The sequence below is a fragment of the Streptomyces sp. NPDC002643 genome (assembly GCF_053592555.1).
The window spans coordinates 1-56,383 of the sequence record NZ_JBSFVY010000047.1; the positions used below are offsets into that span (position 1 = coordinate 1).

Below are 56,383 nucleotides of genomic sequence, written 5' to 3' on the forward strand. Positions count from 1 at the left end.
AAACGCCCGGTTACATTCCGAACCCGGAAGCTAAGCCTCATAGCGCCGATGGTACTGCAGGGGGGACCCTGTGGGAGAGTAGGACGCCGCCGAACTCCTTTTACAGCTCTGGCTCTTGGGCAATCCTGCCCAGGAGCCAGAGCTTTTTTGCGTTGAGGTAGGGTCAGGGGGCATCGTTGGCTCATTTCGCACAGGAGGCCCCCGGGTGGAGGTCCAGGAGACCCGGGTCCAGACGGACCGGGTCCTCACCATCCCGAACATCCTCAGCATGGCGCGGCTCGTTGGCGTGCCCGTCTTCCTGTGGCTGATTCTCTGGCCCGAGTTCGGCGGCCCCAAGGTCGACGGCTGGGCGCTCCTGGTGCTGGCTCTGAGCGGCGTCAGTGACTATCTGGACGGCAAGTTGGCCAGGCGCTGGAACCAGGTCAGCAGCCTTGGCCGGCTCCTCGATCCCGCGGCCGACCGGCTCTACATTCTGTCGACTTTGGTGGGTCTCACCTGGCGTGAGATTCTGCCAATTTGGTTGACGTCTGTACTGCTCTTGCGGGAGTTGGTTCTGCTGGTGATGGTGGGCATCCTCAGACGGCACGGCTATCCGCCGCCGCAGGTGAACTTCCTTGGGAAGGCGGCCACGTTCAACTTGATGTATGCCTTCCCGTTGCTCTTGCTCAGTGACGGAAGTGGATGGATCTCGTCACTCGCTGCTATTTTCGGATGGGCGTTCGCCGGATGGGGTACAACGCTGTACTGGTGGGCAGGAATCCTCTACGTGGTTCAGGTCCGCCGACTTGTCAGTGCGGACGCCATGGCCGATTGAGCCCGCCCGGTGAGGCGGCCGTAGTGGCTCGATGGCCCGCGTCGGAAAAGTGCGGGACAATCTGGACGGGTGAAGTCGGCTAGACCGTCGTCTCTTCAAGGAGGACGCTTCCGACATGAAGGCCGTCGTGATGGCCGGAGGTGAAGGCACACGCCTTCGCCCTATGACCTCGAGCATGCCCAAGCCGCTCCTGCCGGTGGCCAACCGGCCGATCATGGAGCACGTTCTGCGGTTGCTCAAAAGGCATGGGCTCAATGAGACCGTCGTGACTGTCCAGTTCTTGGCGTCACTCGTCAAGAACTACTTCGGTGACGGCGAGGAGCTCGGAATGGAGCTCACCTATGCCAATGAGGAGAAGCCACTCGGTACCGCCGGGAGCGTCAAGAACGCCGAGGAAGCACTGAAGGACGACGCTTTCCTCGTCATCTCCGGCGATGCCCTGACCGACTTCGACCTCACCGAGCTCATCAATTTCCACAAGGAAAAGGGTGCACTGGTCACCGTCTGTCTGACCCGGGTGCCGAACCCCTTGGAATTCGGTATCACGATCGTCGATGAAGAGGGCAAGGTCGAGCGGTTCCTGGAGAAGCCGACCTGGGGGCAGGTCTTCTCGGACACCGTGAACACGGGCATCTATGTGATGGAGCCCGAAGTCTTCGACTATGTCGAGCCCGATGTGCCCGTCGACTGGTCCGGCGATGTCTTCCCACAGCTCATGAAGGAGGGCAAGCCGATCTACGGCTATGTCGCCGAGGGCTACTGGGAGGACGTCGGTACCCACGAGAGCTATGTGAAGGCGCAGGCCGACGTCCTGGAGGGCAAGGTCGACGTCGAACTCGACGGGTTCGAGCTGTCGCCCGGAGTATGGATCGCCGAAGGCGCCGAGGTGCATCCCGACGCCGTACTGCGCGGGCCCCTCTACATCGGGGACTACGCCAAGGTCGAAGCCGGCGTCGAAATCCGTGAGCACACCGTCGTGGGCTCGAATGTCGTCGTGAAGAGCGGGGCCTTTCTACACAAGGCCGTTGTCCACGACAACGTCTACATCGGGCAGCACAGCAATCTACGTGGCTGTGTGGTCGGAAAGAACACCGACATCATGCGTGCGGCACGTATCGAGGACGGTGCCGTGATCGGTGACGAGTGCCTCGTCGGCGAGGAATCGATCATCCAGGGGAACGTCAGGGTCTATCCCTTCAAGACGATCGAGGCCGGCGCCTTCGTCAACACCTCGGTGATCTGGGAGTCCCGGGGGCAGGCGCATCTCTTCGGGGCTCGTGGTGTGTCAGGAATCCTCAATGTGGAGATCACTCCCGAGCTGGCCGTGCGGCTGGCGGGGGCGTATGCGACGACGCTCAAGAAGGGCTCCACCGTCACCACCGCCCGGGATCACTCCCGAGGCGCGCGTGCTCTGAAGAGAGCGGTGATCTCGGCGCTCCAGGCCAGCGCCATCGACGTACGGGACCTGGAGAACGTACCGCTGCCGGTGGCTCGGCAGCAGACCGCTCGGGGCAGTGCCGGCGGGATCATGATCCGGACCACGCCCGGGGTTCCTGATTCCGTCGACATCATGTTCTTCGACGGGCAGGGAGCGGATCTCTCGCAGGGCGGGCAGCGCAAGCTGGATCGGGTGTTCGCACGGCAGGAATACCGGCGTGCGTTCCCCGGTGAGATCGGGGACCTGCACTTCCCGGCCAGCGTGTTCGACTCGTACACCGGATCGTTGCTGCGGAACGTCGACACCACCGGGATCGCCGAGTCGGGGCTCAAGGTCGTCGTGGATGCCTCCAACGGCAGTGCGGGGCTCGTACTGCCCAGTCTGCTCGGCAAGTTGGGCGTCGATTCGCTGACGATCAATGCCGGACTCGACGAGTCCAGGCCGACCGAGACGGCTGATATGCGGCGGAAGGGGCTGGTGCGGCTCGGTGAGATCGTGGCGTCGTCGCGGGCCGCGTTCGGTGTGCGGTTCGATCCCGTCGGTGAGCGGCTGTCGCTCGTGGACGAGAAGGGGCGGATCGTCGAGGACGACCGGGCCCTGCTGGTGATGCTCGACCTGGTGGCCGCGGAGCGGCGGAGCGGGCGGGTGGCGCTGCCGGTCACCACCACTCGCATCGCCGAGCAGGTCGCGGCGTACCACGGCACTCAGGTCGACTGGACGACCACCTCGCCTGACGACCTGACCCGGGTCGGCAGGGACGAGACGACGATCTTCGGTGGTGACGGGCGCGGTGGGTTCATCGTCCCGGAGTTCAGCAGTGTCTTCGACGGGACGGCGGCCTTCGTACGGCTCATCGGACTGGTGGCGCGGACGCAGCTCACGCTCAGCCAGATCGACGCGCGGATTCCGCGGGCGCATGTGCTGAAGCGGGACCTCGCGACCCCGTGGGCCGTCAAGGGGCTTGTGATGCGTCGGGTCGTGGAGGCGGCTGGGGATCGCTTTGTCGACACCACCGACGGTGTACGGGTCGTGGAGACCGACGGGCGGTGGGTGATGGTCCTGCCGGACCCGGCGGAGGCCGTCACGCATCTGTGGGCCGAGGGGCCCGACGACGCCTCGGCGCAGGCCCTGCTCGATGAGTGGTCGGCGGTCGTGGACAGCGCCGGACGCTGAAACCCCTCGCACGCGCGCGTGCCGGACAAGTGCCCCCAACGGGGCCTGTCCGGCACGTCGGTGGGGCCATTCGGAGGTAGCGGTCGCGACGTGCGACGATGTGCGGCATGCCGCAGCAGCCCCCCGTTCGGAGCACACCCACGCGCGCGTCGCGTCCGGACGCCTCCATGTCGCTGCTCACCAACGTCATGGACCACAGCCTCGACGACGGATACGCCGAGGCCGCCGCCCGTCGGAAGGCCGAGGGTGTCGAGGGCATGCCGAAGACGGTGCGGGCGAAGCTGGGGCTCGCGGCCGGGCTGGTGCTGGCCGCGCTCGTGGTGACGGTGGGCGCGGCGGAGGCGCGTATCAGCGCTCCTGTGGTCGCCAAGGAGCGCGAGGAGCTCATCGACCGCATCCAGCGGGAGACAGCCGCCGCCGACGAGCTGGAGAACACCGTCGACGGGCTCCGGGACGATGTGAGTGCCCGGCAGCGCGAGGCGCTCAAGGACGGCGGCGGGAGCGAGCAGGGCGAACTCGTGGGCATCCTGTCGGGCGCCGTCGAGGTGCACGGTCCCGGGGTGAAGCTCGTCGTCAACGACGCCAAGGGCGCCACCCGAGGCGGTGACGGTGACGCACGCGAGACCTCGGGGTTCTCCGACACCGGACGCGTGCGCGACCGCGATATGCAGCGGGTCGTCAACGGGCTGTGGGAGTCGGGCGCCGAGGCGGTCTCGATCAACGGGCAGCGGCTGACCGCGCTGTCGGCGATCAGGGCCGCGGGCGACGCGATACTGGTCGACAACAAGCCGCTGGCGCCTCCCTACACGGTTCTGGCCGTGGGGGACGGGCAAAGGTTGAGCACCAGGTTCCAGAACAGCCCCGACGGGCTGTACCTGCACGCGCTGCAGGAGAACTTCGGCATTCGGACGGCCATCTCCACCGAGGACGATGTCACGGTGCCCGCCGCGCCGAGTGTGATCGTACGTACAGCAGAACCGAGCACAGAGAAGGGCACATCGTGATCGCCGTACTGGGCCTCGTCCTGGGAGTGGTGGCCGGACTGTTGGTCCGGCCCGAGGTGCCGGCGGTGGTCGAGCCGTATCTCCCCATCGCCGTCGTGGCGGCGCTCGATGCCGTGTTCGGTGGTCTGCGCGCGATGCTGGACGGCATCTTCGACGACAAGGTCTTCGTGGTGTCGTTCCTGTCGAACGTGGTCGTGGCCGCCCTGATCGTTTTCCTGGGCGACAAGTTGGGTGTCGGCGCCCAGCTGTCCACGGGCGTCGTGGTCGTGCTCGGTATCCGGATCTTCTCCAACGCCGCGGCGATTCGCCGGCATGTCTTCCGGGCGTGAGGCCGATGAGCGAGCTGGACGAGACCGCGAAGAAGAGCCGGGGGAGCGGCGGGGGAGAGGACGACACCCCGACGACCCGGCTGCGCCGGGAACTCCCCGAGGAGGTGCCGGCCACGGCCCCCGTGGAGCCCGCCGAGACCGAGCCGGAGACGAAGAGCGGCCTCACCGGACGGCAGCGGCTGGCCCAGGGGCTGTGGCCGCCGCGCTTCACGCGGGCCCAACTCACCGTGGCAGCCCTGCTGTTCGGCCTCGGCTTCGGTCTGGCCATCCAGGTGGCCTCCAACAACGACGACAGCGCGCTGCGCGGGGCACGTCAGGAAGATCTCGTACGCATCCTCGATGAACTGGATGACCGTACTCAGCGTCTGGAGGAGGAGAAGCAGGGTCTCGAAGATCAGCGCACCGAGTTGGAGAACAGCTCGGATCAGGCCGAGGAGGCGCGCAAGCAGACGGTCGAGAAGGAGCGACAACTCGGCATTCTGGCGGGCACGGTGGCCGCGCAGGGACCCGGCATCACGCTGACGATCAACGACACGAAGGGAACGGTCGAGGCTGACATGCTGCTCGACGCGATCCAGGAGCTGCGCGCGGCCGGCGCGGAGGCGATCCAGGTGAACGGCGTACGCGTCGTCGCCAGCACCTATCTGACCGATTCCGGGGATGGAATCAGCGTTGATGGGAACAAGATCACCCAGCCTTTTCGTTTCAAGGTCATCGGCAATCCGCAGGACCTCGAACCCGCACTGAACATCCCCGGAGGCGTGGTGCAGACACTGGAGAAGGAGCAGGCCACCGTGACCGTGGAGCGGGCGGACAAGATCGACGTGGACGCCTTGCGGGCTGCGAAGCAGCCTGACTACGCTCGGTCGTCCTCCCAGTGAACCGCAGGTGCATGGGGACCGTCCGGCGAGGGCATGAGGTTGCGGGGGGTCGGCGCATCGAATGGGTGGTGCGTGGTGGAAACTGTCTGGTGGAGACGGACGTTGTGAGGATGTCCGGGTCGGCCAGTGAGGTCAGTCAGGGTTCGTCCTGCCCCACGGGCGGGTCTGTTTCGGTCAAGGGGAATCGCCCGTGAAGTTGTTTGCGAAGTTGTTCGGCAAGAGCGCGCGAGAGGGTAGCGACAACGCGACCTCCCGTCATCGCGCGCAGCCTTCGGAGGCGGAGGGCCAGGGCGGTGACCGCCCGCTGTTCCGGGACCAGGTCGCTGGTCCGGGCGGTGACATTTCCGGAGGTCAGGGCGTGCCGTCTGTTGACCCCGCACAGTCCGGCCGCATAGGTTTCACAGACCCGTCAACCTCAAGTCCGGGTGGAGGGTTTGCCTCCGGCCCCTATGCGTCCAATGCTCCGGAGGACCCGTCGATGTCGGCCCTGGTGTGTACGAGGTGCGGTAACCGCAACGCGGAGAACAGCCGCTTCTGCTCGAACTGCGGTGCTCCGCTGAGGGCCGGCGCGGTCCCCGAGCGTCCGTCCGAGACGACCTCCACGATCTCCATCTCCGGCCTGGAGGCCTACGACTCCGAGGTCACCGGCCAGACCCAGCTGCCCTCGCTCTCCCCCGAGGCACAGGCCGCCGTCGACGCGCTGCCGCTCGGCTCGGCGCTCCTGGTCGTCCGCCGAGGACCGAACGCCGGCAGCCGCTTCCTGCTGGACAGCGACCTGACCACGGCCGGCCGCCACCCGCAGAGCGACATCTTCCTCGACGACGTGACCGTCTCACGTCGTCACGTGGAGTTCCGCCGCGGCCAGGACGGCTCCTTCACGGTCGCCGACGTCGGCAGCCTGAACGGCACGTACGTCAACCGCGAGCGCATCGACCAGGTCGCCCTGCACAACGGCGACGAGGTGCAGATCGGCAAGTACCGGCTGGTCTTCTACGCGAGCCAGCGGGGCTACTGACCCTCCCCGGACCGCGTCCGGGGGACCCCAGGGAAGGTCCATGCTTCGAACAACGAGCGGTGGTGCCGACCACGGCACCGCCGCCGCGGACAGTGGCCTGATGAGCATCGGCACGGTGCTGACCGCGCTGCGCGAGGAGTTCCCCGAAGTCACGATCTCCAAGATCCGCTTCCTGGAGTCGGAAGGGCTCATCGAGCCGCAGCGGACCCCCTCGGGGTATCGCAAGTTCAGCCCCGAGGACGTCGAGCGCCTCGGCCATGTCCTGAGGATGCAGCGGGACCACTATCTGCCGCTCAAGGTGATCCGCGAGCATCTGGAGGCCCTGGAGCGCGGTGAGGACGTACGGCTGCCGTCCGTCGGCCGTCAGCGCGACATCGGCGACGGGGAGCGCCTGAGCGACCTCCTGGGGGAGCCCGAGGAGCCCGCGGTCGCCAGGATCGGGCGCTCCGAGCTGCTCGCCGGCGCCGCGATCGACGAGGAGCAGCTGGCCGAGTGGGAGTCGTACGGGCTTGTGACGCCGCTGGCGGACGGCTCGTACGACGCGGAGGTCCTCACCGTCGCCACACTGGTGGTGGAACTGGGACGGTTCGGCATCGAGCCCAGGCATCTGCGGGTGATGAGGGCCGCCGCCGACCGTGAGGCGGGCCTCGTCGACCAGGTCGTCGCCCCGCTGCGGCGCCATCGCAATCCGCAGACCAGAGCGCATGCGGAGGAGCGTGCCAGGGAGCTGGCGGGGCTCACGGTCAAGCTGCATGCCGCGCTGGTGCAGAGCGCGCTGGGTGTACGGCTTCGCTGAAGCGGGGTGTTCGCCTGTGGCGGATCGGTCGGCCGATCTGTGCCCGACTACCCAAACATCCCGAGCACGGCCTAGGGTTGCTGTGTGAACGAGCTCGATGTCGTAGGTGTCCGGGTCGAAATGCCCTCCAACCAGCCGATCGTGCTCCTGCGTGAAGTGGGAGGCGACCGTTACCTCCCCATCTGGATCGGCCCAGGGGAGGCGACGGCGATCGCTTTCGCCCAGCAGGGCATGGCCCCCGCGCGACCGCTGACCCACGATCTGTTCAAGGACGTGCTGGAGGCCGTCGGCCAGGAGCTCACGGAAGTGCGCATCACCGACCTGCGTGAGGGCGTCTTCTACGCGGAGCTGGTGTTCGCCAGTGGGGTCGAGGTCAGCGCGCGGCCGTCCGACGCCATAGCGCTGGCGCTGCGGACCGGTACGCCGATCTTCGGCAGTGACGGTGTGCTCGATGACGCGGGTATCGCCATCCCGGACGAGCAGGAGGACGAGGTGGAGAAGTTCCGCGAGTTCCTCGACCAGATCTCGCCCGAGGACTTCGGCACCAACAGCCAGTGACGCCGGTGCGCGGGATCGCGCGGGGTGCGGGGCCGTGAGCCCGTTGAGTGCGCCCATGTGCCGTTGCTTCGGTCGCCCGGACCAGGGTGGTGCCGGGCGGGTCCGGCGCTGAGCATTCGGCTAGCCTTTCCCCGCGGAAGGGCACGGGAAACCACTCTCAGGGTGATTATCACTCGGCGTGGCGAGTGCGATGGTCGTTGACGCACCCCTGATGGCTGCCTACCGTCGAGAAGGCAGGTCAAGGACGGAGGTCGGCGTGAGAAGCAGCGGCGACGGTACGACGGCTGGGGGTGCCCCCGGACGCGGTCTGGGGGAGAGCGGCCCGTACCCTCCCTACAGCTCTCGGCTTCACCCGAGCGGGGGATACCCCCATCGCGGCGGCGCGGCCGGTCAAGTCCCACAGCGGCCCATGGCCGTACAGGACGGTACGCAGGCGGCCCCCGAGCCGCACGAGAACATCGGCTACCGGGGCCCCACCGCGTGTGCGGCGGCCGGCATCACCTATCGGCAGCTCGACTACTGGGCCCGCACCGGGCTCGTGGAGCCGAGCGTGCGGCCCGCCCATGGGTCGGGGACGCAGCGCCTCTACAGCTTCCGGGACGTCGTCGTCCTGAAGATCGTGAAACGGTTCCTCGACACGGGCGTGTCCCTGCAGAACATTCGCACGGCTGTCCAGCACCTCCGGGAGCAGGGGTTCAGCGATCTTGAGCGGATGACGTTGATGAGCGATGGCGCCACTGTGTATGAGTGCACATCGCCGGACGAGGTTCACGCGTTGCTGCAAGGCGGACAGGGGATCTTCGGGATCGCTGTCGGGGTCGTTTGGCGTGATGTGGAAAGCGCTCTCTCGCAGTTGCACGGAGAGCGGGTGGACACCGGGGAGACGCTGGTCGGGCACAACCCGGCGGATGAGCTGGCGCGTAGGCGCAACCGGGCGGTGTGAGGCCGCACCGGGCCGTGTGAGGGCACCTCACCCGGTTTGAGGCTGAAGCCAGGGAGCGCCGAGGCGGCTCTGGTGGGGCGTTGTCAGTGGCGTAGGGCAGCATCGGAGATGTGAGAACCACGCCCACGATCCTGCATCTCGACATGGATGCCTTCTACGCCTCGGCGGAGCAGGCATCCAAGCCGAGCCTGCGCGGCAAGGCCGTCATCGTGGGTGGGCTCGGTCCGCGCGGTGTGGTGGCCACCGCGTCGTACGAGGCCCGGGTGTTCGGTGTGCACTCGGCCATGCCCATGGCGCAGGCGCGGCGGCTCGCGCCGAACGCCGCGTATCTCACGCCGCGCTTCACGTTCTATCGGGCCATCAGCGACCAGGTCATGGGGCTGCTGCGGGCGTTGTCGCCGCTGGTGGAGCCGTTGAGCCTCGATGAGGCGTTCGTGGATCTGGAGGCCGGGGGAGCGGCCTGGGACGAGGAGTCGGCGCGGCTGACCGGGGTGAAGCTGCGCGCCGATATCCGGGCGGTGACCGGGCTGACGGGTTCCGTGGGGCTCGCGGCTTCGAAGATGCTCGCGAAGATCGCGTCGGAGCAGGCGAAGCCCGATGGGCTGGTGCTGATCGAGCCGGGGACCGAGGGGGCGTTGCTGGGGCCGATGTCGGTGCGGATTCTGCCGGGGGTGGGGCCGGCGACCGGGGATCATCTGCGGCGGGCCGGGATCACCACGGTCGAGGAGATCGCGGAGGCGGGGGAGGACGAGGTCGTACGGCTGTTGGGGAAGGCCCATGGGCATGGGCTGTACGCGATGGCGCTGGCGCGGGACGACCGGGCCGTGGTGGCCGAGCGGGACACGAAGTCCGTGTCGGTGGAGGACACATATGACGTGGACATCCATGACCGGGTGCGGGTGCGGATGGAGGTGCGGCGGCTGGCCGATCGGTGTGTACGGCGGCTGAGGGGGGCCGGGCTGTCGGGGCGGACCATCGTGCTGAAGGTGCGGCGGTTCGATTTCTCGACGCTGACGCGGTCCGAGACGTTGCGGGGGCCGACCGACGATCCCGCGGTGGTGCGGGAGGCGGCGGGGCGGCTGCTGGAGGCCGTGGACACGACCGGTGGGGTGCGGCTGCTGGGGGTCGGGGTGAGTGGGCTCGCCGACTACACGCAGGAGGATCTGTTCGCCCAGGCCGCGGGGGAGCCGGATCTCGTCGAGGAGGAGACGGTGGAGGAGGTCGTGGTGGAGGAGAGCGGGCCCGTCGAGCGGCAGTGGCGGGCCGGGAACGATGTGCGGCATGCCGAGTACGGGCACGGGTGGGTGCAGGGGAGCGGGCTCGGGCGGGTGACCGTGCGGTTCGAGACGCCGGGGTCCGAGCCGGGGAGGGTGCGGACGTTTCGGGTGGACGACCCCGATCTGGAGCCGGCCGAGCCGTTGCCGCTGATATCGGATGGCGTGGGGCCGAAGCTGGAGTCGGGGGCGGCGGGCTGAGGGCCGGGTGGGGGTCGGGTCAGGGGGTTTCCTGGTCCGAGATATGGCCGAAGTCGTGGTCCGGGGGCGGGGGCGGGGCTGTGTCCAGGCCGTAGTGGTGGTAGAGCTGGAGTTCCTGTTCGGGGGAGAGATGGCGGCCCACTCCGAAGTCGGGGGCGTCCTTGATGAGGGCGCGGTCGAAGGGGACGTGGAGGGTGCCCTCGACGAGTTCGCTGGGCTCCAGGGGGACGAAGGCATCGCGGCCGAAGAGGCCCATGCGTATCGCGGCCCACTCGGGCGTGCCGGTGGCGTCGTCCAGATAGACCTCGTCGACCGTACCGATCTTGGTGCCCTTGCGGTCGAACGCCTTGCGGCCGATCAGATTGCGCGGATCGATGTCGGTCTGCACGGGCCCTCCAAGTGGTCGCAGAGGATTCGCGAGTCATCACTCATCGCCTACCACTACGAAAAGGCACATCGCGGTGAGGGGCCACTCGAAGACCGTGCGTTGCGCCCGCTGATACGCTGGCAGCGGCTGCTGACCCCGTGCGGGAGAGTTCTCCGGACACCATCCGGAGGCGCCGAAGGAGCAAATCCTCCCCGGAATCTCTCAGGCTCACGTACCGCACGGACGAGGTCACTCTGGAAAGCAGAGCGGGTGTCGACGGTTTCCGCTCTCACCGACGGTGAAAGCCGGTCCGTACCCGGGCCGGTGAAGCTCTCAGGTCGAGATGACAGAGGGGGAGGCCGTCCGGGCACCCGTCCCGTGGTGCCCCTCGAAGGTCGTCGGACCAGGAGGCCTCCGCAATGACCGGTCAACACATTCCGCTCACAGATCTCGAACAGGGGATTCCGTTCGAACGGCGTCACATCGGGCCCGATGTCGAGGCCCGGGCCAAGATGCTCGCGCAGGTCGGGTACGGCTCGCTCGACGAGCTGACGGCCGCGGCCGTACCGGATGTGATCAAGAACGCCGAGGCCCTGGAGCTGCCGGGGGCGCGGACCGAGGCCGAGGTGCTCGCCGAGTTGCGGGCGCTCGCCGATCGCAATCAGGTCGTCGGGTCGATGATCGGGCTCGGGTACTACGGGACGTTCACTCCGCCCGTCATCCTGCGGAATGTGATGGAGAACCCCGCTTGGTATACGGCGTACACGCCGTATCAGCCCGAGATTTCCCAGGGGCGACTAGAGGCGCTGCTGAATTTCCAGACCATGGTCGCGGATCTGACGGGGCTGCCGACCTCCGGTGCCTCGTTGCTCGACGAGGGGACGGCCGCCGCCGAGGCCATGGCCCTGTCGCGGCGGATGGGGAAGAACAAGAAGGGGCTCTTCCTCGTCGATGCGGATACCTTTCCGCAGACCGTGGCCGTGCTTCGGACGCGGGCCGAGCCGACCGGGGTCGAGGTGGTCGTCGCGGATCTGACCGACGGGATTCCTGAGGACATCGCCGCACGTGAGATCAACGGGGTGCTGCTCCAGTACCCCGGCGCCTCCGGGGCCGTGCGGGACCTCAAGCCCGTCGTCGAGCAGGCACACGGGCTGGGGGCTCTCGTCACCGTCGCCGCTGATCTGCTCGCGCTGACATTGCTGACCTCGCCCGGGGAACTGGGCGCCGACATCGCGGTCGGGACGACGCAGCGGTTCGGGGTGCCGATGGGCTTCGGCGGGCCGCACGCCGGTTACATGGCCGTGCACGAGAAGTTCGCGCGTTCCCTGCCCGGGCGGCTCGTCGGGGTGTCCGTGGACGCGGACGGACACAAGGCGTACCGGCTCGCCCTGCAGACGCGGGAGCAGCACATCCGCCGGGAGAAGGCGACCAGCAATATCTGCACGGCTCAGGTGCTGCTGGCGGTCATGGCGGGGATGTACGCGGTGTACCACGGGCCCGAGGGGCTGCGCACCATCGCCCGGCGTACCCATCGGTACGCCTCCGTCCTGGCCGCCGGTCTCACCGCGGGCGGGGTCGAGGTGGTGCACGGTGCCTACTTCGACACGGTGACCGTGCGGGTGCCGGGGCGCGCTGCCGAGGTCGTGGCGGCGGCTCGGGAGAACGGCGTGAATCTGCACCTCGTCGACGGCGATTCGGTGTCGATTTCCTGTGACGAGACCACCACGCGGGCGCAGCTCGCTGCCGTATGGGGCGCGTTCGGGGTGGACGGCGATGTCGAGGCGCTCGATGCGGCTGCCGGGGACGTGCTGCCGGAGGGGCTGCTGCGGGGCGACGCGTATCTCACGCACCCGGTGTTCCATCAGCACCGGTCCGAGACCGCGATGCTGCGGTATCTGCGGCGGCTCGCCGACCGGGACTACGCACTGGACCGGGGCATGATCCCGCTCGGCTCCTGCACGATGAAGCTCAACGCGACCACCGAGATGGAGCCGGTGACGTGGCCCGAGTTCGGGCAGCTGCACCCGTTCGCGCCCGCCGAGCAGGCTCAGGGCTATCTCACGCTCATCCATGAGCTGGAGGAGCGGCTGGCCGAGGTCACCGGGTACGACAAGGTCAGCCTCCAGCCGAACGCCGGATCGCAGGGGGAGCTGGCGGGGCTGCTGGCCGTACGCGGGTACCACCGGGCGGGCGGGGACGAGCAGCGGACGGTGTGTCTCATTCCGTCGTCCGCGCACGGGACGAACGCCGCCAGTGCCGTCATGGCCGGGATGAAGGTCGTCGTCGTGAGGACCGCCGAGGACGGTGAGATCGACGTCGAGGATCTGCGGGCGAAGATCGAGCAGTACCGTGACGAGCTGGCGGTGCTGATGATCACGTACCCGTCGACGCACGGTGTCTTCGAGGAGCACGTCGCCGACATCTGCGCTCAGGTGCACGACGCCGGCGGGCAGGTGTATGTCGACGGGGCCAACCTCAACGCGCTGGTGGGGCTCGCCAAGCCGGGGCGCTTCGGTGGGGACGTCTCGCATCTGAATCTGCACAAGACGTTCTGCATTCCGCACGGTGGCGGTGGCCCGGGTGTCGGGCCGGTGGCGGTGCGTGCGCATCTGGCGCCCCATCTGCCGAACCATCCGCTGCAGCCCGCCGCCGGGCCCGAGACGGGTGTGGGGCCGATCTCGGCGGCGCCCTGGGGGTCGGCGGGCATACTGCCGATCTCGTGGGCGTATGTGCGGCTCATGGGCGGGGAGGGGCTCAAGCGGGCCACCCAGGTGGCGGTGCTCAGCGCCAACTACATCGCCAAGCGGCTGGAGCCGCACTACCCCGTGCTGTACACGGGGCCGGGCGGGCTCGTCGCGCACGAGTGCATCGTCGATCTGCGGCCGCTGACCAAGGCGACCGGGGTGAGCGTGGACGACATCGCCAAGCGGTTGATCGACTACGGCTTCCACGCGCCGACGATGTCGTTCCCGGTGGCGGGGACGCTGATGATCGAGCCGACGGAGTCGGAGGACCTCGCCGAGCTGGATCGGTTCTGCGAGGCGATGATCGCGATCCGGGCGGAGATCGAGAAGGTCGGGTCGGGGGAGTGGCCCGCCGACGACAATCCGCTGCGGAACGCTCCGCACACCGCCGCCGCGCTCGGCGGGGAGTGGGAGCACGCGTACGGCCGCAGGGAGGCCGTGTTCCCGGCCGGGGTCGTGCCCGCCGACAAGTACTGGCCGCCGGTGCGCCGGATCGACCAGGCCTTCGGCGATCGGAACCTGGTCTGTTCCTGCCCGCCGCTGGACGCCTACGAAGAGTAGTCACCCGCTGATACGCGTCGGGGCCGGTGCGGAGAGTGCTTCTCCGGCCGGCCCCTCATGTGTTCCGGGCGGGCGCCGTCGTCGGCGCGGGCGCGCGCCCTCTGTGCTCGGGACGTGCGGCTCAGGCGGCCGTCATCACGGTGCCCACCGGACGGTGGGGGGCGATGATCTGGCCGTCCGGCAGGAGCTCACCGGTGTCCTCGAAGAGCAGAACGCCGTTGCAGAGCAGGCTCCAGCCCTGCTCGGGGTGGTGCGCCATGAGTCGGGCGCCTTCCCTGTCGGCGGATTCGGCTGTCGGGCAAGGTGGCTGGTGCTGGCACATGGTTGGTGGGATCTTTCGCTCTGTCGTGTGGTCGGTGGGTGTTTTGTCTGTCCTGTGGCTTGAAGCCCCGTTCATGGCCGCCCCCGTGGTGATGATTCGGTCCGGTCCCAGTCTTGCCCCACGGGCGTCAATCCGCAGGGATTTCGCGGCACCGCTTCTCACAGGTTGATGACGCTTCGCCGACGCGGACGGTTCATCGGAACCGCGCTGTCCTTTCGGGTGGTTCCCCGTGGTCGGATGGGGCTAGTCCGGCGGGGAGACGCCCATTTTCCTGCTCGTCCGAGCGTATTGCCGCGCGGAAGAGCGGAATATCTTGTCGGTGGTGAACGAGTACCCCGCCACCGGTATATCGGCGGCGGGGTACGAGGGCGGTACGAATGAGGAAAGCGGTCCTGAACTCGGGCGGGCCCAGGTGGGTCAGGTGGGGCTTGGGCGGGTTCAGGCGGGCGAGCCGAGGAGCGGGGCCGGGGTCAGCCGGGTGGTCAGTACCGGCAGGAGGTCGGCGACCCGGTGCGGGCGATGGGCCGCGATACCGGGCGGGGCCGGCGCCAGCGGCACCAGCAGGTCGGTCGGCGCCGGGTGGCCGGTGGCGCCGTCGGCGGTGTGGTCGGCGTGCAGCCAGAGCGTGAGCATGTACAGCTCGGGCACCGACAGCAGGCGCGGCTGGTAGGGCTGGGGCATCAGCTCGGCCTGGCGCAGGGCGCGCTCGGTGGAGGTGATGTACGGGCCCTCGAAGAAGTGGGAGAAGGCCCATCCGTCGGGCATCAGCCGGGTCTCGGCGGCGGCCACATGGCGGTCGTCGCTGCTGATCAGGAAGCGCCAGCCGGTGAGGCGTGTGGTGCCCGCGCCCTCGGGGGTGATCCGGTCGAGGACATGGACGGGCAGCGGGAGTTCGGGGCACGTGGGCCCCTGGGCGTTCTTCAGGGACGGTGTTCGCGCCTCGCGGACGGCGGTGGGGGAACCGAGTGCCGTGAGGACGGTGCGCAGGGCGGGCGCGGGAGCCGGGGGGACATGCAGCGGCATGGTGGGTCGCCTCTCATTCGACAGGCACGGTGGCGCGAGGGCGGGGGCGGACGACGCTGTCAGCTCTCGGGGATCGGAGAGACGGGTGCCCGGGGTCCGGATGCGTGGGAGATGGTCCGCCGCGCGTGGCAGACGGCAGGACCGAGGACCGCGAGTGCCGACTCTCAGCCTCGATTGCGGAGTTTATACGACACGTGTTCAGATGGCGTTTCGTCTAGCTGTCCTGGATATGAAGAGCAAGGCGGTATCCGGTCGCCGAAGTGCGGTATTCCTCCCGATTACCGAGCGGTGTCGGTCGGTGACCTCGGATTGTCGTGCCGTGGCGGTCGGCCGGTTCTCGTCGGCGCTTTTCACGAAAGCCTGACGGGTAGAAAGCGCATGCTCATTCTTGCCCGGTGAATGTGCCAGACGCACGCCGAGTGAATATCGTCGAAGGAGACCGCGCTCAGCCTAGCGTGGGCAGGTCGCGCGCGGGGCGTTATCGACGGCTCTGCCTGGGCATCATCAACCGTGGACCCGGGACAGCAGTGGCCGGCTCATCGGCCTGCCCATCCGAGGAGGGACACTTCGATGGGGGAGAAGGTCGTAGCGGGGCCCTTCGGCCTGTCCGACCGGCAGCTCTACCGCGACAAACTGCGGCAGTGCCTGGAGGGGCTGGCGCGGTTGCTGGCGGAGAAGCGATTCGACCGCCCCAAGAACCTCATGGGCGTCGAGATCGAGCTGAACCTCGTCGGGGCCGACGGTCTGCCGAGAATGATGAATGCGCAAGTACTGGAGCGGATTGCGAGCCGAGATTTCCAAACAGAACTCGCCATGTTCAATCTGGAAGTGAACATCGCCCCACATCGGCTCGGGGGGAGGGTTTTCGACCGGCTTTCCGAGGAGCTGCGTACCTCCCTGGCGTATGCCGACCGGAAGGCGGGCGAGGTGGACGCCGCCATAGTGATGATCGGCATTCTGCCCACACTCGACCGTGACGATCTGGTCTCCTCGAACCTCTCCGACAACGACCGTTACACGCTTCTCAACGATTCGATCGTCGCCGCCCGGGGTGAGGACTTCACCCTCGACATCGACGGCGTGGAGCGGCTCGTCTGCACCTCCAAGTCGATCGCGCCCGAGGCCGCGTGCACCTCCGTGCAGCTGCATCTCCAGGTCACGCCGGCCCGGTTCGCCGATGTGTGGAACGCGGCCCAGGCGGTCACCGCCGCGCAGATCGCCATCGGCGCCAACTCACCGTTCCTGTTCGGGCACGAGCTGTGGCGGGAGTCGCGGCCCCCGCTGTTCCAGCAGTCCACGGACACCCGGCCGCCCGAGCTGCAGGCGCAGGGCGTACGGCCGCGTACCTGGTTCGGCGAGCGGTGGATCTCCTCGGCGTACGACCTCTTCGAGGAGAATCTGCGGTTCTTCCCGGCGCTGCTGCCCATCTGCGACGACGAGGACCCGATCGCCGTCCTCGACGAGGGGCGGGTGCCCTCGCTCGCCGAGCTGACCTTGCACAACGGCACGGTGTACCGCTGGAACCGGCCCGTCTACGGCATCGCCGACGGGGTGCCGCATCTGCGGGTGGAGAACCGGGTGCTGCCCGCCGGGCCCACCATCACGGACGTGATCGCCAACGCGGCCTTCTACTACGGTGTCGTACGCTCCCTCGCCGACGAGTCGCGGCCGGTGTGGACCCGGATGCCGTTCGAGGTGGCCGCCGCGAACTTCGACGAGGCGTGCCGGCACGGTATCGACGCGCGGCTGCGGTGGCCGCGCGGCCGCTACGGCGGGGTGACGCCGGTGGACGCGGTGCAGCTCGTACGCGACGAGCTGTTGCCTCTCGCGGAGGCGGGGCTGGACGCGTGGGGTGTCGAGCCGGTCGACCGGGACTTCTATCTCGGGGTGATCGAGGAGCGCTGCCGGCGTCGGGTCAATGGGGCGTCCTGGCAGGTCGAAACGTTCCATCGGGCGCTGTCCAAGGGGCTCGGACGGGATGCCGCGCTGGCCGCCACCACGCGTCGCTACAGCGAGCTGATGCACTCCGGGGACCCGGTGCACACCTGGCCGGTGGGGCTGCCGGAGCCGGTGCCGATGGGGTGAGGGTGAGCTGTGCCCTGAGCCGTTCCGTAATCGCACTGGGGCCTCGCACGCACACCGCCGGAAAGATCCCTGGCGTCGCGGGTGATGATGGTGCCCCGGCGGGGTCGGACTACTGGAGGCACGGGTGCAGGGGCAGGCGGAGTCGGTGGACGGGGCTGTGCCGTGGGAGCGGCCGGGGCGGCGGATTCTGCGGGACGAGACGCTGCTCGTACTGGCGCTGTCGCTCGGTGCGAGCGGGGTCTCCGCGCTGATCAGCTTTATCGGCTCGGTCACCAAACCGGGCGGGCTGAAGGACCAGGCGGCCACCATGAACGCCTCGGCCGCGCCGGGCCGGCCCTGGCTGGACCTGGCGTGGCAGCTCTTCGGGATCACGACCGCGCTGGTACCCGTCGCGCTGGTCGCGCACTTCCTGCTGCGTGAGGGCGCGGGGCTGCGGACGCTGGGCTTCGACCGTACGAAGCCGTGGCCCGACCTCGGGCGCGGGGCCGTGATCGCCGCGGTGATCGGCAGTACGGGCATCGCCTTCTATCTGGCGGCCCGGGGGCTCGGCTTCAACCTCACGGTGGTGCCGGAGGCGTTGCCCGAGGTCTGGTGGAAGTACCCGGTGCTGGTTCTCTCCGCGATCCAGAACGCGATCCTGGAAGAGGTGATCGTGGTCGGGTATCTGCTGCGTCGGCTCCAGCAGTTGGGGTGGTCGCCGGAGAAGTCGCTGGCGGCCAGTTCGGTGCTGCGCGGGTCGTACCACCTGTACCAGGGGATCGGCGGGTTCGTCGGGAACATGGTGATGGGCGTGGTGTTCGTGTATCTGTACCGGCGGTGGGGGCGGGTGGGCCCGCTGGTGGTGGCCCACTCGCTGCTCGACATCGGGGCGTTCGTGGGATACGGGCTGCTGGCCGGGAAGGTGGGCTGGCTGCCTACCGGGTGAGCAGGTCGCCCTCGATGACCGTGACCGCGCGGCCGGTCAACAGGGTGCGGTCGCCGCGGAGTTCGGTGTGGACGTGGCCCGAGCGGCGCGAGGCCTGGAGGCCGGTGAGGGTGGGGCTGCCGAGGCGCTCGGACCAGAAGGGCGCGAGGGCGGTGTGGGCGCTGCCGGTGACCGGGTCCTCGTCGATGCCGACGTTCGGGAAGAAGCAGCGGGAGACGTAGTCGTGGCCGGCGGTGGGATCGGCGGACCGGGCGGTGGCGATGATGCCGCGTTCGGAGAAGCGGCCGAGGGAGCGGTGGTCGGGGCTGAGGCCGAGGATCGTCTTCTCGTCGGCCAGTTCGAGCAGCAGGTCGCCCACGTTCGGGCCCGTGTCGAACGCGGCGAGCGGCTCGGCGCCCAGAGCCTCGGCGACGCCCTCCGGGAGGGCGACCGGGGTGAGGGGCGCGGTCGGGAAGTCCAGGGTGAGGGCGCCGTCCGGGTGGGGCGTGGCGACGAGGACTCCGCTGCGGGTGGCGAACCGTACCGGGCCCTCGTGGGCGCCCGTGGTCGTGAGGACATGTGCGGTGGCCAGGGTGGCATGGCCGCACATCGCCACCTCGGCGACCGGGGTGAACCAGCGCAGCGCCCACTCGCCCTCGCCGCCCTCGGGGAGGGGGTGGGCGAACGCGGTCTCGGCGTGGTTGACCTCCATGGCCACGTTCTGCAGCCAGGCGTCGTCCGGGAACGAGTCGAGGAGGAGGACTCCGGCCGGGTTGCCGGAGAAGGGGCGGTCGGTGAAGGCGTCGACGATACGAATGCGCATGGGACGACGTTAGGCGCGGGGTGGCAGGGCGGGCCAAGGCCAATTCCGGGTGTCTGGACTGGTTTTGGGGCCTGGAATGGCCTGGCCCCTCACCGGCGGACCCGGTAGCGCAGGTGCAGCACGCGGTCGCCCTGGATCACCGTGTGGGGGTCCTCCAGCAGATGCTGGGCGTCGGTCGAGCCGAAGTACCGCTTGCCCCTGCCGAAGACCACCGGGACGACGTCCATCGCCACCTCGTCCACCAGGCCCAGGGCGAACGCCTGGCCGCCCATGTCGCCCGCCGCGACGCCGACGGTGCGGTCCCCGGCGAGTTCCTTGGCCTTCGCGATGGCCCGGGTCACGTCGTCGACGAAGTGGTACGGGGCCTCCGGGTGCCAGCCCTCGGGCTTGGGCCGGTGCGACACCACGACGATGTGCTCGCCCGCGGGCGGCTTGCCCTCCCAGCCGTTGGTCATGTCGAACACATGGCGGCCGACCACCAGCGTCCCGATGCTCGCCAGCATCGGTCCGACGTAGTCGGCCGAGGTCCGGGAGACCTTGGCGTATGCGCCGAGGGTGACATCGCCGTTGGCGTACCAGTCGAACAGGGGGCCGACCTGGTCGTTCTCGTCGGCGATGAAGCCGTCCACGGACACGACGTTGTGCATGACGACGGTGCTCATCCGTATCTCCCGGTGCTCGAAGGGCTCCCGGCGAGCCCTTGTCTTCTGCTGTCTTCTGCATGGGTGGACCGGGGGCGCTGTGAATAGTCATCGCCGTGTGGGGTTTTTCCGTCTTCGCTCAGTCGACGTGCAGCAGAAGCAGGGCGATGTCGTCTGTGTGGTGGTTGGCGTTGTGGGTGCGGTGGATGAGGCTGTTCGCGAGTTGGTGCAGGGGGAGGCGGCGTGCGGTGTCCAGGTGGTGGGCGAGGGCGGCGAGGGTGCGGGTGATGTCGGTGCCGGGGCTTTCCACGAGGCCGTCGGTGTAGAGGGCGAGGAGTGTGTTCGGGGGCAGGGGCAGGGTGGTGGGCGCGTAGCGGGGGGTTCCGATGCCGAGGCCGAGGGGCGGGCCGGGGCGGATCTCGACCGGGTGGGCCCTGCGGTCGGGTTGGCAGAGCAGCGGGGGCGGGTGGCCGGCGCTGGTGAGGGTCACCCGGTGGTCGGTCAGGTCGAGGTGGGCGTAGAGGCAGGTCACGAAGCGGCTGGCGTTGAGGTCGGCGAGGTCGCGGTTGGTGCGGGTGAGGACCTGGTCGGCGGTGGCTCCGGCCGTGGCGTGGGAGTGGACGGCCATCCGGACCTGGCCCATGAGGGCGGCCGCCGTCATGTCGTGGCCCTGTACGTCTCCGATGACCGCCGCCGCGGTGGTGTCGGTGAGACGGATGAGGTCGTAGAAGTCGCCGCCGATGTCCATGCCGTGGCTGGCGGGGAGATAGCGGGCCGCGACGTCGAGTCCCGTCAAGGTGGGCAGGGCGTGCGGCAGCAGCGTCTGCTGGAGGGCGTGGGCGAGGTTGTGCTTGGCGTCGTAGAGACGGGCGCGGTCCAGGGCCTGGGCGATCAGCGCGGCGAGCGGCGTCAGGATGGACCGCTCGGCGGCCGTGAAGGGATGCGGGTGGTCGTAGGCGAGGAGGAGACAGCCGATGGGGTGCCCCGAGCTGAGCAGGGGCAGGAACGCCCATGCGTACTTGTCGCTGATCTGCGGCGCCTTGGGATAGAGGCGGGCCATCTCGTCGCGGTCGGCGAAGAACGAGACGGCGCCGGTGGCCATGGCGCGGCCGGCCGGCGTCAGATCGGCGTCGGCGGGCAGACCGTCGAACCAGTCGATGACGGCGGGGTCGTAGCCGCGGTAACCGATGATCCGTATCCGGCCGGCGTCGGCGGTGGACATGATCATGCCGTGGGCGCCGAAGGCGGGCAGGATCTGGTCGGCGACGAGATCGACGACGTCCTGGACGCCGACGGTTTCGGTGAGTGCGGCGGCCAGGCCCATCAGCAGATGGATACGGCTGTCGGGCGGGGCACCGGCGGAGGCGGGCCGGGTGTCGAGGGGCCTGGGGGAGCGGTCGGGGGTGATGAGGACGCTGGTGCCGCTGTCGTCGGTGTGAAGACGCAGGTCGAGCCACTGGTCCGGTGGGCGCAGGACGCTCAGGGCGGCGGGCTCGCGACTGCTGAGAGCGGTGCGGTACGCGTCCATGTACGCGAGGTTGTCGAGCCACGGCAACGACTCCCACGGACGGGTGCCCATCAGCTGCTCCACCGGTAGGCCCAACAGGCGGCCGGCGGCGGAGTTCGCGAAGGTGACCCCTCCGCCGGGGTCGAGGGCGAGCGTGCCGACCGGAAGGCGTTCCACCAGGTCCGCCGCCGCGAGGCCGGACCGTGGTCCCGGGTCGCCGCGATGGGGGCGGACGAAGCGGGGCCGGTCCGGGATGACCGGAGGGAAGGCACCCGCGTTCAGTACGTCGGCGATACGCCGGGCGCCGGCCGCGATGTGCCCGCGCTCCTGATGGCTGAGCTGCGGGGAACGGTCGGGGGACCAGATCAGCAGCAGCGCGCCACGGCAGTGCCGGGCCTCCCGCAGCGGAACGACCGCGAACGCGATCCTGTACGGGATGCTCGCCGCCGCGCGCGGGTACACGCGGGCCAGCTCCTCCTGGGAACTTACCCAGATGAGCCGCTCGTCGCGTATCGCGTCCTGGGTCGGGCCGTGCAGGGCGAAAGAGGCTCGCCACCACGGTGTGAAGGCGTCGACGGGCAGGCCGCACAGGGCGATCAGACGGACCGCCGCTTCGGCCGGGTCCAGCAGATAGACGCACCCCGACCGGGCACCCGTGCGGCGCACGGCCGCCGCGAGGGCCTCATCGAGCGGATCGACCACACCCGGCCGCTCCGCGCCCCCGGTCATCCGGGGCAACACCCGACGCGCATACGCAGAACGCTAAGCCCGCCTGCGGAGGAGGGCATGTGGATCAGCGACGGCGGTGACGCGGGTCCGGGCACTGTGCGGGTGGATGCGCGTCTGGGCTCTGTGCGGGGACGCGCCCGCCTCGACTCGGGGGTCGGCCGGACCCGCTGGGCGTCGATCGGTATATGCGTAGCGTGTCGTCGCACGTGCCGGGATACTGCGTCGATGATCCGTTCCGCGCTGCCTCACCTGCTGCGACCTCGTGCCCTGAATCCTGGAGATCTCGTTGTCGTCGCATCGCTGTCCGGGCCGCTCCACGCCGCTCACGAGCCCGACCTCTCGCGGGCAGTGGTCGTGCTGGAGCGGATGGGATTCCGTGTGCGCCGGGCACCGCTCCTCGAAGCCGGGCGGCACCATTGGTGGAGCGCGGCTCGGCCGGCGGAGATCGCCGAGGAGTTCAACGGACTGCTCCGTGATCCCGAGGTGCGTGCGATCATCGCGCACGACGGCGGCCAGACGGCGCTCGGTTACCTCGACCTGATCGACTTCGAGGCGGTCACTGCCGACCCCAAGCCGATCCTCGGTTTCAGCGACATCTCACTGTTGCATCTGGTGTTTTACGCGCGCACGGGTCTGGTCGGCTTCCATACCGACCTGGCCACCCCTGGGCTCGGTGGGCACTGGCAGCGCGCGCCCGCAGCACACCAAGCGGAACTTGAGAAGCTCTACTCGACGCTGCTGACCGGTACGGTGCCGATCGGCGTGCTGCCGGCCACCCCGACGTGGGAATGCTGGCGCGCCGGTCGCACCGAAGGCCGCCTGATCGGCGGAGTGATCAACCGCATCGTGCTGGCGCAGGCGACGCCCTACGCGCTGCCGCTCGAATGGTTCGACGGCGCGGTGCTGTTCTGGGAGGAGGCGGGAGGCCAGGCAGCGCATGTGTGGAGCTATCTCCAGGTGCTGCGGCACTCCGGCATCCTCGATCGGATCTCCGGCATGGTCGTGGGCGTCCCGCACGCGATCGACGGACTCGGGGCGCCCGACGCGTCCCCGACCCTGGCCGAGATCGTCCTCGACGTCCTCGGCGACCGTGACATCCCGGTCCTGGGCAACGTCGAGTTCGGACACGCCGGCCCCAATCTGCCGATGCCGGTCGGCATCCGCGTCGCCCTGGACGCGGAGCAGCGGACCTTGTCGCTGCTCGAACCGGCGGTACGGCCGCACGCGCTGACGGGACCGCCGGTCGGCTGAGCGACGGGGATCAGCCGTCCCGGCCGGGGCAGCCAGGCAGGGCCGTCAGCAACTTCATCTAGTGAGGCAGGACAGCGGGGCAGGTGGCAGGGGGTTGTCATGCCAATCGTTCCGATATATCGTTGAGGCATCGCGATCGATCAACGATGGAATGGAGTGATGGCGATGCGTTCGCACGGACAGGACTATGGATTCGAGCGTGGGCATGGGCGGCGCGGCGGGGGGCACCCCCGTGGGCGGGTCGATGTCGAGGCGCTGCGTGCCGCCTTCGGGCCTTTCGGGCCGGGGCACGGTGGGCCCGGCGGTCCCGGTGGTTTCGGGCCCTTCGGTCCGGGCCCCTGGGGTGGGCGCGGTCGAGGGGGGCCCAGGGGAAGGGCGCGGCGGGGTGACGTACGCGCGTCGATCCTGGCCCTTCTCAAGGACCGGCCCATGCACGGCTACGAGATGATCCAGGAGATCGCCGAGCGCAGTGGCGGGACGTGGAAGCCCAGCCCCGGTTCGGTGTACCCCACCCTTCAACTGCTGGAGGACGAGGGGCTGATCGTCAGTGAGACCGAGGGCGGCAAGAAGCTGTTCTCCCTCACCGAGGCCGGTCGCACCGCGGCCGACGAGGGCTCCGACGCCCCCTGGGAAGAGGCCTCGCGCGGGGTCGACTGGGAGGCGCTGAGCGAGATCCGGACGGCCGGCTTCGGTCTGATGGAGGCGTTCGGCCAGGTCTGGAAGACCGGCAACAAGGACCAGCGCGACAAGGCGCTGACCGTGATCAACGAAGCCCGCAAGAAGCTGTACCTGATCCTCGCCGACGAGGACTGACCGTCGTTGAGGCGGGTGATCGAGGGCGACTAGCGGGTCGTAGAGCGTGGCAGGGTCCTCGTGGAGCGTGTCTCCGCGGGGGCTCTGCCGCGTTTCGGGCGCGCCCCCGGGTTCACGTCACTGGAAGTCGCGTTACTGGAACTCGCGTCACTCGGGCTCACGTCACCAGGGTGTTCAGCTTGCGCAGGGACTCGTTCAGGGCCGTTGCGGCGGAGTCCTTGAGCTTGGCCGACATCAGGGAGACGGCGGCACCGGTGAAGCGGCCGTCGATGCGGACCGTGGTGGTGCCGCCGTCCGGTGTGAGGGTGTAGCGGGTGGCGAGGTCGACGGCCATCGGGCCCTTGCCGCGGATCGCCAGGAGCCGGGCGGGTTCGAGTGCGTCGATGGTCCACTCGACCTCCGCCGGGAAGCCCATGAGCCTCATGTTCTCCTGGAACGTCCCGCCCACTTCCAGGCGCTCCGGCCCGCCCTTGGGAAAGCCGGTGTGGGTCGTGTTCCACTCGCCGTACGAGGACCAGTCGACGAGCCGCGCCCAGACCCGCTCCACGGGCGCCCCGATGCTCGCCTCCGCGCTGACGTCGGCCATGCGACAACCCCTTCGACTCGGACGGTGGTGTCGCGGAACGTAGCCGTGGGGCCCGGAACATTCAATACTGATGAGCCGTCAGAAAGGTTTGTGTGCCCCCGACCGGAGGCGTACGGGTCTCCTCCGTAGGGATGAGGCCGGAGTCGTCCGTACGCGTCTGTGGGGAAGGCGAAGATGGTTCCTTTCGTGGATGACCCGGGCCGGTGGGGCTGATGGGGTGGGGTGTGTGCTCCCGCGTATTCCTCGGCAGGTGGCCGTAGACCACGGCCAGAACCCCATGGAGTTCGAGGACAGGCTCACCGATGAGCTGTCCTCGGTGGTCGGGGGTGCGCGCAGACGGGCGCTGCGGGGCGGGGACCGGCAGATCGACACGGCCCATCTGCTGCACTCGCTCCTGGAGGCCGACCCCGAGGTCCGCGCGGTCTTCGACGCCCACCAGGTCGCCCGGCTGCTCGGCTATCTCGTGCAGCGCAGCATCGGCTACGGACTGCGCTGGCAGATCGGTGTCGAGGACGCCGGAGGGGTGCCGGGCCTGCCCGGTGCGCCGGGTTGGTCGCCGGTCGCGGTCCGGGCCATGACCCAGGCGTACGAGCGTGCCGTGCGGCGGGGCGAGGAGCGGGCCCGTGGCCTCGATCTGCTCGCCGCGATCCTGGCGGCGCCGGCCTCGCGGGCGGTGGAGGTGCTCGGCAGCGCGCGCGTCGCTACGGAGACGCTGGCCAGGCGGATCGCGGAGCCGGGGGGAAGGGGGGAGGGGGAGGGAGTGAGGCGGTCCGGTCGGTGGGGGGGCCGGTCGGTGAGACAGGGGGCGGTCGCCCCGCGGGTTCGGTCGGGGAGGGGCGGGACGTACCGGTCGTTCGAGCCGTTCAAGCCGCTCGACAGGTGAGACAGGAGTCATCGAGGGTGACGCTCCTGTCGTCGGGTGGCATCATGTGCCGGTGCACAGGTCTCAGGGGAGTCAGGGACGGCGTGGGCGCGGGGTCGGATTGGGGCTCGCGCTCGGGTCGGCGGTCGCCTTCGGTGGGTCGGGGGTGGCGGCCAAGCCACTGATCGAGGCGGGGCTCGATCCGCTGCACGTGGTGTGGTTGCGGGTCGGGGGCGCCGCGCTGGTGATGCTGCCGCTGGCCGTGCGCCATCGGGGGCTGGTGCGGCGGCGGCCCGCGCTGCTCGCCGGGTTCGGGCTGTTGGCCGTCGCCGGTGTGCAGGCCTTCTACTTCGCCTCCCTCTCCCGCATACCCGTCGGCGTCGCGCTGCTCATCGAGTACCTCGCGCCGGCGATCGTCCTCGGCTGGGTGCGGTTCGTGCAGGGCCGGCCGGTGACACGTGCCGCCGCCTTCGGGGTCGTGCTCGCGGTCGGTGGTCTCGCCTGTGTCGTGGAGGTGTGGGCCGGGCTGCGCTTCGACGCGCTGGGACTGCTGCTCGCGCTCGGGGCGGCCTGTTGCCAGGTCGGGTACTTCGTGCTGTCCGACCAGGGGAGCGAGTCGGGGGACGGGGCGCCCGATCCGCTCGGGGTGATCGCCTACGGGTTGCTCGTCGGCGCCGCTGTGCTGACGGTCGTGGCTCGGCCGTGGGGGATGGAGTGGGCCGTGCTGGCGGGGAGCGTGCGGATGGGGGACACTCCGGTCGCCGCCTGGGTGTTGCTCGCGTGGGTGGTGCTGATCGCCACGGTGCTGGCGTATGTCACCGGGGTGGTCTCCGTACGGCGGTTGTCTCCGCAGGTGGCCGGGGTCGTGGCGTGTCTTGAGGCGGTTGTGGCGACCGCGCTCGCGTGGGTGTTGCTCGGGGAGCATCTGTCTGCGCCTCAGGTTTTGGGTGGGGCGGTGGTGTTGGTGGGGGCGTTTGTCGCGCAGCGGGGTCGGCCGACGAAAGATGTGGCGGCGGATGTCGTGGCCGGACGGCGGGTGCCTGAGGCCGAGTTGTCGGTGGGCACTAGCCGATGAGCGCCGTTGGGGGGCTTGTGGGGTGCGGGCTGCGGGTCCGTTGTGGCTGGTCGCGCCCACGCGGCGGAGCCGCACATCGATACAGCCCCGCGCCCCTTTGGGGCCTGCGGCCCCGTAGGGGCGCCGATGCGAGGCTCTGCTGAACTGCCGACCGTCGGAAGGGTCGTCATGCCGCCGGTGGCCAGAAGCCGCGCCTGCTGAGCTGGTGTTGCCGGGCCGCCTCGTCGTGTGGGCCGCTCCTCGCCGCGAGGTTCGCCGCTATGCGGTCCTGGACCTCCTCCGGGCGGTGGGCCGCGTACTTGAACTTGGCTCGTACGGACGTCACTTCGAGGCGCAGGCCGCGTATGCCCGGGAGTATGCGCGCGAACGGGGTGCCGTCCGTGGTCACCTCGGCCGAGCCGCCCTCCGGCTGGAAGTGGGCGACCTGGTGGTTGAGGAGAGCCGCCTTCTCGGTCGGGTCGTCGACCGTGTGGGCCACACAGTGGAGTTGGACGGCGGCGTAGAAGCTGGTCGGGGTGCCGTGTTCGGGTGGGGCGTCGGGCGGTGCCTGCCAGGGGCCGGGGACGAAGACGTAGTCGTCGACGACGCTCAGGACCACCGAGGGGTCGGCCTCCAGGGCGGGCCACAGCGGGTTGGGGCGGGCCAGATGGGTCAGGACCGTGCTGTGTTCGCCGGTGGCGGGGTCGTAGACGAAGTGCAGGGGCTGGACATGGGGCGGGGTGCCCGGCAGGCCGTTGACGGCGAGTTGGCCGAAGTCGTGGGTCGCGAGCCAGCGCCGCCATTCGGTGTCGTCGCGGGGCGCGTCCCAGGGGTGGATCAGCATGTGAGGGCCTTGAGGTAGTCGGGGAGCTCGGTGCCGGGTGCCAGGTCCGGGTCCGGTACGGGGGTCTCGTAGCCCTTGCGGAGGGGGACCACGCCGGCCCAGTGCGGGAGGGAGAGGTCCTCGGGCTCGTCATTGACGCCGCCGGTACGGGTCTTGGCGGAGACCTCGTTCAGGTCGAGGCGGATCACCGCGGTGGCGGCGAACTCCTTGCGGTTGGCGGGCCGGGAGTCCTGTGAGCGGCCCGGCACGACATGGTCGACCAGGGCGTCGAGAGCGATCCGCCGCTCCTCGGGGTCGGTGACGTCATGGGCGGTGCCGTGCACGACCACCGAGCGGTAGTTGATCGAGTGGTGGAAGCCGGAGCGGGCCAGGATCAGCGCGTCGACATGGGTGACCGTCAGACAGACCGGCAGCCCCGGGTCGGCCTGGCCCGTCATCCGCAGCGGACGCGAACCCGTCGAACCGTGCACGTACAGCGTCTCGCCGACCCGGCCGTAGAGCGTCGGCAGCACCACCGGGGCGCCGTCACGGACGAAGCCGAGGTGGCAGACGTATCCCTCGTCGAGGATCGCGTGCACCAACTCCTTGTCGTACGACGCCTTCTGCGGGGCCCGGGTGGGGACCGTGCGGTCGGTGGGGGTGTAGGCGGCGGGAGGCGATATCACTTCTTGGGGCGGTTCGGTCTGGTGGGTCTGCTGAATCCGTCGGCTCTGCTGGGGCCCCGTCATTTGCCTGCTCCATTGTACTAGTGCATAATCTGCTTTGTGCTAGGAGAATATCCGATCTTGGGGCGGCGTGCATCGGAGATTGCCGCCAGCGTTGAGCGGGCGGTGGGCTCGGGAGAGCTGGAGCCGGGGCAACTGCTGCCCCCCATGCGGGAGTTGGCGGGTCGGCTGGGGGTGAATCCCAATACGGTCGCGGCCGCCTATCGCACGCTGCGCGAGCGCGGGGTCATCGAGACCGCCGGGCGGCGGGGAAGCCGGGTGCGGCCCAGGCCCGCCACCACCGGGCGCGAGGCCATCCGGGTCGAGGTGCCGGAAGGGGTGCGCGACCTCGCCGACGGCAACCCCGACCCGGCGCTGCTGCCGTCCCTCGCCGAGGCGTTCGCCGCCGCCGCGGAGCAGGCCGACCGCGCACCGGTGCTGTACGGGGCGGGGCCGGTGGACCCGGAGTTGGCCCGGATCGCGCGCCAGGAACTGGACGCCGACGGTGTGCCGGACGGGCCCGTCGCCGTCCACTCCGGATCGCTGGACGCCATCGAGCGCGTACTCGCCGTCCATCTGAAACCCGGGGACGCCGTGGCCGTCGAGGACCCCGGCTGGGGCAGCATGCTCGACCTGGTCCCGGCGCTCGGCCTGCGCGTCGTCCCCGTCCGTGTCGACGACGAGGGGCCGCTCCCCGGCGACGTACGACGGGCACTGGAGTCCGGGGCGCGCGCCCTCGTCGTCACCGACCGCGTGCAGAACCCGACCGGGGCGGCGCTGACCGCCTCACGCGCGCGTGCCCTGCGATCGGTGCTCGCCGAGTACCCCGAGACCCTGCTCATCGAGGACGACCACGGCTATCGCATCATCGACCGGCCCCTGCACCCGCTGGCCGGAGTCACCCGCCACTGGGCGTTCGTACGGTCGGTCGCCAAGGCGTACGGTCCCGATCTGCGGCTCGCCGTCCTCACCGGGGACCCCGTCACCCTCGACCGGGTCCGGGGGCGGCAGCGGCTGGGGCCGGGCTGGGTGAGCCGGTTGCTGCAGCGGGCCGTCGTCCGGCTGTGGACCGGTGACGCCGTGGACGCGCGGGTCGTGGCGGCGGCGTACGGGAGGAAGCGGCAGGCGTTGCTCGACGCGCTCGCCGAGCGTGGGGTGCGGGGGCACGGGGTCAGCGGTATGCATGTCTGGGTGCCCGTGCCGGACGAGACCGGGGCCGTCGCCCGGCTGCTGCACGCCGGTTGGGCCGTGGCACCCGGCGCCCGCTTCCGGATCGACGCCCCGCAGGGCATCCGGATCACCGTCTCCTCCCTCGCCGAGGACGAGATCGACGGCCTGGCGGACGCGGTGGCCTCGGCCGTCGGGCCGGTTGCGGCGGACGGTTACGGTCATACGTGACGGTCGGACGGTTGCGGTCACGCGTGACGGTCGGACGGTCACGGCTACGTGTGACGGCTGGACGGCTACGTGGTGCGTGACGGCTGGACGGTTACGTCATGCGCGGCGATCGGACAGGCGCCGCGCCTGTGGCTTGGCCTGGGTCAGGGCCGCGCCCGCCAGGACGATCGCCGCGCCGACCGGGGTCGACCATGTCAGACGCTCGCCGAGGAGGGCGACGCCCGCGGCCGTGGCGATCACCGGGATGAAGTACGTGACCATCTGGGCCGTCGTCGGGCCGACCTCGGAGACCAGGCCGTACTGGACGAGCATGGCGACGCCCGTGCCGAGCGCGCCCAGCGCGATCACCGCCAGCAGCGGCAGCACCGGGAAACCGCTCGGGAGAGTGGTGAACAGCGGGGTCACCAGGGCCAGTTGGGCGGTCGCCAGCAGGAGTTGGGCGCCAGTCAGGGAGAGCGGGGAGTGGGCGTTCCCGGCCAGGGTGCGGCGGACGTAGATCCAGCCGATCGGGTAGCTGAGCGAGGCCAGCAGCGCCATCGCGGTCCCCTTGGCGTCCAGTCCGTGGAAGCCCTGCCAGGCGCCCAGGACCGTGAGGACACCGAGGAAGCCGAGGCCGAGTCCGGCCACCCGCATCCGGGTCGGGCGGTCCTCCGAGAGTGCGACCAGGGAGAGGGCCATGCCCCACAGCGGCGAGGTCGCGTTGCAGATGCCGGCCAGCGTGGACGGGATCGTCAGCTCCGCGTAGGCGAAGAGCGAGAACGGCAGCGCGTTGAGGAGGAAGGCGGCCACCGTCAGATGCCCCCAGGTGCGGGCGCCGCGCGGCAGTCGCTCCCGCTTCACCGCCATCGCCGCCGCGAGCACGGCGGTGCCGAAGAGCAGCCGGCCGAAGGTGACCTGGAAGGGCGCGTACGCCTGCGTGCCGACCTTGATCAGGAGGAAGCTGAAGCCCCAGATCAGGGAGAGAAAGGCGAAACGCAGGCGCCAGTCGACGGTCCTGCGGCGGGCTTCGGGGGTGTGGGCGGGGGCTCGGGAGGCGGCGACCGTGGTCATGGCGCAACGATCCCCGCCCCGATCTCGTAGTACAAGCGAGATTTGTTGAGTGGAACCTCGTAGCATGGCTTACATGTTGAATCTGGAGCGCCTGCGCACCCTCGATGCCCTCGCCCGGCACGGCTCGGTCAGCGCGGCGGCCGAGGGGCTGCATGTCACGACCTCGGCCGTGTCGCAGCAACTGGCCAAGCTGGAGCGGGAGGTGGGGCAGCGGCTGCTCGCCAAGAACGGGCGGGGGGTGCGGCTCACCGACGCGGGGCGGCTGCTCGCCGATCATGCCGCGCGCATCCTGTCCCAGGTGGAGCTGGCCCAGTCCGATCTGGAGGCGCAGCGCGGGCAGGTCGTCGGTGAGCTGCGGCTCGCCGCGTTCTCCACGGCCGTACGGGGGCTGTTCCCGGCCGTCCTCCGCACCCTGCGGGACGAGCATCCGGCACTGCGGGTGCGGTCGCGGGAGCTGGAGCCCGAACTGGCGATCGGCGCGGTGATCCGGGGCGATGCCGATCTCGCCGTCGTGCTCGACTGGTACAACAAGCCGCTGCCCGTGCCCGAGGGGCTTGCCCGGGCTGCCATCCTCGATGACCCCGTGGAGGTGGCGCTGCCCGAGGGGCATGCCCTGGCCGAGCGCGACGAGATCGATCTGCAGGAACTGGCGGACGAGCCGTGGGTGGCCTGGCCCGAGGGCGCGTTCTGCCACGAATGGCTGCTCTACACCCTGCGCGGCAACGGCATCGAGCCCCGCATCGCCCACCGCGCCGGTGAACACCACACCCAACTCGCCCTGGTCGCCGCCGGGTTGGGCGTCTGCATCGCGCCCCGACTCGGCCGCGACCCGATGCCGGCCGGAGTACGCACCGTGCCGGTACGCCACCGCGTCCACCGCAGCGTCTACGCCGTCTGGCGGGCCGACGCCGACCGACGACCGTCGATCAGGGCGGCCGTGCGGGCATTGGCGTCGGCGGGGGACGCGTGCCGGGGGTAGCGACTGGGTTGGGACCGAGGGCCGAGGGCCGCTGGTACCGGCCGGTGGCCCGGTACCGGCCGGTGGGCTGGGTACTGGCGGCCGGTGGCCCGGTACCAGCCGGTGGTCTGGTTCCGGCCAGGAGGCGGCGGTCGTTACTCGGGCATTAGCGGCCCAGCGACCCCAGCTTTCGGAAGTCCCATGACGTGACCGTCTCCGGTGTCAGACGGAGCCAGGCGTGGCGGCCGTCGTGGGGCATCTCGTCGACGGCGAAGTTCTTGCGGGCGAACAGCCGCTCCACCTCGACGAGTTCGGGATTCGGCTCGCCGGTACGGGGAGCCTCGCCCACCACCTCAACGGTGCCGGACAGCTCGACACCGTGCAGTTCGCCGTACTCCTCCCCGGCGTCGACTACCACGGCGACGCGCGGGTCGCGGCGCAGGGCCGCCCAGCGCTTGCTGCGGGTGATCGAGTACAGCCACAGCGAGGTGCCGTCCCAGACGTACCAGAGCGGGCTGACATGAGGGGAGCCGTCCGCGGAGACGGTCGCGACCCGGCAGGTCCGCTGGGCGCCGAGGAATTCGTCCAGCTCACCGGGCTCCATCATGATCTTCCGGCCCCGGCGCTGAGTGACGGCCATGGTTTTCCCCTCCGCTGACATGGGTCGGAGACGTGGCGTCCGATGAGCATGGACAGTCTTCCGTCCACATGCAAGGGGCGTTACGCTCACCCGCCCCGACCACCGGCGACAAGGGGACGCCATGCCGTCGTACGAGCGTGGGGCGAGGCCGTACGGGAGTGAGGGGCCGGACACTGGTGAGGCGCGGGAGGCGAAGCGGCGGCGGGAGTTGGCCGGGCTGCTCGAACCCGGTGCGACCGTTCTGCTCACCGTCGAATGCCAGCGAGGTGTCGTCGGACCGGAGAGCGCGCTGCCCGAACTGGCCGCCGAGGCACGGTCGTCGGGGGCGCTCGGCAATGTGGCCCTGCTGGTCGCGGCGGCGCACGAGCGCGGGGTGCAGGTCGTGCACGCCGTCGCCGAGCGGCGGCCCGACGGGCGGGGTTCGAACGAGAACGCCCGCCTCTTCCACGCCGCCGCGCGGCTCCCCGTACGGCAGTTGACGGGCACTTCGGCGGTACGGGTCGCGCCGCCCATCGAGGTCGCCGACGAGGACCTGGTCGTCCGACGGCTGCACGGGCTGTCCCCGCTGGCCGGTACCGATGTCGACGCGCTGCTGCGCAACCTCGGCTGTCGCACGCTGATCGTCACCGGGGTCTCGGCCAATGTGGCCGTGCCGAACGCGGTGTTCGACGCGGTGAACCTCGGCTACCGGGTCGTCGTGCCCGGGGACGCCATCGCGGGGGTGCCTGCCGACTACACCCCCGCGATGATCCGCCACACCCTCGCGTTGGTCGCCACGGTCGCGACCACGGACGAGGTGCTGGGCTGTCTCAAAGAGCCCGGGCGGTCGAACGGTTGAGCAGCGTCACGCGAGCATGATCGACTCGCCGTCGACGGTGACCTGCTTCTCGGGGAGCGCCTTGGTCGCCGGGCCGCTCTTCACGCTGCCGTCGGTGACCGAGAAGTTGCTGTTGTGACAGGGGCAGTTGATCACGCCGTCGGCGATCGACTTCACCGCGCAGCCCTGATGGGTGCAGGTGGCGGAGAACGCCTTGTAGGTGCCGGCCGTCGGCTGGGTGACGACGACGCCCTCGCTCTCGAAGACCTTGCCGCCGCCCTCGGGGATGTCGGACGTCTTGGCGATCTCGGTGCCGCCGGAGCCGGACGCGCTGTCGTCGCCGCCCGCGCTGCCGCTGCCGGCGTCGGCGTTCGCGTCGCTGCCCGCCTGGGTGTCCGACGAGCCGGACGAGTCCGAGGAGTCGTCCCCCGACCCGCACGCGGTCAGCGCGACGGCGAGCCCCGCCACACCGGCCGCCGTGACGACGGTACGGCGAGCCGGTTCCACCGCGGTTTTGATCGTTTTGCTGGTCATGCCGACGATTCCTTCCGATTTTCCTTTGCACCTTCGCCCATGAATACGCGCCGTCGGGCGCGGACACTCATGGCTCCCGCTGAACGGCCCGGCACAGGGCCGGTCGGTGTTTGAACATTCAGCAGAGTGCACATCTTGGCCCGCCGGACATCACGAGCGCGTCAAGTGCAGCTGTCGTAATGCTGTCGGTCGGCGTGGAACAGCGGATCGGTGGGCGTGGACAGCGGATCGGTGGGCGTGATCGCCGGGCCGGGCGCCGCCGCCTCGCGAGTCAGGTGGGCAGGGCGAACGGCGGGTGGGTGCCGTTGAGGTAGTAGTCGCCGACGTCGCGGAGGCGATGGGTGAGGGGCTCGTACAGCGTGTGGGTCCGGGTGTTGCGCCAGAAGCGGTCGAAGCCCAGGCGTGCGGAGGCGGAGCGGGCGCCGATGATGTCGAGGGCGCGGGTGGTGGACTCCTGCGCCGCCCTGGACGCGGCGGCTTCGGCCATGGCGACGAGGGTAGAGATGTCCGCGTACTCGTCATAGGTGAGGTCCTCGCCGAGTGCCAGCGCGTCCCGCACGGCGGCCACCGCTTGGTCGGCGAGCGCGGACGCGGAGCGGGTGAGCACGGTGAGTTCGCCGTACGCGGTCAGCGCCTGCGGGTCGTGGGCGGTGCCGACCGGCCAGGCGGGGTGCCGGGGCGTGTGGCCCGGCCTGCTGTACTCACGGGCTTCGGCCAGCACCCCTTCGGCCATGCCGAGGAGGAACTGGACGGAGACGAGATGACCGACCGGCGATGCCAGGGCGGCCCGGGGCGACAGCAAGTCCTCGTCCGCCGACAGGGACCCGAGTACGTCGTCGCCGCTCACCGCGACACCGTCGAACTCCACGCTGCCGCCGGCCGCGAGCCGCTGGCCGAAGGTGTCGGTGTCGCCGTCGATCCGAACGCCGCGACGGGCGGGATCTATGACGACGGCGAGTGGTTCACCCGTGCTCTCCCGTACGGCGCGCACGGCGAGGCGGTCGGCGACCAGGACGCCGGTCGTGTAGCTCTGCCGACCGTCGAGGACCAGGCCGTGGGAGGCCCTGGTCAGCCTCAGCGGCGGCTCCCGATGGGCGAAACCGCCGCCCCAGCACCACTGTTCGGCCGCCGACCGCTCCTCGATCCGTGCGGCGGGAGCGGGCCCGGCGAAGAACCGGGCGCTCCACGACAGGAAGTAGTGACAGCCGAGCAGTTGACCGATCGCGCCGTCGGCCGCGGCGATCTCCCGGACGACGGCGTAGGCCGTGGGCCAGCCCGCGCCGCCTCCCGCGGAGTCGGCCGGCACGAGGAGCGTCAGCAGCCCGGCTTCGCGCAGCCGGGACACTTCGTCGACCGGGGCCTTGCCCGCCTGCTCCCTGGCCACCGTGTCCGTGGCCAGGTCGTCCGCCGCCTCGCGGGCCACGCGCAGCCAGTGCGCGTCGCCGGGCCCGGTGGGGCCGGACGGCGAGGCGGGGCCGGAGGGCGCGCAGGCAGGGCCCATGGACGTGGTCTCCTCAAGGTCGGCCGCAGAGCGCGGCGTTGGGGCTCTCCCGCCGGTCGGGCACGTACTTGTAGCCCACGCGCCGAACGGTGACGATCCGGTGCCGGTGGGCCTCGCCCAGCTTGCGGCGCAGTCGGGCGATGTGGACATCCACGGTGCGGCCGTCGCCGATGTGGTCGTAGCCCCAGACGGCGGTCACCAGCCGATCGCGCGAATGCACGTGGTCGGGATGCAGTACGAGATGCGCCAGCAGCTCGAACTCCAGGTAGGTGAGGTCGAGTTCGCGTCCGTCCACCTCGGCGACATGGCGGGCGGGGTCGACGCGGATGGCGTCGGTGTGGGCGGTGTCGGCGCGGATGGCGTCGGCGCGGCTTGCCTCGGCGGGGACGGTGTCGAGGTGGACGGCCTCGATGGGGGCGGCTTCGCTGGGGGCGGCCTCGATGGGGGCGGCTTCGTCCGCCGTCTGCCGGACGCGGATCGAGTCCGTCGTGACGACCGGTCGGATCTCGGGCCGTGGCCTGTCCTTGACGAAGAGTTCGGTGAGATCGGTGCCTTCGGGGACGAGCACGAGATAGCCGACGAGCGGCGCGGATGCGTGTCCCTCGGCGGCGCTCCGCGCGCTGTCGCCCACCAGACGGAGATGGCGTGCGTCGGAGAGCGGCTGATCGTGTGGAGTGGCCTGAGCCGGAAGTGCCGTGGTCATGGCGGTTGTCCCTCGGAAGTGTGGCGGACCATCAGACGCAGGGGGTGAATTCGTCGGAGCGTCGGAGGGTCTGATCGCCTGGGAAAGGTGAGCGGAGCGGCACGGGCGGATGAAGGAGCCCTGTGCCTTACGCGTGACAGCAGGCGGCGCTGACGACGTGACCAAAGTCGACATGCCGACGACGAACGAGTCGTTGCTGTGTACGGGACATGTTCACCATGCTGCGTGTCTCCGCTCGGCACCGTCAAGATTTCCCTAGTAATCCGGTAGGGAAAGTGGGGAAGGTCTCACTGTGCCCGGGCGCGGCTTGACGAACGGCATGGCGTACTGCTCAATTGACCGCATGAATGCCCAGCAGCGCTTGGTCTCGCGCGACCACATCGACTTCGGTCGGGTGTGGTCCGCCGCGTGTTGCGCCTGACTCGGCAGCGGGCCGTCTGACCGGCCCTTCCCTCCCTCGGTGAACCCCGTCGCGGGCCGAGTTGTCTCTCCATGCGCGCTGCCGAAAACCGCACTGTTTCTCCCGACGTCCAACGCCTGACGTCCGACGCCTGACGTCCGACGCCTGACGTCCGACGCCTGACGCCTGACGCCCGACGTCGTCACTTCTGCACCGGCCCGTCGTCTCGCTGACGGACCGTCAAACACGCCTCCACACAAGGCCATTCCGTCATGCCTGTGTGCGGTCGCTCTCGAAAGGCAGCCACTCCCATGCCCGTGGAATTCCTCGGCATCGCCGCCACCAACGACGGCTCCGAAACCACCCCGCGCTCCGGCGCGGCCTTCGACAAGGAGTACACGCTCCGGCTCGCCCGGGCGCACGAGGACCACGGCTGGGACCGGGTGCTGTTCGCCTACGGCTCCGGATCGCCGGACCCCGCACCGGCCGCCGCGTACATCGCGAGCCACCTGGACCGCCTCCAGATCCTGCTGGCCCACCGGCCCAACGTCTCGTACCCCACCTTCGCCGCCAAGACCTTCGCCACCCTCGACCGGATCAGCGAGGGCCGGCTGACGGTGCACTTCATCACCGGCGGCAACGACCGCGAGCAGGGCCGCGAGGGCGACACCCTCACCAAGGACGAGCGCTACGCCCGTACCCGCGAGTACATCCGGATCGTGAAGAAGATCTGGACCACCCACGAGTCCTTCGACCACGAGGGCGAGCACTACCGCTTCCACGACTTCGTCAGCGATGTCTTCCCGGTCCAACAGCCCCGTCCGAACGTGTCGTTCGGCGGCTCGTCGCCCGCCGCGTACGCCGCCGGGGGCGCCGAGGCCGACATCTACTGCCTGTGGGGCGAGCCCCTCGCGAAGACGGCCGAGCAGATCGAGAACGTCAAGGCCGCCGCGAAGGCCGCGGGCCGCACCGATGTGCCCCGTATACAGGTCGCCTTCCGCCCGATCATCGCCCCGACCGAGGAACTGGCCTGGGAGAAGGCGCATCGCACGGTCGGCGCGATCAAGGCCCGCAAGGACCGGGGCGAGGCGATCACCAAGCGCCACAACGGGCACGCCCAGCCCCAGAACGCCGGCTCGCAGCGTCTCCTCGCCATCGCCGAGGCGGGAGAGCGCTACGACCGCGCCCTGTGGACCCCGACCGCCGCCGCGACCGGCGGCGCGGGCAACTCCAACGCCCTGGTCGGCACTCCGGAGACGGTCGCCCGGGCGCTGCTCGACTACTACGACCTCGGCGTCGACATCCTCTCCGCGCGCGGCTACGACCTGCTGGGCGACGCCATCGACTTCGGCCGGTACGTGATCCCGATCGTCCGCGAGGAGGTCGCCAAGCGCGACGCGGAGCGGGATGCCAAGCAGGGCGCACACGGTCTTCAGGACCTCGCGGCGGTGAACCGATGACGTCCCTCGCCCAACCACCGTCATCCACAGCCGAGTTGACGGTCATTCAAGTCCCCGTCTCCGACCCACGCGTGAGACCCCTGCTGCGCGAACTCGGCGACGAGTACTCCAAGCGCTACGGCAAGGACGCGCACAGCGAGATCTCCCGCTACCCCGACGAGGAGTTCACGGAACCGTACGGCGGTCTGCTCCTGCTCTTGCTGGAACGCGGCGAGCCCGTGGCCGGCGGTGCCTTCCGCCGCTACGACGCGGCCACCGCCGAACTCAAGCGGATCTGGACCCACTCCGCCCACCGCCGCCGCGGTCTCGCGCGCCGTGTCATCGCCGAGCTGGAGCGTGAGGCGGGCGCACGCGGCTACCGGCGGATCTTCCTGAGCACCGGGTCACGCCAGCCCGAGGCCCGCGGCCTCTACCTGGCCACCGGCTACACACCGCTGTTCGACACGGAGGCCGACCCGGAGACCATCGGCCGACTGCCGTTCGAGAAGCACCTCGCGCCGCGGGAACCCGTGGGAAAGGCGGCCGAGCTGTGAACGTCAACGGCATCAGACCACGCCCGCGCACCGCAGCCCTCCTGCCCGCCGCCGCGCCGACCGGCGTGGACTCCTCGGGCGACGGCCCGGGGACCCCGCCCGCGAAGGACGACCCGGCCTCGCTCAAGGTCGTCCCGGCCCGCCACTACGCCCGGTGGGTGGCGGCCGTCGCCGTGATCGTGCTGGTCACCCAGTTCACGCACGGCCTGGCCACCAACCCCGTATGGGAGTGGAACGTCTTCTTCGACTACGTCTTCTCGGAGACGATCGTCGAGGCGATCGGCGTCACCCTCCAACTCACCGCCTACGCCACGGTGCTGGGCTTCCTCCTGGGGACGGTGCTGGCCTTCATGCGGCTGTCGCGCAGCCCGGTGCTGCGGACCGTCGCCTGGTCCTACATCTGGATCTTCCGGTCCATCCCGATGATCGTCCAGCTGGTGTTCTGGTTCAATCTCAGCGCCCTGTACGACTCGTTGGGCGTCGGTATCCCCTTCGGCCCGGTGTTCTGGTCCGTCGACAGCAACAGCCTGATCGGCACCATGGGGGCGGCGATCATCGGGCTGTCGCTGCATCAGGCCGCGTACGCTGCCGAGATCGTCCGGGGCGGAGTCATCGCCGTCGACCACGGACAGCTGGAGGCCGCCGCAGCGCTGGGCATCCCCCGGCTCAGACAGATCCGCCGGATCGTGCTGCCCCAGGCCATGCGCGCCATTCTGCCCACGGCCGGCAACGAGATCATCGGCCTGCTCAAGGGCACCTCGGTGGTCTACGTCATGGCGATCGGCGAGCTGTTCTACCAGGTGCAGGTCATCTACAACCGCACCGGCCGGGTGATCCCGATGCTGATGGTCGCCACCGCCTGGTACGTCGTCCTCACCTCGCTGCTGTCCATCGCTCAGTACTACGTGGAGCGGCGTTACGCCCGAGGCGCCGACCGCACCCCGCCGCCCACCCCCGTCCAGCGCGCCCGGCGCTTCCTACGCGATCTCCGGGCGGCGGCGGCCCGGGGTAACCAGCCCGTCGTACCCCTCAAGTCCCTGGGAGAAAGCCGATGAGCAGCGAGGTGATGGTGGACGTCCACGGCGTCCACAAGAGCTTCGGCCCCCTTGAGGTGCTGCGCGGCGTCGACCTCAAGGTCCGGGCCGGCGAGGTCACCGTGATCCTCGGCCCGTCCGGCTCCGGCAAGTCCACGCTGCTGCGCACTATCAACCACCTGGAGAAGGTCAACAGCGGCTGGATCAGCATCGACGGCGAACTCATCGGCTACCGCCGCTCCGGGAACAAGCTGCACGAGCTGAAGGAGAAGGACGTCCTGAAGCAGCGGACCCACATCGGGTTCGTCTTCCAGAACTTCAACCTCTTCCCCCATCTGACGGCCCTGGAGAACCTGGTCGAGGCCCCGGTCTCCGCGCTGCGCCGCCCGCGCAAGGAGGCCGAGGAGACCGCCCGCCGGCTCCTCGACCGGGTCGGCCTCGCCGACAAGGCCGACGCCTATCCGCGCCAGCTCTCCGGCGGCCAGCAGCAGCGCGTGGCCATCGCCCGCGCACTCGCCCTCGAACCCAAGGTGCTGCTCTTCGACGAGCCCACCTCGGCACTCGACCCGGAGCTGGTCGGCGAAGTCCTCGACGTCATCAAGGACTTGGCCAGTACCGGAACCACCATGATCGTCGTCACCCACGAGATCGGCTTCGCCCGCGAGGTCGCCGACACCGTGGTGTTCATGGACGGCGGAGTCGTCGTGGAGCAGGGGCCGCCCGCGGCCGTCCTGGACGCCCCACGGCACGAGCGCACCCGCGCCTTCCTCTCCAAGGTCCTCTGACCACTCCTCACCCCATCCCCCTCTTCCCTTCCCTCCCCTTCCCTCTGCAAGGAGTACCGCCGTGTCCCACCACCTCGTCCGCCGATCCACCGCAGTCGCGCTGGGACTCGCCTCCGCCCTCGTCCTCGCCGCCTGCGGCAACCCCTCGGACGGCGGAACCACCGAGGTCGCGGACACGACCGGCACGAAGACGAAGATCAACCTGACCCCGGACCAGAACCGCGTCACCACCGACAAGGTCGACTCCATCGCCGCCGAGGTCCCGGACGCGATCCGCGAGAGAGGCACGCTGGAGATCGTCCACTCCTCCGGTTCATCGGCGCCGCTGACCTTCTATGCCACCGACAACAAGACGTTCATCGGCGTCGAACCCGACATCGCCCACCTCGTCGCCGATGTGCTCGGCCTCAAGCCGCACCTCAACCCGGTCTCCTGGGAGAACATCTTCGTCGGCCTCGACAGCGCCAAGTACGACGTCGGCTTCAGCAACATCACCGTCACCGAGGAACGCAAGGAAAAGTACGACTTCGCCACCTACCGCGAGGACAACCTGGGCTTCGAGGCGAAGAAGGGCAGCGGCCTGAAGATCAGCGGGCCCGAGGACGTGGCAGGGAAGACGGTGGCCGTCGGCAGCGGCACCAACCAGGAGAAGCTGCTGATCGAGTGGAGCGAGGAGAACGAGAAGGCCGGCCGCAAGCCGGTGGACATCAAGTACTACCAGAACGACAGCGACACCTACCTCGCCCTCCAGTCCGGCCGCATCGACCTCTACCTCGGCCCCAACCCGACCGCCGCCTACCATGCGGCCACCACCGGAAAGACCGAGGTCGTCGGCACGTACTCCGGTGCGGGCGCCACCCTCCAGGGCCTTATCGCGGCGACCACGAAGAAGGACAGCGGACTGGCCAAGCCGCTCGCCGACGCGCTCAACCACGTCATCGAGAACGGCACGTATGCGAAGGTGCTCGCGCGCTGGGGCCTGTCCGACGAGGCCGTGACCAAGTCGGAGATCAACCCGCCGGGTCTGCCGAAGAGCAACCAGTAGCCGAACCGGGGTGCGCGGGCCGTACGGCGCCCGCGCACCCCTGCTCTCTCACCAGCCCCTCTTCATCGGTCACTTCGTACCGAACCCTTCGTACCGAACCCTTCGTACAGGACACGAGGTCATGCCCCGCGAACTCCACCTCTCCATCGAAATCGGCGGGACCGGTGGGACCGGTCGGACCGGCCCTCATCCCGCCGAGTCCCTCACCGCCGCCTACTGGACGGACCTGATCCGCCTCGCCGAGCAGGGCTCCCTGGACTTCGTCACCGTCGGCGACTGGCTGGGGCCGCCGCCCGACGACAGTGCCGGCCGACTGGACGCGGTGGCCGTCCTCGCCCGCCTCGCGCCCCTGACCCGCAGGATCGGGCTGGTGCCGACGGTGACCACCACGCACACCGAGCCCTTCCACACCTCCACCGCCCTGGCCACCCTGGACTTCGTCAGCGAGGGGCGGGCCGGCTGGCTGGTCGACGTCTCCGGCACCGAGGCCGAGGCCCGCGCCGTGGGCCGCCGCGAGAGTGCGCCTCCGGCCGAGCTGTGGGCCGAGGCGGCCGACGCCGCCGAGGTCGCCGCCCGGCTGTGGGACAGCTGGGAGGACGACGCGGAGATCCGGGACGCCGCCACCGGCCGCTTCATCGACCGGGAACGGCTGCACTACATCGACTTCGAGGGCCCGCACTTCTCCGTCCGAGGCCCGTCCACCGTCCCCCGCCCGCCCCAGGGGCGACCGCCCGTCGCCGTCGCGCTCGACGTGCACGACTCGGACGGCCGCTGGGAACTGGCCGCGAGCCACGCCGACGTCGTACTCCTCGACGCCGACCAGCCGACCACGGCCCGGCTCGCCCACGCGGCGCTGCTGCACCGGGTGGCGGAGAGCGGACGCGACCCGCGGGCGCTGCGGGTGCTGGTCCGCGTCGCGGTCGATCTCGGGGGCGGCACCGGGACCGTCGCTGTCGGGGGTGGCAGCGGGACGGTCGACCTCCGGGGCGGCACCCGGCCCGGAAGCCTCCCGCCCGCCGAACTGGGCTTCACCGGCGCCGCCGTTGACCTCGCCGATCTGCTCGCCGACTGGTACGCGGCCACCGGCGTCGACGGCTTCCATCTCCTCCCGGCCTCGGCCCCCGCCGATCTGCCCGCAGTGGTCCACGACCTCGTACCGGCGCTGCGCGAACGCGGCCTGTTCCGCGCCGACTACACCGGCCGCACCCTCCGCGACCACCTGGGCCTGCCGCGCCCCGCCGATCAATACGCCCAGCACGTTCAGCACTCCCGATCCGCCGGCGAAGCGGAGGCGGCTGCCCGATGACGCCCGCCTCCGCAACCACCCGTACTCCCAAGCGAGTTCACCTCGCCGCGCACTTCCCCGGTGTCAACAACACCACCGTGTGGCAGGACCCCGCCTCCGGCAGTCAGATCGACTTCTCGTCCTTCCGGCATCTCGCGCGCACGGCGGAGCGCGGCAGGTTCGACTTCTTCTTCCTGGCCGAGGGCCTGCGGCTGCGTGAGCGCAAGGGCCTCATCCACGACCTCGACGTCGTCGGGCGCCCCGAGTCCCTGACCGTGCTGAACGCGCTGGCGGCCGTCACCGAACACCTCGGCCTGGCCGCCACCGTCAACACGACCTTCAACGAGCCCCATGAACTCGCCCGCCGCTTCGCCTCGTTGGACCACCTCTCCGGCGGACGCGCCGCCTGGAACGTGGTCACCACCTCCGACGCCTTCACCGGCGCCAACTTCCGCCGCGGCGGCTATCTGGACCGCGCGGACCGGTATGCGCGGGCCGAGGAGTTCGTCGAGGTGGCCCGTGCCCTGTGGGACTCCTGGCCGCCCGGCGGCGCCCCGCGCACCGTACGCCACACCGGCCCGCAGTTCGACATCACGGCCCGCGCCACCCTGCCGCACTCGCCGCAACGGCATCCGGTCCTGATCCAGGCCGGGGACTCCGACGAGGGACGCGAGTTCGCCGCCCGCACCGCCGACGTCGTCTTCAGCCGCCACGGCACCCTGGAGGCGGGCCGCGCCTTCCACGCCGACGTCAAACGGCGCCTGGCACGGTACGGCCGGCAGCCGGACGAGCTGAAGATCATGCCGGCGGCCACCTTCGTACTCGGGGACACCGAGGCCGAGGCACAGGAGCGGGCCGCGCACATCCGCCGGCAGCAGGTCAGCCCGCAGACCGCCATCGCGTTCCTGGAGAACGTCTGGGGCCGCGACCTCTCCGCGTACGACCCCGACGGTCCGCTGCCCGACATCGACCCGGTGCCGGACAGCGACGTGGTCCAGGGCTGGGCCCACTCGGGCGACCGGTTCGGCATCGCGGAGCGGTGGAGGGCCGTGGCGGAGGCGAAGCAGCTGTCCATCCGCGAGCTGGCCATCGAGCAGACCGCCCGGCAGTCCTTCATCGGCACCCCCGCCTCGGTCGCCGCCGCCATCGACGAGCATGTGCGGACCGACGCCGCTGACGGCTTCATCCTCGTCCCGCACCTCACCCCGGGCGGTCTGGACGAGTTCGTCGACCGAGTGATCCCCCTGCTCCAGGAACGCGGCGTCTTCCGCACCGAGTACGAGGGCCCCACCCTGCGCGACCACCTGGGCCTGCCCCTCCCGGACGCCGGATCGGATGCTGCTCGTTGGTGATCACCCTCGGTTACTATGCTCACTTCGCATGGAGCGCGAGGTCGAAGAGATGGGTGGCCTGGGAACGTGTTGAAAGAGGTCGCCGCGACCCGCTACATCACGCCCTTGCGTGAGGGCGGCTCGCTCCCGGGGCTTGTCGAGGGTGACGACCGCGGGATGTACGTCCTGAAGTTCAGCGGCGCCGGACAGGGCCGTAAGACGCTGGTCGCGGAGGTCGTGTGCGGTGAGCTGGCCCGGCGGCTCGGGCTGCGCGTGCCGGGGCTGGTGAGCGTCGGTCTCGACCCGGTGCTCGGGCTCGGCGAACCCGAGGAGCAGGTGCAGGAACTGCTGAAGTCCAGCGGCGGCACCAACCTCGGGATGGACTTCCTCAGCGGCGCCCTGGGCTTCGATCCGCTCGCCTTCGCGGTGAGCCCCGAGGAGGCCGGGCGGATCGTCTGGTTCGACGCGCTGATCAACAACGTCGACCGCTCCTGGCGCAACCCCAACCTGCTGATGTGGCACGGTGAGCTGTGGCTCATCGACCACGGCGCCACCATGATCTGGCACCACAACTGGCCCGGCGCCGCCGCCTGGTCCACCCGCGGCTACGACGCCTCGGACCACGCCCTGCTCTCCTTCGCCCCCGATGTCGGGGCCGCCGCGGCCGAGTTGGCCCCCCTGGTCACCGAGGAACTGCTCGCCGAGGTCACCGCCGAGATCCCCGAGGTGTGGCTGACGGACGAGCCCGGCTTCGCGTCACCGGATGCCCTCCGGCAGGCCTATGCGGAGCCTCTGGTGGCCCGTGCCGCCGTCATCCATGAACGCATCGAGGGGATCGAACGCATCGAGGGGATCTCGTGAGCGAGCGCACCCTGGCGACCCGCGCCAGAGAACAGGACGTCTACGAGTACGCGCTGCTGCGGGTCGTGCCGCGCGTCGAACGCGGGGAGTGCTTCAACGCCGGTGTGCTGGTGTACTGCCGTGCCCGGTCCTTCGTGGCCGCCCGCACCCATCTGGACGAGACCAAGCTGCTGGCACTCGACCCGGGGGCGGACGTGGCGGGCGTACGCGCCGCGCTGCGCGCCGTCGAGGGCGTGTGCGCCGGGGGAGAGGCGGCCGGACAGGCGGCGCGCGACGACGCCGGGCGCCGCTTCCGCTGGCTCGTCGCGCCCCGTTCGACGGTCGTCCAGCCCGGACCCGTGCACACCGGGCTCACCTCCGATCCGGCCGGGGAACCGGAACGGTTGCTGGATCTGCTGGTGAGGTAATCGATCACACCGGCCCCGTGTGCCGTTGACACCGCGTGCCAGGGCTTCTAGCGTCACGTCTGCTGAAGGTACTAAGCGGTCGCTCACCATATGGGCGTACGTTCTCAAGGGCGAGGAGATGCAGCAATGTCCACCACTGAGCAGCGGGTAGCCGTGGTCACCGGTGCCGCGCGCGGGATCGGTGCCGCCACCGCCGTACGGCTGGCCGCCGAGGGCCGCGCGGTCGCCGTGATCGACCTCGACGAGGCCGCGTGCAAGGACACCGTCGAGAAGATCACCGCCGCCGGCGGCAAGGCGCTCGCGGTCGGCTGCGACGTCTCCGACGAGGCCCAGGTCGAGGCCGCCGTCACCCGGATCGCCGAGGAGCTGGGCGCCCCGACGATCCTCGTCAACAACGCGGGTGTGCTCCGCGACAACCTGCTGTTCAAGATGAGCGTGTCCGACTGGGACACGGTCATGAACGTCCATCTGCGCGGTGCCTTCCTGATGTCGAAGGCCTGTCAGAAGTACATGGTGGACGCCAAGTTCGGCCGCATCGTCAACCTGTCGTCGTCTTCCGCGCTCGGCAACCGCGGCCAGGTCAACTACTCCGCCGCCAAGGCGGGCATGCAGGGCTTCACCAAGACCCTCGCCATCGAGCTGGGCAAGTTCGGTGTCACCGCCAACGCCGTCGCCCCCGGCTTCATCGCCACCGACATGACCGCCGCGACCGCCGCACGCGTCGGCATGGGCTTCGAGGACTTCAAGGCCGCCGCCGCCACCCAGATCCCCGTGCAGCGTGTCGGCGAGCCCGAGGACATCGCCGGTGCCATCGCCTACTTCACGGGCGACGACGCGGGATTCGTCTCCGGCCAGGTGCTGTACGTCGCCGGCGGACCGCTCGACTAGAGGACCAGGAACATGACTTCGGTGGAACCGCCCGCACTCTCGGGCAAGGTCGCCCTCATCACCGGCGCCAGCCGCGGCATCGGCTACGGCATCGCCGAGGCCCTCGTCGCGCGCGGCGACCGGGTCTGCATCACGGGCCGGGGCGAGGACGCGCTCAAGGAGGCCGTGGAGCAGCTCGGCGCCGACCGCGTCATCGGCGTCGCGGGCAAGGCACACGACGAGGCCCACCAGGCCGTCGCCGTCGAGCGCACCATGGAGGCCTTCGGCCGCGTCGACTATCTGGTCAACAACGCCGGTACGAACCCGGTGTTCGGCCCGATCGCGGACATGGACCTGAACGTGGCGCGCAAGGTCTTCGAGACCAACGTCCTCTCGGCCCTCGGCTTCGCCCAGAAGACCTGGCACGCCTGGCAGAAGGACAACGGTGGAGCGATCGTCAACATCGCCTCGGTCGCCGGTGTCTCGGCCTCGCCGTTCATCGCCGCGTACGGCATCAGCAAGGCCGCCATGATCAACCTGACCATCCAGCTGGCGCACGAGTTCTCGCCGAAGGTGCGGGCCAACGCGATCGCGCCCGCCGTGGTGAAGACCAAGTTCGCCCAGGCGCTGTACGAGGGCCGGGAGGCGGAGGCCGCCGCGTCCTACCCGCTCGGCCGGCTCGGCGTGCCCTCCGACATCGGTGGCGCCGCCGCGTTCCTCACCTCCGAGCAGTCCGCCTGGATCACCGGCCAGACGCTCGTGGTGGACGGCGGCATCTTTCTCAACGCCGGCGTCGGCTGAGCCCTGTCGGCAGGCTTCCCGGCCCGGCGTCGGCCACATGGTGGTGGGCGCCGGCCCAGGGCGCAGGAACGGCCTCCGGCCACCCCTCGCGGTGGCCGTTCGGGCCCATTTGTGGTGGCCGTTCGGGCCCGTTTCACCGAATGCTTCCGGTGTCCACCCCCAACCTTCACCGGGGCGCGACGCCGCCGTCGCAAGATCGCTGATCCATGGCATGGCCAGCCGGGCGGGAGAGACCACCGGAGGCTGCGGTATCGTTCGGCCACTCTTGGTACGGCATTTCGAGGAGCATGCACGTGTTCAACCGGAACCGATACTTGCCGCCCCTCGCGGCGATCGCGTCCATATCCCTGGTGACCGGGTGCGGTGTGTTCTCCTCGGACGCCTCCGAAGACGCGGACCCCATTTTCGTGGGCACCACCAGTGCGCCGAGCACCCTGGACCCGGCAGCCGCCTGGGACAGCTCCTGGGAGCTGATGCGCAATGTCTACCAGCCCCTGCTGAACTACACCCCCGGCGGCACCGAGCCCGTGCCGGACGCCGCCGAGAGCTGCGAGTTCTCCGACAGCTCCAGCACCACGTACTCGTGCAAACTGCGCGAGGGCCTGAAGTTCTCCAACGGGCACACGCTGGACGCCGAGGCCGTCAAGTACTCGTTCGACCGCATCAAGAAGATCAACGTCAACGGTGGCCCCGCCGGTCTGCTGACCAGCCTGGACCGGGTGCAGACGAAGGGCGACCGCGAGGTCGTCTTCCATCTCAGCCAGCCCGACGCCACCTTCCCCCTCGTGCTGACCACGCCCGCCATGTCGATCGTGGACCCCGAGGAGTACCCGGCGGACAAGCTCCGCGAGGACGGCGGCATCACCGGCTCCGGCCCCTACAACCTCGCCTCCTACGACGAGGGCAACGAGGCCCAGTTGGTCCGCAACGACAGCTACAAGGGCATGGCGGAGCCGAAGAACTCCGCAGTGACGATTCGCTACTTCCAGCAGTCGGACGAACTGGTCAAGTCCCTCAAGGACAAGAGCATCGATGTCATCTACCGAGGTCTCGGCGCCGCGGACATCGTCGACCTCCAGGCCAACCACGAGGAAGAGGGCCTGCAGATCGTCGAGAACGCCACCACCGAGATCAGCTACCTGGTGTTCAACCCCAAGGACCAGTGGGCCAAGAACCCCGCCGTCCGCAAGGCGGTCGCCCAGGTCCTCGACCGGCCGGCGCTCGCCCACAACATCTACAAGGACACCGTCGAGCCCCTGTACTCCATGATCCCGAGGGGTCTGGTGGGCCACACCACGGGCTTCTTCGACGACTACGGCAGCCCCAGCGCCACCAAGGCCAAGAAGATCCTGGAGGACGCCGGCATCACCGACCCCGTGCCGCTGACCCTCTGGTACACCAGCGACCGCTACGGCTCCCAGACCAAGCCCGCCTTCGAGGAGCTGAAGCGTCAGCTGGACTCCTCCGGCCTGTTCACGGTCACCCTGAAGAGCCGGCCCTGGAAGGACTACTTCGAGGGCTACCAGAACGGCGAGTACCCGGTCTTCGGGCGAGGCTGGAACCCCGACTTCAACGACGCCGACAACTTCATCGCCCCCTTCGTCGGCGAGCAGAACGCGCTCGGCACCCCGTACGACTCCCCCAAGATCACCGACACGCTGATTCCGGAGTCGCGTGCCGAGAGCGACCGCGGTGCCGTGGCCGAGGAGTTCGAGGAGGCGCAGCAGATCCTCGTCGACGACGCCCGGCTGATTCCGCTGTGGCAGGGCAAGTCGTACACAGCCGCCAGCGAGGAGATCGCCGGTCTGGAGCGGGTCATCGACCCCGCCACCATGATGATCATGTGGGAGCTGTCCCGGAAGACCAGCTGGTAGGACTGGCCGAACTGGCAGGAATGGTCTTCCGGCCGGGTCGGCCGTGTGCCGGTCGGCCGCGTGCCGGTCGGCTCTGGTTCCGGTCGGTTCTGGTTCCGGCCTCCCGCGCCGATTGTCAGTGGGCGCCTGTAGGTTCTGTGCTCTGACGACGGTCGTGCCTGGCGCGGCCGTCCATGGCCGTATGTTCTGCGGCCGTGAAGTGAGCGCACACCGGAGGAAGTTGACGTGACCGACATCGCCATGCTGCCCGAGTCCTGGCGCGGGGTCCTGGGGGACGAGCTTCAGCAGCCCTACTTCAAGGAACTCACCGAGTTCGTCGAGGAGGAGCGAGCCAAGGGTCCCGTCTACCCTCCGCGTGAGCAGGTCTTCGCCGCGCTGGACGCCACGCCGTACGAGAGCGTCAAGGTCCTGGTCCTCGGCCAGGACCCGTACCACGGCGAGGGCCAGGGCCATGGCCTGTGCTTCTCCGTGCGGCCCGGGGTGAAGACGCCGCCGTCCCTGCGGAACATCTACAAGGAGATGCAGGCCGAGCTGGGTACGCCCATCCCGGACAACGGCTATCTGATGCCGTGGGCCGAGCAGGGCGTGCTGCTGCTCAACGCGGTCCTCACCGTCCGCTCCGGCGAGGCCAACTCGCACAAGGGCAAGGGCTGGGAGAAGTTCACCGACGCCGTGATCCGCGCGGTCGCCGAGCGGCCCGACCCGGCGGTCTTCGTCCTCTGGGGCAACTACGCCCAGAAGAAGCTCCCCCTCATCGACGAGGACCGCCACATCGTGGTCAAGGGCGCCCACCCCTCCCCCCTCTCCGCCAAGAAGTTCTTCGGCTCCCGCCCCTTCACCCAGATCAACGAGGCGATCGCCCAGCAGGGGCACGAGCCGATCGACTGGACGATCCCGAACTTGGGGTGAGCGGCGGGGCTTGTCGGCCGGCGAGCGCGCCGGTCGGCAGGCCGTTTCGTCCTGTGGGGGCGTGGCTGGTCGGTGGGGCCGGGGCGGGGCTGCTTGGTTGACGGGTGCGTCGGTCAGCGGGGCCGTTCCGTCTTGTGAGGGCGTGGCTGGTCGGTGGGCCACGGGTGGGTTCGGTTGGTTGGCGGGCGCGCTGGTCGGTGGGCCGGTGTTCTGGGGGCCGTGATCGGCCGGTGGGGCCGGGGGCGGGGCGGGGCCAGTCGTTCGTCGGGCGCGTCCGTCGACGGGCATGGGCGGTGGTGCCGGTCCGGGCCGGGGGGCGCTGGGCCGGGTCCGGTGGTGCGGGTGCGGGGCCGGTCGGTTGGCGTCGGTGGCGCTGGCCGGTGGGCCTCGGGGCGCCGGGTGAACTCCGGTCTGTGAGCCCTGGGTTGCGGCCTCCGGCCCGTGCCCTGGCCCAGTCGTCGTGCCTCGGCCTCCGGCCTAGTGCCCTTGGGGCATGCGCCTTTCGCCCCGGTGTCCCGGGGCCTTGGCTTGCAACCTTGGGGCTCCGGCCCGCGACCCCCGGCCCGCGCCCCGGGCCGGTCATCGGGCCGCGGCGTGAGACCCAAGGCCCCCGGCCTACGGCCCAGGGCCTTGAGCCATGCAACGCGACCCCCGGGCCGGGATCTTCGGTGCAGCCCACTCGGGCCCCAGCCTGCGAACCGGGCCCCGGCCTCTGGCCTCAATGCCTTGGACCCGGTCTGCGACCTCAGACCTGCCCCCCCGCCCCGTCGCCGTGCCTCGGCCGGAGGCCTTGGGTCTCGGACTGCGGCTTCCGGCCCAGTGTCCTTGGTTATGCGACCTGGGGCCCGGTGCTCGGGGGCCTTGGCCTGCAACCCTCGGGGCCCCTGCTTACGCCCACGGCCCGGGCCCGACACCGGCCCTGTCGCCGTGCCTCGGCCGGAGACGTTGGGTCTCGGACTGCGGCTTCCCGCCCAGTGCCCTTGGGGTATGTGACCTTCGGCCCGGCGGTCCGGGGCCTGGCCTCAACCTTCGGGCTCCGGCCTACGACCCCCCGGGCCAGTGCCTCGGCCGGAGATCCCGGGCCCCCGGCCTCCGGCCCAGTGTCTTGGGCCCCGCCCCCGGCCCGGGGCCTTCGATCCAGCGGCCCCGGGCCTTGGCCGGCACCCTGGCTCCGGCCTGTGCCCCCGGGGCCCGGTGCCCCCGAGCTTCGGCACGCGCCCCCGGGTCCCGGCCTCCGCCCCCGCCCCTCAGCCCGCGGCCGAGTCGAGTGACGGGGCCCGCGCCCCCGGCCTCACATCGTGCTCGGTTCGTACCGCCGTCGGGGCGCTGCTTCGGGTGTGGCGGGTTGTCTGGGTGGGATTGTCAGTGGCTGGCCCTAACGTCGGGTGGGACGGATGGGATGGGGCGGTCAGGGTGGAGGTCGTGGTGGTGGAGCGGCGGGAGCGGATGGCGGTGGACGGGATGATGACCAGGATCGGGCAGGTGGTCATGTTGCATCATGCGGGGGACCGGGAGGAGGCCCGGGAGCGGTTTCTCGGGCTGTGGGCGGAGATCGGTGAGGACGGCGATCCGCTCCACCGCTGCACCCTGGCGCACTACATGGCCGACACCCAGGACGACCCGTACGATGAACTGGCCTGGGACCTCCGCGCGTTGTCGGCGGCGGGCGAGCTGACCGACGCCCGCGCGGCGGAAGGGAGCCCCAGCGCCGAGGAACACCGCGACGGCCTCGCGGCACGCGCCTTCTACCCCTCGCTGCATCTGAACCTCGCCGCCGACTACGCCAAGCTCGACCGCCAGGAGGCCGCCCGCAGCCATCTGGGCCTCGCCAGGGCCGCCATCGGCACACTGGACGACAACGGCCACAACGACGGCTACGGCGCCGCTTACGACGACGGCATCCGCACCGCCCTCACCCGCCTGGCGGCCCAACTCGACGAGGACGGCCCGTCCGAGGGGACGACGCCGGGGCCGCCGAGACAGCGGCCCTAGCGTGGGAGGAGAGCTGAGCGGGAGCAGGAGCGCGAGTGGTGAGGGCTTGCCGGGCTCGGGTGGGTCAACGGCCGTAGACGTCCTTGCAGATGAGTGACTGCGGGGTGTCCTTGCCCCAGCCGCCGTACTTGTGGCCCAGGGCGCAGACGTCCGCGTTCTTCTTCGGCGGTTCCGTCGGGAAGGGCTCGGGGACGGGCGGGATCTCCACCTCGGCCGCGGACTTCGACGGTTCGCGGTGCTGTTGCCGGTCCGGCGGGGCGGGGCGCTTCTCCTGGGGCCGCGGCGGCTGCGGTGCGCTGGGCGTGGGCGGCGGCGTTGCGGCGGCCGGTGTCGATGTGGCGGGTTCGGGTGCCTCGGAGGTGCTCGGCGTCGGCTTCCGGGGCGGGCCGATCAACTCCAGCGCCTCCCGCGCCGGCGCCTCCACGATCTGCGTCTCCGTGGTGCCGTCGGGGCGGGGCTCGGACGGCTGGGACGGGGCGGGCGGTACGACGGGCGGGGGCGGGTGTTTCGTGGTCACGCAGCCGGTGAGGGCCGAGACGGCCACGGTGACCAGGAGCGTTGCGGTGGTGGTCGGTCGGTGCACGCGCGCAACTCTGCTGTGTCCGCGCCACTTTGGGGAGGGGGCAAGCGGAGGATGCCCCCACATGGGTGACGCGGGGCTCCGACTGCGACGCGACGAGACGTCCGCCGACTCCCCGGCAGCCGTGGCCCACCGGCAGCCGTGGCCCGCCCCCGGGCAGCCGTCGCCCTCAGTCCCCGGTCACCCCGTCGATCCTTTCCCTGAGGAGGTCGGCGTGGCCGTTGTGGCGGGCGTACTCCTCGATCATGTGGGTGTAGATCCAGCGGAGGCTGGGGCGGCGGCCGGGGCGCTTGTGCGTGCCCTTGGAGAGGTCGTCGAGGGCGAAGCCGGCCGCGTTGCGGCGGGCGGCCTCGATCTCGGTCTGCCAGGCGGTGTTCGCCTCCTCCCAGGTGTCCCGCTCCGTGAGGTGGAACTCGCCGTCGGGGTCGGCGTCGCTGAAGTAGAGAGGCCCTAGGTCGTCGTTCATCAGCACCTTGCGGAACCAGATGCGCTCCACCTCCGCCATATGCCGTACGAGACCCATCAGCGACAGTTCCGAGGGCGGCACCGAGGCGGTCCGCAACCGGGCGTCGTCCAGGTCGGCGCACTTGAGTGCCAGAGTCTCGCGGTGGTAGTCGAGCCACCCTTCGAGCATGGTTCGCTCGTCGGCCGTGAAGGAGGGTTCGCTGCGCTGCGTCGTCATGACCGCGATCCTCGCGCACGGACCCGGCCCACCACCACGCCGTATCGTGTGGCACACCATGGCACGCCTCCAGAGGTGACTACGACGGCACACCTCCGGACCCTCCAGACGGGAGACCCACGTGAAGGTCGGCTGCATCGGACTCGGCGACATCGCGCAGAAGGCGTATCTGCCGGTGCTCGGTCACCAACCCGGGATCGAACTGCATATGCAGACGAGGACGCCCGCGACGCTCACCCGGGTCGCCGACGGTCTGCGCCTCCTGCCGGGCCAACGCCACGCCGACCTCGACGCGTTGCTCGCCCAGGACCTCGACGCGGCCTTCGTGCACGCCCCGACCGGCGCCCACCCCGAGATCGTCGGCCGACTGCTGGAGGCGGGCGTACCGACGTACGTGGACAAGCCGCTCGCCTACGAACTCGCCGACTCCGCACGGCTGGTGGGGCTGGCCGAGGAGCGGAACATCGGACTGGCCGTCGGCTTCAACCGGCGGTACGCGCCCGGGTACACCCAGTGCGCCGACCATCCGCGCGAGTTGATCCTCATGCAGAAGAACCGCATCGGCCTGCCCGAACGGCCCCGCACGATGATCCTGGACGACTTCATCCATGTCGTCGACACCCTGCGGTTCCTGGTGCCCGGGCCGGTCGAGGACATGACCGTACGGGCCCGCACCGAGCACGGTCTGCTGCACCATGTCGTGCTCCAGCTCTCCGGGGACGGCTTCACGGCGCTCGGCGTCATGAACCGGCTCAGCGGCTCGGCGGAGGAGATCCTCGAAGTCTCCGGGCAGGACACCAAGCGGCAGGTGGTGAACCTCGCCGAGGTCATCGACCACAAGGGGCAGCCGTCCCTGAGGCGGCGCGGCGACTGGGTGCCGGTGGCCCGGCAGCGCGGTATCGAACAGGCGGTGCTCGCCTTCCTCGACGCGGTGCGCGCGGGCAAGGTGCTCAGCGCACGGGACGCGCTGGCGACTCACGAGATGTGCGAGCGGGTGGTACGGGAGGTGGAGGGCCGGTCCTCCGTCTGAGCCGGGGGACGCGGCGGGCCGGGGCGCCGCCGGTGCCGTACGGCCCGTACGCCGTCGAAGGCGGCCCAGCCCAGCAGCACCAGCAGCGCCGCGTGCACCGGCCAGTCACCGAAGCGCACGTACGGTGTCGTACCGGTCGCCAGCGGCACATCGAACACCGCTGTCGTGCTCTCGTCGGTGCCGAGCCAGGAGCCGACGCGCTCGCCGTCGGGCCCGTACACCGCCGAGACTCCCGTGAGCGTGGCGTGGACCATCGGGCGGCCGGTCTCGGCGGCCCGCAGCGCGGCCAGCGAGGCGTGCTGCTCCGGCGCCCAGCTCTGCTGGAACGTCGACGTGGCCGACTGGGCGAGCAGCACCTCGGCGCCGTCCTCTGCGAGATTCCGGCTCATGTCGGGGAACGCCGACTCGAAGCAGACCATCGGGCCGATCCGCAGCCCGTTCCCGGAGTCGAACACGACCTGGGCGGCGCCGCGTCTGCGGTCCTCACCGGCCGCCTCGCCGACGGAGGTCGCCCAGCCGAGCAGGGAGCGCATCGGTATGTACTCGCCGAAGGGGACCAGCCGCATCTTGTCGTACCGGTCGCCGGTCGGGCCGTCGGGGCCGACGAGCACCGAGCTCTTGTAGATACCGGGGCGGTCGGAGCGTCGGGCGTCGACATTGACGAGGATGTCGGTGCCGGTCTCACGGGCGAGCGCGGCGATGCGGTCGGCGAGGTCGGGCCGGTCGGCGAGGTCATAGCCGACGCTGCTCTCGCCCCACACGATCAGGTCCAGGTCGCGGCCCGCCAGCTGTCGGGTGAGCGTCTCCTCACGGGCCAACCGGTTCTCGGCACCCTGGGTGACACCGGGCTGCACGACGGCGATCCGCGCCACCCGGCCGCTCTCGTCGGGGCGCGGCGCCCACAGCCAGGCCGCCGAGGTCACGGCCACGGTGGCGACCAGCCCGGCGACGGCCGGGACCCGGGCCGGACGTACCGTGACGAGCAGGGCGACCGCCACGTTCACGGCCACGACCAGGAAGCTGATCAGCCAGACCCCGCCCACCGAGGCCAGCCGCAGCGCGGGCTCCACCCGCCACTGGCTGGACCCCAGCAGCCCCCAGGGCCCGCCGAGCCCCTGCCAGGAGCGGACCAGCTCGATCGCCAGCCAGCCCGAGGGCACGACCAGCAGCGCGAGGGCCGCCCGGCCGGGCGGGGGCGTATCGGCGAGCAGACGGCGCACGACCCAGCCCCAGGGTGCCCAGAGCACCCCCAGCAGGGCCGCTATGACGAAGGTGAAGACATGCAGGTTCGGCAGCAGCCAGTGGTGCATGGCCAGCATGAAGCCGAAACCGCCCGCCCAGCCGTCGTACACCGCCCGCCGGCCCGTCTCCGCAGTGCGGACCAGCAGCAGCCAGGGCACCAGCGCCACATACGCCGCCCACCACAGGCCCGGCGCCGGGAACGCGAGCACGGGCAGCCCACCGGCCACGGCGGCGACGGCACCGCGCCGCCATCGGGAGGTGAGCCATTCGGGCGTCTTCATCCAGCGCATCCCTCCCCGGTGTGGGTCCTTCCAGTGTGCGCGCCGGAGACGATCTCCGACAGGGGGCACGGAGGAGGGGCCGGGGGTGCGAGAGGGCGGGGAGGGCAGAGCCGGGGCCGGGCTGAGGGCGAGCGCCCGGGGGCCGGAGGGCTCAGGTGGGGGAGGGCTGCTGGTCGGTGGTGAGGCCCTGCGGGGTGCGGCGCCATTTCTCCTGCACGACGACCTCACGCAGCCGCCAGCCGTCGTACGTACGGACGAGCCCGAAGGCGTAGCGGCCGCCGCACACGAAGTCGGGGGCCGTGGAGTCGCCGTCGTGGCCGGCGAACCGCATCGGATTGACATAGTCGGCCTGGACCCGGGCGGTGTCGCCGGTGTCCTGTTCCAGATACCCGAACCGCACCCGCCGGTTGACGATCAGATGCTGGCGCATCGGGAAGAGTTCCATGCTCCGGGCGAGCCATCCGGCCACCTGGGCGGCGTCGCCCTCGATGCCGCCGGCCGAACGGTAGTCCGCGCGGCCGTCCGGTGCGAACAGTTCCCGGTACGCCGCCCAGTCGCCGTCGTCCACGGCCACCGCGTACTCGGTGATCAGTCCGTCGACGGCGAGCCGGTCCATCACGGTCGCGAGCTGTACACGCTGCGTCATCGAAACAGTCTTGGGGCAGAAGCGGCGCCACGCCAAGAGGTGTGCGCCGACGGTTATTCGCTGGCTCCCGGGCGCCCGGATGATCGAATCTGATCCCCGTGAACGAGATTGCTGTGAACGAGAACGAACATGATTCAGTACGAGCGGAACGGACCGCCGAACCCAAGTTCCGCATCCGGGCCCAATACACCGCGGACACGGTGACCGTCTATCAGGCGTACCGCCCCGGGATCGGCGGCCCGGCCGCGCGCGACGGGCGTTTCCCGGCCGCGTGGAAGCGGGACCGGATGACCTGGATCAAGCCGTCGTTCCTGTGGATGATGTACCGCTGCGGATGGGGGCTGAAGGAGGGGCAGGAGACCGTGCTGGCCGTCGAGATCGGCCGGGAGGGCTTCGCATGGGCGCTGCGGAACTCCTGCCTCTCCCACTACGTCCCCGAACTGCACGAGAGCCAGGACGCCTGGAAGCGGCAGCTGCGCCGCTCGCCCGCG

General features: G+C 70.2%; 54 protein-coding genes, 1 rRNA gene and 1 riboswitch (1 of these 56 cut by a window edge). Of the genes, 37 read left to right on the forward strand and 18 right to left on the reverse strand.

From position 1 onward, the window contains the following. The 11 genes from rrf to ACWD4G_RS41015 all read left to right on the forward strand — a co-directional run. Positions 1–95: ribosomal RNA gene (rrf, locus tag ACWD4G_RS40965) — 5S ribosomal RNA — on the forward strand; the annotation flags it as partial. Positions 96–205: 110 nt separating this feature from the next. Beyond that, positions 206–814, forward strand: a complete 609-nt coding sequence (locus ACWD4G_RS40970) for a CDP-alcohol phosphatidyltransferase family protein (RefSeq protein ID WP_451302979.1) — start codon at positions 206–208, stop codon at positions 812–814. 115 nt (positions 815–929) lie between these two features. Continuing rightward, a complete protein-coding gene (locus ACWD4G_RS40975) occupies positions 930–3,425 on the forward strand; it encodes a sugar phosphate nucleotidyltransferase (RefSeq protein WP_451302981.1) in 2,496 nt (831 codons plus the stop codon). 98 nt (positions 3,426–3,523) lie between these two features. Beyond that, positions 3,524–4,429, forward strand: coding sequence for a DUF881 domain-containing protein (locus ACWD4G_RS40980; RefSeq protein WP_451302983.1), 906 nt, complete (start codon positions 3,524–3,526; stop codon positions 4,427–4,429). Then, a complete protein-coding gene (locus ACWD4G_RS40985) occupies positions 4,426–4,758 on the forward strand; it encodes a small basic family protein (protein WP_009343209.1) in 333 nt (110 codons plus the stop codon). The genes ACWD4G_RS40980 and ACWD4G_RS40985 overlap by 4 nt, the downstream gene beginning before the upstream one ends. A 5-nt stretch (positions 4,759–4,763) precedes the next feature. Beyond that, positions 4,764–5,639: a DUF881 domain-containing protein gene (locus ACWD4G_RS40990; RefSeq protein WP_451302985.1), complete on the forward strand. Its 876-nt coding sequence runs from the start codon at positions 4,764–4,766 to the stop codon at positions 5,637–5,639. Between the two features lie 148 nt (positions 5,640–5,787). Then, complete coding sequence (locus ACWD4G_RS40995) at positions 5,788–6,654, forward strand: FHA domain-containing protein (protein ID WP_451303084.1); 867 nt, start codon at positions 5,788–5,790, stop codon at positions 6,652–6,654. A 40-nt stretch (positions 6,655–6,694) separates the two neighbouring features. Beyond that, entirely contained in the window at positions 6,695–7,450 is a 756-nt protein-coding gene (ftsR, locus tag ACWD4G_RS41000; RefSeq protein ID WP_451302987.1) for a transcriptional regulator FtsR, read from the forward strand. 84 nt (positions 7,451–7,534) lie between these two features. Next, complete coding sequence (locus ACWD4G_RS41005) at positions 7,535–8,008, forward strand: bifunctional nuclease family protein (protein WP_005475662.1); 474 nt, start codon at positions 7,535–7,537, stop codon at positions 8,006–8,008. Between the two features lie 256 nt (positions 8,009–8,264). Next, positions 8,265–8,951, forward strand: coding sequence for a MerR family transcriptional regulator (locus ACWD4G_RS41010; RefSeq protein WP_451302989.1), 687 nt, complete (start codon positions 8,265–8,267; stop codon positions 8,949–8,951). 110 nt (positions 8,952–9,061) lie between these two features. Next, positions 9,062–10,426 carry a DNA polymerase IV gene (locus tag ACWD4G_RS41015; RefSeq protein WP_451302991.1) on the forward strand — a complete coding sequence of 455 codons (1,365 nt, stop codon included), beginning with the start codon at positions 9,062–9,064 and terminating at the stop codon, positions 10,424–10,426. Between the two features lie 19 nt (positions 10,427–10,445). On the opposite strand, the gene ACWD4G_RS41020 is transcribed toward ACWD4G_RS41015, so the two are convergent. Continuing rightward, positions 10,446–10,814: a PRC-barrel domain-containing protein gene (locus tag ACWD4G_RS41020; RefSeq protein WP_451302993.1), complete on the reverse strand. Its 369-nt coding sequence runs from the start codon at positions 10,812–10,814 to the stop codon at positions 10,446–10,448. 130 nt (positions 10,815–10,944) lie between these two features. Further along, positions 10,945–11,041: riboswitch (glycine riboswitch) on the forward strand. Between the two features lie 171 nt (positions 11,042–11,212). On the opposite strand from ACWD4G_RS41020, the gene gcvP reads away from it, so the two are divergent. Then, the gene (gene gcvP / locus ACWD4G_RS41025) at positions 11,213–14,098 is read left to right on the forward strand and encodes an aminomethyl-transferring glycine dehydrogenase (RefSeq protein WP_451302995.1); all 2,886 of its coding nucleotides are present in this window, start codon (positions 11,213–11,215) and stop codon (positions 14,096–14,098) included. Positions 14,099–14,219: 121 nt separating this feature from the next. On the opposite strand, the gene ACWD4G_RS41030 is transcribed toward gcvP, so the two are convergent. Next, positions 14,220–14,420, reverse strand: coding sequence for a DUF5999 family protein (locus ACWD4G_RS41030; RefSeq protein WP_451302997.1), 201 nt, complete (start codon positions 14,418–14,420; stop codon positions 14,220–14,222). Between the two features lie 438 nt (positions 14,421–14,858). Then, positions 14,859–15,443: a hypothetical protein gene (locus ACWD4G_RS41035; protein ID WP_451302999.1), complete on the reverse strand. Its 585-nt coding sequence runs from the start codon at positions 15,441–15,443 to the stop codon at positions 14,859–14,861. A 570-nt stretch (positions 15,444–16,013) separates the two neighbouring features. On the opposite strand from ACWD4G_RS41035, the gene ACWD4G_RS41040 reads away from it, so the two are divergent. After that, positions 16,014–17,528, forward strand: a complete 1,515-nt coding sequence (locus ACWD4G_RS41040) for a glutamate--cysteine ligase (RefSeq protein WP_451303001.1) — start codon at positions 16,014–16,016, stop codon at positions 17,526–17,528. Between the two features lie 124 nt (positions 17,529–17,652). Then, entirely contained in the window at positions 17,653–18,453 is an 801-nt protein-coding gene (locus ACWD4G_RS41045; protein WP_451303003.1) for a CPBP family intramembrane glutamic endopeptidase, read from the forward strand. Here ACWD4G_RS41045 and ACWD4G_RS41050 read toward each other — a convergent pair. The 3 genes from ACWD4G_RS41050 to ACWD4G_RS41060 all read right to left on the reverse strand — a co-directional run bounded on the left by ACWD4G_RS41050 (position 18,443) and on the right by ACWD4G_RS41060 (position 22,132). After that, complete coding sequence (locus tag ACWD4G_RS41050) at positions 18,443–19,255, reverse strand: PhzF family phenazine biosynthesis protein (protein ID WP_451303005.1); 813 nt, start codon at positions 19,253–19,255, stop codon at positions 18,443–18,445. The genes ACWD4G_RS41045 and ACWD4G_RS41050 overlap by 11 nt on opposite strands. Before the next feature lie 89 nt (positions 19,256–19,344). Beyond that, positions 19,345–19,917 carry a dihydrofolate reductase family protein gene (locus tag ACWD4G_RS41055; RefSeq protein WP_451303006.1) on the reverse strand — a complete coding sequence of 191 codons (573 nt, stop codon included), beginning with the start codon at positions 19,915–19,917 and terminating at the stop codon, positions 19,345–19,347. A gap of 118 nt (positions 19,918–20,035) precedes the next feature. Continuing rightward, positions 20,036–22,132, reverse strand: coding sequence for a SpoIIE family protein phosphatase (locus ACWD4G_RS41060; RefSeq protein WP_451303008.1), 2,097 nt, complete (start codon positions 22,130–22,132; stop codon positions 20,036–20,038). Between the two features lie 225 nt (positions 22,133–22,357). Between ACWD4G_RS41060 and ACWD4G_RS41065 the strand changes: the two genes are divergently transcribed. Beyond that, positions 22,358–23,383, forward strand: coding sequence for a S66 peptidase family protein (locus ACWD4G_RS41065; RefSeq protein WP_451303010.1), 1,026 nt, complete (start codon positions 22,358–22,360; stop codon positions 23,381–23,383). Between the two features lie 165 nt (positions 23,384–23,548). Then, complete coding sequence (locus ACWD4G_RS41070; RefSeq protein WP_451303012.1) at positions 23,549–24,196, forward strand: PadR family transcriptional regulator; 648 nt, start codon at positions 23,549–23,551, stop codon at positions 24,194–24,196. A gap of 157 nt (positions 24,197–24,353) precedes the next feature. On the opposite strand, the gene ACWD4G_RS41075 is transcribed toward ACWD4G_RS41070, so the two are convergent. Continuing rightward, on the reverse strand, positions 24,354–24,782 hold the full coding sequence (locus tag ACWD4G_RS41075; protein WP_451303014.1) for a type II toxin-antitoxin system Rv0910 family toxin: 429 nt from the start codon (positions 24,780–24,782) through the stop codon (positions 24,354–24,356). Positions 24,783–25,059: 277 nt separating this feature from the next. Between ACWD4G_RS41075 and ACWD4G_RS41080 the strand changes: the two genes are divergently transcribed. After that, on the forward strand, positions 25,060–25,665 hold the full coding sequence (locus tag ACWD4G_RS41080; RefSeq protein WP_451303086.1) for a peptidase: 606 nt from the start codon (positions 25,060–25,062) through the stop codon (positions 25,663–25,665). Between the two features lie 46 nt (positions 25,666–25,711). Then, entirely contained in the window at positions 25,712–26,719 is a 1,008-nt protein-coding gene (locus ACWD4G_RS41085; RefSeq protein ID WP_451303016.1) for an EamA family transporter, read from the forward strand. Between the two features lie 166 nt (positions 26,720–26,885). On the opposite strand, the gene ACWD4G_RS41090 is transcribed toward ACWD4G_RS41085, so the two are convergent. After that, complete coding sequence (locus ACWD4G_RS41090) at positions 26,886–27,542, reverse strand: FMN-binding negative transcriptional regulator (RefSeq protein ID WP_451303018.1); 657 nt, start codon at positions 27,540–27,542, stop codon at positions 26,886–26,888. Then, positions 27,536–28,270 (reverse strand): pyridoxamine 5'-phosphate oxidase family protein, encoded by a 735-nt coding sequence (locus ACWD4G_RS41095; protein ID WP_451303020.1) that lies wholly within the window; start codon positions 28,268–28,270, stop codon positions 27,536–27,538. Before ACWD4G_RS41095 ends, ACWD4G_RS41090 begins: the two co-directional genes overlap by 7 nt. Positions 28,271–28,306: 36 nt before the next feature. Between ACWD4G_RS41095 and ACWD4G_RS41100 the strand changes: the two genes are divergently transcribed. Continuing rightward, positions 28,307–29,644, forward strand: coding sequence for an aminotransferase class I/II-fold pyridoxal phosphate-dependent enzyme (locus ACWD4G_RS41100; protein WP_451303022.1), 1,338 nt, complete (start codon positions 28,307–28,309; stop codon positions 29,642–29,644). A gap of 96 nt (positions 29,645–29,740) precedes the next feature. On the opposite strand, the gene ACWD4G_RS41105 is transcribed toward ACWD4G_RS41100, so the two are convergent. Next, positions 29,741–30,694, reverse strand: coding sequence for a DMT family transporter (locus ACWD4G_RS41105; RefSeq protein WP_451303024.1), 954 nt, complete (start codon positions 30,692–30,694; stop codon positions 29,741–29,743). Positions 30,695–30,767: 73 nt separating this feature from the next. Here ACWD4G_RS41105 and ACWD4G_RS41110 point away from each other — a divergent pair, with 73 nt between their 5' ends. Continuing rightward, positions 30,768–31,673 (forward strand): LysR family transcriptional regulator, encoded by a 906-nt coding sequence (locus tag ACWD4G_RS41110; protein WP_451303088.1) that lies wholly within the window; start codon positions 30,768–30,770, stop codon positions 31,671–31,673. Positions 31,674–31,818: 145 nt separating this feature from the next. Here ACWD4G_RS41110 and ACWD4G_RS41115 read toward each other — a convergent pair whose 3' ends face one another. Next, positions 31,819–32,292 carry a pyridoxamine 5'-phosphate oxidase family protein gene (locus ACWD4G_RS41115; RefSeq protein WP_451303026.1) on the reverse strand — a complete coding sequence of 158 codons (474 nt, stop codon included), beginning with the start codon at positions 32,290–32,292 and terminating at the stop codon, positions 31,819–31,821. A 121-nt stretch (positions 32,293–32,413) separates the two neighbouring features. On the opposite strand from ACWD4G_RS41115, the gene ACWD4G_RS41120 reads away from it, so the two are divergent. After that, positions 32,414–33,130, forward strand: a complete 717-nt coding sequence (locus tag ACWD4G_RS41120; protein ID WP_451303028.1) for a cysteine hydrolase — start codon at positions 32,414–32,416, stop codon at positions 33,128–33,130. A 6-nt stretch (positions 33,131–33,136) separates the two neighbouring features. Here ACWD4G_RS41120 and ACWD4G_RS41125 read toward each other — a convergent pair whose 3' ends face one another. The 3 genes from ACWD4G_RS41125 to ACWD4G_RS41135 all read right to left on the reverse strand — a co-directional run bounded on the left by ACWD4G_RS41125 (position 33,137) and on the right by ACWD4G_RS41135 (position 35,847). Beyond that, entirely contained in the window at positions 33,137–33,643 is a 507-nt protein-coding gene (locus ACWD4G_RS41125) for a Rieske (2Fe-2S) protein (protein ID WP_451303030.1), read from the reverse strand. 271 nt (positions 33,644–33,914) lie between these two features. Beyond that, positions 33,915–35,144: an acyl-CoA dehydrogenase family protein gene (locus tag ACWD4G_RS41130; protein WP_451303032.1), complete on the reverse strand. Its 1,230-nt coding sequence runs from the start codon at positions 35,142–35,144 to the stop codon at positions 33,915–33,917. A 13-nt stretch (positions 35,145–35,157) separates the two neighbouring features. Continuing rightward, positions 35,158–35,847, reverse strand: a complete 690-nt coding sequence (locus tag ACWD4G_RS41135; protein WP_451303034.1) for a winged helix-turn-helix domain-containing protein — start codon at positions 35,845–35,847, stop codon at positions 35,158–35,160. Between the two features lie 711 nt (positions 35,848–36,558). Between ACWD4G_RS41135 and ACWD4G_RS41140 the strand changes: the two genes are divergently transcribed. The 14 genes from ACWD4G_RS41140 (at position 36,559) to ACWD4G_RS41205 (ending at position 51,431) form a co-directional block, all read left to right on the forward strand. Continuing rightward, positions 36,559–37,707 carry an LLM class flavin-dependent oxidoreductase gene (locus tag ACWD4G_RS41140; protein WP_451303036.1) on the forward strand — a complete coding sequence of 383 codons (1,149 nt, stop codon included), beginning with the start codon at positions 36,559–36,561 and terminating at the stop codon, positions 37,705–37,707. Beyond that, entirely contained in the window at positions 37,704–38,240 is a 537-nt protein-coding gene (locus ACWD4G_RS41145; protein ID WP_451303038.1) for a GNAT family N-acetyltransferase, read from the forward strand. The genes ACWD4G_RS41140 and ACWD4G_RS41145 overlap by 4 nt, the downstream gene beginning before the upstream one ends. Positions 38,241–38,305: 65 nt before the next feature. Next, a complete protein-coding gene (locus tag ACWD4G_RS41150; RefSeq protein WP_451303090.1) occupies positions 38,306–39,295 on the forward strand; it encodes an amino acid ABC transporter permease in 990 nt (329 codons plus the stop codon). Continuing rightward, the gene (locus ACWD4G_RS41155; protein ID WP_451303040.1) at positions 39,292–40,059 is read left to right on the forward strand and encodes an amino acid ABC transporter ATP-binding protein; all 768 of its coding nucleotides are present in this window, start codon (positions 39,292–39,294) and stop codon (positions 40,057–40,059) included. The genes ACWD4G_RS41150 and ACWD4G_RS41155 overlap by 4 nt, the downstream gene beginning before the upstream one ends. Before the next feature lie 61 nt (positions 40,060–40,120). Then, positions 40,121–41,104, forward strand: a complete 984-nt coding sequence (locus ACWD4G_RS41160) for an ABC transporter substrate-binding protein (protein ID WP_451303042.1) — start codon at positions 40,121–40,123, stop codon at positions 41,102–41,104. A gap of 121 nt (positions 41,105–41,225) precedes the next feature. Continuing rightward, positions 41,226–42,410, forward strand: a complete 1,185-nt coding sequence (locus ACWD4G_RS41165) for an LLM class flavin-dependent oxidoreductase (protein ID WP_451303044.1) — start codon at positions 41,226–41,228, stop codon at positions 42,408–42,410. Beyond that, positions 42,407–43,741: an NtaA/DmoA family FMN-dependent monooxygenase gene (locus ACWD4G_RS41170; protein ID WP_451303046.1), complete on the forward strand. Its 1,335-nt coding sequence runs from the start codon at positions 42,407–42,409 to the stop codon at positions 43,739–43,741. The genes ACWD4G_RS41165 and ACWD4G_RS41170 overlap by 4 nt, the downstream gene beginning before the upstream one ends. A gap of 66 nt (positions 43,742–43,807) precedes the next feature. Next, a complete protein-coding gene (locus ACWD4G_RS41175; protein ID WP_451303048.1) occupies positions 43,808–44,581 on the forward strand; it encodes a HipA family kinase in 774 nt (257 codons plus the stop codon). Next, positions 44,578–44,988 carry a DUF3037 domain-containing protein gene (locus tag ACWD4G_RS41180; RefSeq protein ID WP_451303050.1) on the forward strand — a complete coding sequence of 137 codons (411 nt, stop codon included), beginning with the start codon at positions 44,578–44,580 and terminating at the stop codon, positions 44,986–44,988. The genes ACWD4G_RS41175 and ACWD4G_RS41180 overlap by 4 nt, the downstream gene beginning before the upstream one ends. 126 nt (positions 44,989–45,114) lie before the next feature. After that, positions 45,115–45,876: a 3-oxoacyl-ACP reductase FabG gene (fabG, locus tag ACWD4G_RS41185; RefSeq protein WP_451303052.1), complete on the forward strand. Its 762-nt coding sequence runs from the start codon at positions 45,115–45,117 to the stop codon at positions 45,874–45,876. A gap of 12 nt (positions 45,877–45,888) precedes the next feature. Continuing rightward, a complete protein-coding gene (locus ACWD4G_RS41190; RefSeq protein ID WP_451303054.1) occupies positions 45,889–46,656 on the forward strand; it encodes an SDR family oxidoreductase in 768 nt (255 codons plus the stop codon). Positions 46,657–46,949: 293 nt separating this feature from the next. Then, positions 46,950–48,530, forward strand: a complete 1,581-nt coding sequence (locus ACWD4G_RS41195; protein WP_451303055.1) for an ABC transporter substrate-binding protein — start codon at positions 46,950–46,952, stop codon at positions 48,528–48,530. Between the two features lie 225 nt (positions 48,531–48,755). Then, complete coding sequence (locus ACWD4G_RS41200; RefSeq protein WP_451303057.1) at positions 48,756–49,439, forward strand: uracil-DNA glycosylase; 684 nt, start codon at positions 48,756–48,758, stop codon at positions 49,437–49,439. Positions 49,440–50,864: 1,425 nt separating this feature from the next. Then, positions 50,865–51,431, forward strand: coding sequence for a hypothetical protein (locus ACWD4G_RS41205; RefSeq protein ID WP_451303092.1), 567 nt, complete (start codon positions 50,865–50,867; stop codon positions 51,429–51,431). A 64-nt stretch (positions 51,432–51,495) separates the two neighbouring features. On the opposite strand, the gene ACWD4G_RS41210 is transcribed toward ACWD4G_RS41205, so the two are convergent. Together ACWD4G_RS41210 and ACWD4G_RS41215 are read right to left on the reverse strand one after the other, a co-directional pair. After that, positions 51,496–52,014 (reverse strand): hypothetical protein, encoded by a 519-nt coding sequence (locus ACWD4G_RS41210; protein ID WP_451303059.1) that lies wholly within the window; start codon positions 52,012–52,014, stop codon positions 51,496–51,498. Between the two features lie 166 nt (positions 52,015–52,180). After that, a complete protein-coding gene (locus ACWD4G_RS41215) occupies positions 52,181–52,693 on the reverse strand; it encodes a DinB family protein (RefSeq protein WP_451303061.1) in 513 nt (170 codons plus the stop codon). A 121-nt stretch (positions 52,694–52,814) separates the two neighbouring features. On the opposite strand from ACWD4G_RS41215, the gene ACWD4G_RS41220 reads away from it, so the two are divergent. Further along, positions 52,815–53,723: a Gfo/Idh/MocA family protein gene (locus ACWD4G_RS41220; RefSeq protein ID WP_451303063.1), complete on the forward strand. Its 909-nt coding sequence runs from the start codon at positions 52,815–52,817 to the stop codon at positions 53,721–53,723. Here ACWD4G_RS41220 and lnt read toward each other — a convergent pair. Both lnt and ACWD4G_RS41230 read right to left on the reverse strand, forming a co-directional pair. Next, complete coding sequence (gene lnt, locus ACWD4G_RS41225) at positions 53,669–55,246, reverse strand: apolipoprotein N-acyltransferase (protein ID WP_451303065.1); 1,578 nt, start codon at positions 55,244–55,246, stop codon at positions 53,669–53,671. The genes ACWD4G_RS41220 and lnt overlap by 55 nt on opposite strands. A gap of 151 nt (positions 55,247–55,397) precedes the next feature. Then, positions 55,398–55,892: a nuclear transport factor 2 family protein gene (locus ACWD4G_RS41230; protein WP_451303066.1), complete on the reverse strand. Its 495-nt coding sequence runs from the start codon at positions 55,890–55,892 to the stop codon at positions 55,398–55,400. A gap of 113 nt (positions 55,893–56,005) precedes the next feature. On the opposite strand from ACWD4G_RS41230, the gene ACWD4G_RS41235 reads away from it, so the two are divergent. Beyond that, on the forward strand, positions 56,006–56,383 hold the 5' portion of the coding sequence (locus ACWD4G_RS41235) for a DUF4291 domain-containing protein (protein ID WP_451303068.1). The gene runs 255 nt beyond the window's last position; the window shows 378 of its 633 coding nt (coding positions 1–378); its start codon is at positions 56,006–56,008; its stop codon lies off the right edge, out of view.

Coding starts and splice junctions, on each gene's coding strand:
- ACWD4G_RS40975 (WP_451302981.1), top strand. CDS start 930: ATGAAGGCCGTCGTGATGGCCGGAGGTGAAGGCACACGCCTTCGCCCT.
- ACWD4G_RS40980 (WP_451302983.1), top strand. CDS start 3,524: ATGTGCGGCATGCCGCAGCAGCCCCCCGTTCGGAGCACACCCACGCGC.
- ACWD4G_RS40990 (WP_451302985.1), top strand. CDS start 4,764: ATGAGCGAGCTGGACGAGACCGCGAAGAAGAGCCGGGGGAGCGGCGGG.
- ftsR (WP_451302987.1), top strand. CDS start 6,695: ATGCTTCGAACAACGAGCGGTGGTGCCGACCACGGCACCGCCGCCGCG.
- gcvP (WP_451302995.1), top strand. CDS start 11,213: ATGACCGGTCAACACATTCCGCTCACAGATCTCGAACAGGGGATTCCG.
- ACWD4G_RS41030 (WP_451302997.1), bottom strand. CDS start 14,420: ATGTGCCAGCACCAGCCACCTTGCCCGACAGCCGAATCCGCCGACAGG.
- ACWD4G_RS41035 (WP_451302999.1), bottom strand. CDS start 15,443: ATGCCGCTGCATGTCCCCCCGGCTCCCGCGCCCGCCCTGCGCACCGTC.
- ACWD4G_RS41040 (WP_451303001.1), top strand. CDS start 16,014: ATGGGGGAGAAGGTCGTAGCGGGGCCCTTCGGCCTGTCCGACCGGCAG.
- ACWD4G_RS41050 (WP_451303005.1), bottom strand. CDS start 19,255: ATGCGCATTCGTATCGTCGACGCCTTCACCGACCGCCCCTTCTCCGGC.
- ACWD4G_RS41055 (WP_451303006.1), bottom strand. CDS start 19,917: ATGAGCACCGTCGTCATGCACAACGTCGTGTCCGTGGACGGCTTCATC.
- ACWD4G_RS41060 (WP_451303008.1), bottom strand. CDS start 22,132: ATGACCGGGGGCGCGGAGCGGCCGGGTGTGGTCGATCCGCTCGATGAG.
- ACWD4G_RS41065 (WP_451303010.1), top strand. CDS start 22,358: ATGATCCGTTCCGCGCTGCCTCACCTGCTGCGACCTCGTGCCCTGAAT.
- ACWD4G_RS41070 (WP_451303012.1), top strand. CDS start 23,549: ATGCGTTCGCACGGACAGGACTATGGATTCGAGCGTGGGCATGGGCGG.
- ACWD4G_RS41075 (WP_451303014.1), bottom strand. CDS start 24,782: ATGGCCGACGTCAGCGCGGAGGCGAGCATCGGGGCGCCCGTGGAGCGG.
- ACWD4G_RS41080 (WP_451303086.1), top strand. CDS start 25,060: ATGGAGTTCGAGGACAGGCTCACCGATGAGCTGTCCTCGGTGGTCGGG.
- ACWD4G_RS41090 (WP_451303018.1), bottom strand. CDS start 27,542: ATGCTGATCCACCCCTGGGACGCGCCCCGCGACGACACCGAATGGCGG.
- ACWD4G_RS41095 (WP_451303020.1), bottom strand. CDS start 28,270: ATGACGGGGCCCCAGCAGAGCCGACGGATTCAGCAGACCCACCAGACC.
- ACWD4G_RS41105 (WP_451303024.1), bottom strand. CDS start 30,694: ATGACCACGGTCGCCGCCTCCCGAGCCCCCGCCCACACCCCCGAAGCC.
- ACWD4G_RS41110 (WP_451303088.1), top strand. CDS start 30,768: ATGTTGAATCTGGAGCGCCTGCGCACCCTCGATGCCCTCGCCCGGCAC.
- ACWD4G_RS41115 (WP_451303026.1), bottom strand. CDS start 32,292: ATGGCCGTCACTCAGCGCCGGGGCCGGAAGATCATGATGGAGCCCGGT.
- ACWD4G_RS41120 (WP_451303028.1), top strand. CDS start 32,414: ATGCCGTCGTACGAGCGTGGGGCGAGGCCGTACGGGAGTGAGGGGCCG.
- ACWD4G_RS41125 (WP_451303030.1), bottom strand. CDS start 33,643: ATGACCAGCAAAACGATCAAAACCGCGGTGGAACCGGCTCGCCGTACC.
- ACWD4G_RS41130 (WP_451303032.1), bottom strand. CDS start 35,144: ATGGGCCCTGCCTGCGCGCCCTCCGGCCCCGCCTCGCCGTCCGGCCCC.
- ACWD4G_RS41135 (WP_451303034.1), bottom strand. CDS start 35,847: ATGACCACGGCACTTCCGGCTCAGGCCACTCCACACGATCAGCCGCTC.
- ACWD4G_RS41140 (WP_451303036.1), top strand. CDS start 36,559: ATGCCCGTGGAATTCCTCGGCATCGCCGCCACCAACGACGGCTCCGAA.
- ACWD4G_RS41145 (WP_451303038.1), top strand. CDS start 37,704: ATGACGTCCCTCGCCCAACCACCGTCATCCACAGCCGAGTTGACGGTC.
- ACWD4G_RS41155 (WP_451303040.1), top strand. CDS start 39,292: ATGAGCAGCGAGGTGATGGTGGACGTCCACGGCGTCCACAAGAGCTTC.
- ACWD4G_RS41165 (WP_451303044.1), top strand. CDS start 41,226: ATGCCCCGCGAACTCCACCTCTCCATCGAAATCGGCGGGACCGGTGGG.
- ACWD4G_RS41170 (WP_451303046.1), top strand. CDS start 42,407: ATGACGCCCGCCTCCGCAACCACCCGTACTCCCAAGCGAGTTCACCTC.
- fabG (WP_451303052.1), top strand. CDS start 45,115: ATGTCCACCACTGAGCAGCGGGTAGCCGTGGTCACCGGTGCCGCGCGC.
- ACWD4G_RS41190 (WP_451303054.1), top strand. CDS start 45,889: ATGACTTCGGTGGAACCGCCCGCACTCTCGGGCAAGGTCGCCCTCATC.
- ACWD4G_RS41215 (WP_451303061.1), bottom strand. CDS start 52,693: ATGACGACGCAGCGCAGCGAACCCTCCTTCACGGCCGACGAGCGAACC.
- lnt (WP_451303065.1), bottom strand. CDS start 55,246: ATGAAGACGCCCGAATGGCTCACCTCCCGATGGCGGCGCGGTGCCGTC.
- ACWD4G_RS41230 (WP_451303066.1), bottom strand. CDS start 55,892: ATGACGCAGCGTGTACAGCTCGCGACCGTGATGGACCGGCTCGCCGTC.